The organism is Cupriavidus sp. FW305-3-2-15-C-LB2, assembly GCF_058787575.1.
The window spans coordinates 56122-105430 of the sequence record NZ_JBYSZW010000022.1; the positions used below are offsets into that span (position 1 = coordinate 56122).

44 protein-coding genes and 1 pseudogene are annotated in these 49309 nt (G+C 65.2%); 22 read left to right on the forward strand and 23 right to left on the reverse strand.

The window, feature by feature from the left end; genetic code table 11:
* Positions 1 to 79: 79 nt before the first annotated feature.
* Together AC3WRR_RS17660 and AC3WRR_RS17665 are read right to left on the reverse strand one after the other, a co-directional pair.
* Positions 80 to 1393 (reverse strand): hypothetical protein, encoded by a 1314-nt coding sequence (locus AC3WRR_RS17660; RefSeq protein ID WP_492297578.1) that lies wholly within the window; start codon positions 1391 to 1393, stop codon positions 80 to 82.
* Positions 1393 to 2358 (reverse strand): LysR family transcriptional regulator, encoded by a 966-nt coding sequence (locus AC3WRR_RS17665; protein WP_010812601.1) that lies wholly within the window; start codon positions 2356 to 2358, stop codon positions 1393 to 1395. Before AC3WRR_RS17665 ends, AC3WRR_RS17660 begins: the two co-directional genes overlap by 1 nt.
* 106 nt (positions 2359 to 2464) lie before the next feature.
* Here AC3WRR_RS17665 and AC3WRR_RS17670 point away from each other — a divergent pair, with 106 nt between their 5' ends.
* The 3 genes from AC3WRR_RS17670 to AC3WRR_RS17680 all read left to right on the forward strand — a co-directional run bounded on the left by AC3WRR_RS17670 (position 2465) and on the right by AC3WRR_RS17680 (position 5896).
* Positions 2465 to 3445 (forward strand): amidohydrolase family protein, encoded by a 981-nt coding sequence (locus AC3WRR_RS17670; RefSeq protein ID WP_011616498.1) that lies wholly within the window; start codon positions 2465 to 2467, stop codon positions 3443 to 3445.
* A 31-nt stretch (positions 3446 to 3476) separates the two neighbouring features.
* Positions 3477 to 4445 (forward strand): Bug family tripartite tricarboxylate transporter substrate binding protein, encoded by a 969-nt coding sequence (locus AC3WRR_RS17675; RefSeq protein ID WP_010812599.1) that lies wholly within the window; start codon positions 3477 to 3479, stop codon positions 4443 to 4445.
* Between the two features lie 314 nt (positions 4446 to 4759).
* A complete protein-coding gene (locus AC3WRR_RS17680; protein ID WP_492297580.1) occupies positions 4760 to 5896 on the forward strand; it encodes a zinc-binding dehydrogenase in 1137 nt (378 codons plus the stop codon).
* Here the strand turns inward: AC3WRR_RS17680 and AC3WRR_RS17685 are convergent.
* From AC3WRR_RS17685 to AC3WRR_RS17700, 4 genes are read right to left on the reverse strand one after another with little or no spacing between them, the layout of a single operon-like run.
* Entirely contained in the window at positions 5833 to 6141 is a 309-nt protein-coding gene (locus AC3WRR_RS17685) for a DUF302 domain-containing protein (RefSeq protein ID WP_231881480.1), read from the reverse strand. The two genes, AC3WRR_RS17680 and AC3WRR_RS17685, sit on opposite strands and share 64 nt — an antisense overlap.
* Positions 6142 to 6180: 39 nt before the next feature.
* The gene (locus tag AC3WRR_RS17690) at positions 6181 to 6918 is read right to left on the reverse strand and encodes an ABC transporter substrate-binding protein (RefSeq protein WP_011616500.1); all 738 of its coding nucleotides are present in this window, start codon (positions 6916 to 6918) and stop codon (positions 6181 to 6183) included.
* A 22-nt stretch (positions 6919 to 6940) separates the two neighbouring features.
* Positions 6941 to 7984 (reverse strand): Ldh family oxidoreductase, encoded by a 1044-nt coding sequence (locus AC3WRR_RS17695; RefSeq protein WP_492297582.1) that lies wholly within the window; start codon positions 7982 to 7984, stop codon positions 6941 to 6943.
* A 20-nt stretch (positions 7985 to 8004) separates the two neighbouring features.
* Complete coding sequence (locus tag AC3WRR_RS17700) at positions 8005 to 9012, reverse strand: Bug family tripartite tricarboxylate transporter substrate binding protein (protein WP_011616501.1); 1008 nt, start codon at positions 9010 to 9012, stop codon at positions 8005 to 8007.
* A 113-nt stretch (positions 9013 to 9125) separates the two neighbouring features.
* Between AC3WRR_RS17700 and AC3WRR_RS17705 the strand changes: the two genes are divergently transcribed.
* Positions 9126 to 10022 (forward strand): LysR family transcriptional regulator, encoded by an 897-nt coding sequence (locus AC3WRR_RS17705; protein WP_010812593.1) that lies wholly within the window; start codon positions 9126 to 9128, stop codon positions 10020 to 10022.
* Positions 10023 to 10129: 107 nt separating this feature from the next.
* On the opposite strand, the pseudogene AC3WRR_RS17710 reads toward AC3WRR_RS17705, so the two are convergent.
* A pseudogene (locus AC3WRR_RS17710) lies at positions 10130 to 10234 on the reverse strand (MBL fold metallo-hydrolase); the annotation flags it as partial.
* 274 nt (positions 10235 to 10508) lie between these two features.
* Positions 10509 to 11462, reverse strand: a complete 954-nt coding sequence (argC, locus tag AC3WRR_RS17715; protein ID WP_011616502.1) for an N-acetyl-gamma-glutamyl-phosphate reductase — start codon at positions 11460 to 11462, stop codon at positions 10509 to 10511.
* A 201-nt stretch (positions 11463 to 11663) separates the two neighbouring features.
* Here argC and AC3WRR_RS17720 point away from each other — a divergent pair, with 201 nt between their 5' ends.
* Positions 11664 to 12548 carry a LysR family transcriptional regulator gene (locus AC3WRR_RS17720; protein ID WP_010812590.1) on the forward strand — a complete coding sequence of 295 codons (885 nt, stop codon included), beginning with the start codon at positions 11664 to 11666 and terminating at the stop codon, positions 12546 to 12548.
* A 1160-nt stretch (positions 12549 to 13708) separates the two neighbouring features.
* Here AC3WRR_RS17720 and phaZ read toward each other — a convergent pair.
* Together phaZ and AC3WRR_RS17730 are read right to left on the reverse strand one after the other, a co-directional pair.
* Positions 13709 to 14947: a polyhydroxyalkanoate depolymerase gene (phaZ, locus tag AC3WRR_RS17725; protein WP_058698309.1), complete on the reverse strand. Its 1239-nt coding sequence runs from the start codon at positions 14945 to 14947 to the stop codon at positions 13709 to 13711.
* Between the two features lie 335 nt (positions 14948 to 15282).
* Positions 15283 to 16170 (reverse strand): LysR substrate-binding domain-containing protein, encoded by an 888-nt coding sequence (locus AC3WRR_RS17730; protein ID WP_010812588.1) that lies wholly within the window; start codon positions 16168 to 16170, stop codon positions 15283 to 15285.
* A gap of 108 nt (positions 16171 to 16278) precedes the next feature.
* On the opposite strand from AC3WRR_RS17730, the gene AC3WRR_RS17735 reads away from it, so the two are divergent.
* Positions 16279 to 17547, forward strand: a complete 1269-nt coding sequence (locus AC3WRR_RS17735) for an MFS transporter (protein ID WP_011616505.1) — start codon at positions 16279 to 16281, stop codon at positions 17545 to 17547.
* 193 nt (positions 17548 to 17740) lie between these two features.
* On the opposite strand, the gene AC3WRR_RS17740 is transcribed toward AC3WRR_RS17735, so the two are convergent.
* Positions 17741 to 19405 (reverse strand): ABC-F family ATP-binding cassette domain-containing protein, encoded by a 1665-nt coding sequence (locus AC3WRR_RS17740; protein WP_492297585.1) that lies wholly within the window; start codon positions 19403 to 19405, stop codon positions 17741 to 17743.
* Between the two features lie 300 nt (positions 19406 to 19705).
* Positions 19706 to 20404: a hydrolase gene (locus tag AC3WRR_RS17745; protein ID WP_010812585.1), complete on the reverse strand. Its 699-nt coding sequence runs from the start codon at positions 20402 to 20404 to the stop codon at positions 19706 to 19708.
* Between the two features lie 718 nt (positions 20405 to 21122).
* Here AC3WRR_RS17745 and AC3WRR_RS17750 point away from each other — a divergent pair.
* Positions 21123 to 22391 carry a patatin-like phospholipase family protein gene (locus AC3WRR_RS17750; RefSeq protein ID WP_439669655.1) on the forward strand — a complete coding sequence of 423 codons (1269 nt, stop codon included), beginning with the start codon at positions 21123 to 21125 and terminating at the stop codon, positions 22389 to 22391.
* Positions 22392 to 22493: 102 nt separating this feature from the next.
* On the opposite strand, the gene AC3WRR_RS17755 is transcribed toward AC3WRR_RS17750, so the two are convergent.
* The 5 genes from AC3WRR_RS17755 to AC3WRR_RS17775 all read right to left on the reverse strand — a co-directional run bounded on the left by AC3WRR_RS17755 (position 22494) and on the right by AC3WRR_RS17775 (position 27126).
* Positions 22494 to 23417, reverse strand: a complete 924-nt coding sequence (locus AC3WRR_RS17755) for an SMP-30/gluconolactonase/LRE family protein (protein ID WP_010812583.1) — start codon at positions 23415 to 23417, stop codon at positions 22494 to 22496.
* Between the two features lie 12 nt (positions 23418 to 23429).
* The gene (locus tag AC3WRR_RS17760) at positions 23430 to 24395 is read right to left on the reverse strand and encodes a Bug family tripartite tricarboxylate transporter substrate binding protein (RefSeq protein WP_010812582.1); all 966 of its coding nucleotides are present in this window, start codon (positions 24393 to 24395) and stop codon (positions 23430 to 23432) included.
* 92 nt (positions 24396 to 24487) lie between these two features.
* Complete coding sequence (locus AC3WRR_RS17765; RefSeq protein WP_011616508.1) at positions 24488 to 25423, reverse strand: NAD(P)-dependent oxidoreductase; 936 nt, start codon at positions 25421 to 25423, stop codon at positions 24488 to 24490.
* The gene (locus tag AC3WRR_RS17770; RefSeq protein ID WP_010812580.1) at positions 25420 to 26103 is read right to left on the reverse strand and encodes an RraA family protein; all 684 of its coding nucleotides are present in this window, start codon (positions 26101 to 26103) and stop codon (positions 25420 to 25422) included. Before AC3WRR_RS17770 ends, AC3WRR_RS17765 begins: the two co-directional genes overlap by 4 nt.
* A gap of 42 nt (positions 26104 to 26145) precedes the next feature.
* Positions 26146 to 27126 (reverse strand): Bug family tripartite tricarboxylate transporter substrate binding protein, encoded by a 981-nt coding sequence (locus tag AC3WRR_RS17775; RefSeq protein WP_492297588.1) that lies wholly within the window; start codon positions 27124 to 27126, stop codon positions 26146 to 26148.
* 97 nt (positions 27127 to 27223) lie between these two features.
* On the opposite strand from AC3WRR_RS17775, the gene AC3WRR_RS17780 reads away from it, so the two are divergent.
* A complete protein-coding gene (locus tag AC3WRR_RS17780; RefSeq protein ID WP_492293669.1) occupies positions 27224 to 27994 on the forward strand; it encodes an IclR family transcriptional regulator in 771 nt (256 codons plus the stop codon).
* A gap of 176 nt (positions 27995 to 28170) precedes the next feature.
* Here the strand turns inward: AC3WRR_RS17780 and AC3WRR_RS17785 are convergent, their stop codons facing one another.
* Positions 28171 to 29745 (reverse strand): PHA/PHB synthase family protein, encoded by a 1575-nt coding sequence (locus AC3WRR_RS17785; RefSeq protein WP_492297589.1) that lies wholly within the window; start codon positions 29743 to 29745, stop codon positions 28171 to 28173.
* A 267-nt stretch (positions 29746 to 30012) separates the two neighbouring features.
* Complete coding sequence (locus tag AC3WRR_RS17790; RefSeq protein ID WP_492297591.1) at positions 30013 to 30723, reverse strand: DUF1254 domain-containing protein; 711 nt, start codon at positions 30721 to 30723, stop codon at positions 30013 to 30015.
* 388 nt (positions 30724 to 31111) lie between these two features.
* Here AC3WRR_RS17790 and AC3WRR_RS17795 point away from each other — a divergent pair, with 388 nt between their 5' ends.
* From AC3WRR_RS17795 to AC3WRR_RS17805, 3 genes are all read left to right on the forward strand, one after another.
* Entirely contained in the window at positions 31112 to 32302 is a 1191-nt protein-coding gene (locus AC3WRR_RS17795; protein WP_058698315.1) for a porin, read from the forward strand.
* Between the two features lie 359 nt (positions 32303 to 32661).
* Positions 32662 to 33222 carry an AMP-binding protein gene (locus AC3WRR_RS17800; RefSeq protein WP_492297592.1) on the forward strand — a complete coding sequence of 187 codons (561 nt, stop codon included), beginning with the start codon at positions 32662 to 32664 and terminating at the stop codon, positions 33220 to 33222.
* Complete coding sequence (locus AC3WRR_RS17805) at positions 33189 to 33500, forward strand: AMP-binding enzyme (protein WP_058698317.1); 312 nt, start codon at positions 33189 to 33191, stop codon at positions 33498 to 33500. Before AC3WRR_RS17800 ends, AC3WRR_RS17805 begins: the two co-directional genes overlap by 34 nt.
* 79 nt (positions 33501 to 33579) lie before the next feature.
* Here the strand turns inward: AC3WRR_RS17805 and AC3WRR_RS17810 are convergent, their stop codons facing one another.
* The gene (locus AC3WRR_RS17810; RefSeq protein ID WP_143010739.1) at positions 33580 to 35055 is read right to left on the reverse strand and encodes an NAD-dependent succinate-semialdehyde dehydrogenase; all 1476 of its coding nucleotides are present in this window, start codon (positions 35053 to 35055) and stop codon (positions 33580 to 33582) included.
* A 352-nt stretch (positions 35056 to 35407) separates the two neighbouring features.
* On the opposite strand from AC3WRR_RS17810, the gene AC3WRR_RS17815 reads away from it, so the two are divergent.
* The 3 genes from AC3WRR_RS17815 to AC3WRR_RS17825 all read left to right on the forward strand — a co-directional run bounded on the left by AC3WRR_RS17815 (position 35408) and on the right by AC3WRR_RS17825 (position 38331).
* Complete coding sequence (locus AC3WRR_RS17815; protein WP_492297595.1) at positions 35408 to 35872, forward strand: acyl-CoA thioesterase; 465 nt, start codon at positions 35408 to 35410, stop codon at positions 35870 to 35872.
* Positions 35873 to 36160: 288 nt separating this feature from the next.
* Positions 36161 to 37513 (forward strand): MFS transporter, encoded by a 1353-nt coding sequence (locus AC3WRR_RS17820; protein WP_492297597.1) that lies wholly within the window; start codon positions 36161 to 36163, stop codon positions 37511 to 37513.
* 62 nt (positions 37514 to 37575) lie between these two features.
* Positions 37576 to 38331 (forward strand): SDR family NAD(P)-dependent oxidoreductase, encoded by a 756-nt coding sequence (locus AC3WRR_RS17825; protein ID WP_492297599.1) that lies wholly within the window; start codon positions 37576 to 37578, stop codon positions 38329 to 38331.
* 40 nt (positions 38332 to 38371) lie between these two features.
* Here the strand turns inward: AC3WRR_RS17825 and AC3WRR_RS17830 are convergent, their stop codons facing one another.
* Both AC3WRR_RS17830 and AC3WRR_RS17835 read right to left on the reverse strand, forming a co-directional pair.
* A complete protein-coding gene (locus AC3WRR_RS17830; RefSeq protein ID WP_492297600.1) occupies positions 38372 to 39133 on the reverse strand; it encodes an SDR family NAD(P)-dependent oxidoreductase in 762 nt (253 codons plus the stop codon).
* Between the two features lie 25 nt (positions 39134 to 39158).
* Positions 39159 to 39953 carry an enoyl-CoA hydratase/isomerase family protein gene (locus AC3WRR_RS17835; protein WP_492297602.1) on the reverse strand — a complete coding sequence of 265 codons (795 nt, stop codon included), beginning with the start codon at positions 39951 to 39953 and terminating at the stop codon, positions 39159 to 39161.
* A gap of 217 nt (positions 39954 to 40170) precedes the next feature.
* On the opposite strand from AC3WRR_RS17835, the gene AC3WRR_RS17840 reads away from it, so the two are divergent.
* From AC3WRR_RS17840 to AC3WRR_RS17855, 4 genes are read left to right on the forward strand one after another with little or no spacing between them, the layout of a single operon-like run.
* Complete coding sequence (locus AC3WRR_RS17840; RefSeq protein ID WP_058698324.1) at positions 40171 to 40944, forward strand: enoyl-CoA hydratase/isomerase family protein; 774 nt, start codon at positions 40171 to 40173, stop codon at positions 40942 to 40944.
* Between the two features lie 49 nt (positions 40945 to 40993).
* Complete coding sequence (locus tag AC3WRR_RS17845; RefSeq protein ID WP_492297604.1) at positions 40994 to 42238, forward strand: thiolase family protein; 1245 nt, start codon at positions 40994 to 40996, stop codon at positions 42236 to 42238.
* 31 nt (positions 42239 to 42269) lie between these two features.
* The gene (locus AC3WRR_RS17850) at positions 42270 to 43067 is read left to right on the forward strand and encodes an enoyl-CoA hydratase/isomerase family protein (RefSeq protein WP_058698326.1); all 798 of its coding nucleotides are present in this window, start codon (positions 42270 to 42272) and stop codon (positions 43065 to 43067) included.
* Positions 43068 to 43110: 43 nt separating this feature from the next.
* On the forward strand, positions 43111 to 44292 hold the full coding sequence (locus tag AC3WRR_RS17855) for a lipid-transfer protein (RefSeq protein ID WP_058698327.1): 1182 nt from the start codon (positions 43111 to 43113) through the stop codon (positions 44290 to 44292).
* Between the two features lie 101 nt (positions 44293 to 44393).
* On the opposite strand, the gene AC3WRR_RS17860 is transcribed toward AC3WRR_RS17855, so the two are convergent.
* Positions 44394 to 44858: a hypothetical protein gene (locus AC3WRR_RS17860; protein ID WP_492297607.1), complete on the reverse strand. Its 465-nt coding sequence runs from the start codon at positions 44856 to 44858 to the stop codon at positions 44394 to 44396.
* A gap of 301 nt (positions 44859 to 45159) precedes the next feature.
* Here AC3WRR_RS17860 and AC3WRR_RS17865 point away from each other — a divergent pair, with 301 nt between their 5' ends.
* From AC3WRR_RS17865 to AC3WRR_RS17880, 4 genes are read left to right on the forward strand one after another with little or no spacing between them, the layout of a single operon-like run.
* Positions 45160 to 46341 carry a lipid-transfer protein gene (locus tag AC3WRR_RS17865; protein ID WP_058698329.1) on the forward strand — a complete coding sequence of 394 codons (1182 nt, stop codon included), beginning with the start codon at positions 45160 to 45162 and terminating at the stop codon, positions 46339 to 46341.
* A gap of 13 nt (positions 46342 to 46354) precedes the next feature.
* Positions 46355 to 47551: an acyl-CoA dehydrogenase family protein gene (locus tag AC3WRR_RS17870; RefSeq protein ID WP_058698330.1), complete on the forward strand. Its 1197-nt coding sequence runs from the start codon at positions 46355 to 46357 to the stop codon at positions 47549 to 47551.
* A gap of 13 nt (positions 47552 to 47564) precedes the next feature.
* The gene (locus AC3WRR_RS17875; protein WP_492297609.1) at positions 47565 to 48704 is read left to right on the forward strand and encodes an acyl-CoA dehydrogenase family protein; all 1140 of its coding nucleotides are present in this window, start codon (positions 47565 to 47567) and stop codon (positions 48702 to 48704) included.
* Positions 48705 to 48749: 45 nt separating this feature from the next.
* Positions 48750 to 49202: a MaoC family dehydratase gene (locus AC3WRR_RS17880; RefSeq protein WP_058698332.1), complete on the forward strand. Its 453-nt coding sequence runs from the start codon at positions 48750 to 48752 to the stop codon at positions 49200 to 49202.
* Positions 49203 to 49309 lie beyond the last annotated feature (107 nt).

The window sequence follows — 49309 nt, forward strand, 5'->3', positions numbered from 1 at the left end:
TGCAGGGGGCGGCTTCGGCAGTCGAGGGGGCCGGGCCATGCAGCAAATTGCCAACAGTCTGGGCGGCCCGGTTTCGAGTTCAACCCTTCTTTTGCCGGATCAACTGCATCAGCTCCTCGCGGTCTGCTTCCAGAATGGACCGGACCGACGTTGAGGGCCGGCGCCTGGCTCGATCCATGAAGGCTTCCGGCAGGAAGTAGTCCGACAGCGCGTCCATGCGTTTCGGCCCGAGGCGGTTGCCCAACCACTCGGCCACATCGCTATCGAAGAACGGGAAGTTCTTCTTCGAAGGCCGATGCACGGCGATCGCCCTCAACTTCGTGGTGTTGATGATGTCTGATACGTCGCCGTCGAAGCTGAGCACCTCCGCCACATAAAAGTCCACGTGAGGAGCCTGGTCAGGAGTGACGGAGGTCAACGCATCCAGGGCGCGAGGAATGTACATGTCCCAAGCGCAGTTTCTGATCAGCGCGAGGGGATCGGCATGGTTCTGGATGGAATTGAGCTTCCTGGAGATCCTTGATCGGTTGCTGCGCAGCAGGATGTCACCGCAGACGATCAGCTCCCGTAGCATGATTGTGGACAGTTCTTCGTGCATGTACTCGACCAACTGCGCCAGCTTGTGCTCCTTGGCCTTGTTGGAACTCAGCTCGATGATCTGGCTCCGAACCAGGATCGCCTCCATCAGATCGAGCTGGTCCTCCAGGCCGGCGAAAAGCCCAGCCTTCAGGTTCCGTTCGAATTCCGCCATCAGGCCGGTGGCAAAATTCTCTGCACTCTCACGGAACTCCGCGCGGAAGCGCCGACCCCATTCCGCAGTCAGCTTGCTGCCGGAGGACGACAGCGCATGGATCGCGGCTACTGACTCTTTGCATCTGGCGACCGTCTCATCGTTCCAGGACCGGAGCGCCTCCCACAGATACAGATAGGGGTTGAGCTGTTGCAGCCTTGGTCCGATCTGGTTGATCAGATCAGCCCGGTTCAACGCTTCCGGAGACGGGTTGTCCTGGTAGGCGATCTTGCGAATATAGGTGGCCGCATTGGAGTCTACGAACATGGCCGAGCCGCCGTGAAAGCCCATTGGCCCGGATTGCGAGACAAATGGCGCGTCCATCAGCCATAGCGATTTCCCGCGGAATACAGACGTCGCAACGCCGGCGGGGCCTAGTGTCCGATCCAGCAGCTTGACGGATCCGGCGTTGCTCTCCTCCGCAAAGATGATCTGCCATTCCTCCAAGGCGGCCGCGTTCTTCTCGAACCGGCGGTGGGCTTCCAGCGCATTGGGAGCCGAACAGATTTCCTGCACCAGTTGCTGGTCGGAGAGTTGTCGGGACGGTGTTGGTTCGGGAGATGCGGACATTGGGGAGGTCGGGAAGAGGTGACTGGCGGTCATCAGAACCGTTCCTTGCACAGAGTCTTCAGCGTGCGCACAAAAGTCGCCATGGTAGGTGAGTCACCCGCACCCTGGCGCCGGTAAAGCGCCACCGGCGGCAGCGGCCACTCCAGGTCGCAGGGCACGCTGGCCACGTGCGCGCGGGTGGACAGATCGTGCGCCACGTCGGCAGGCACGATGGCCACCATCGACGGGTTGCGCTCGATCATGCGGCCGACGATCTTGAGCGAATGGGTTTCGATGGCCGGCACCGGTGGCTCTTCGCCCACGTGCAGGAAGAGGTCCAGCACCGAGGCACCCAGCGCCGTTCCCGCGGGCGGCAGGACCCAGTCCATGGTGGCGAGCTCGTGCCAGTCCAGCGCGCGCTTGCCCAGATGCCTGGCAGTCTTGAGGTGGCACACCAGCGCAGGGCGCTGGCGGAACAGGATGTCGCAGCGCAGGTCACGCACCTGTGCCGCGCCGCGCGCGCGTGCCACCACGCCTTCGAGCCTGTGCTCGCGAAGCAGCGCCAGCAGGCGGTCGCTACTGGCTTCCTCCACCGAGAACACGAACGGCCCGACCTGCTCGCGCGTGTGCGAGAGCGTGTCGCACAGCAACTGGCCGGACAGGTAGTGGATCACGCCGATGCTGAGCCGCTCGGTGAAGCCCAGGCGGGCTGCGGCCATGTCGTTGGCCCAGTCCTGCAGGTCGACCAGCAGGCGCGATGCGCGCGAGATCGCGATGCGCCCCACCGGCGTGGGCGTGACGCCACCGCGTTGCCGCGTGAACAGAGCAGTGCCCATCATGGATTCGACCTCGGCCAGCATCTGCGTCAAGTAGGGCTGGGTCACCCCCCATTCCTGCGCCACGCGGGAAAGCGAGCCGTACTCGCTCAGCGCGACCAGCAGGTTGAGCTGGCGCGCCTTCAGGCGTGAGCGCATGCGGCCCAGCGTTTCAAGGGCCAGGGCGGTGAGTCGGTCGGGCATAAGTATTTACTTATCCTGGTATCAAGATATCTGCCAATACGTTTATGCCAGATCACTACAGTAGTGTCTAGACATCCGTCACTCACACACCACAGGAGCCCCCTAGATGCCTGTCATCGATGTCCACACCCACATCTTCACAAAGCCCTGGCTGGAGCTGCTCAAGCGCAAGGGCGGCCTCTACAACATCCAGCAGCGCCCCGACGGCCAGCACGAGGTATTCCGTGGCGACACGCCCGTGGTCATCCCACAGAAAGGACACTTCGACTACGATCTGCGCATCCAGCACATGGACGCGGCCGGCATCGATATCTCAGTCATGTCGCTGACTTGCCCCAATGTGTTCTGGGGCGACGAGGAAACCAGCTGCGAAGCGGCGCGCGAATCCAACGATTCGCTGGCGCAGGCGCAGGCCGATCACCCGAGCCGGCTGCGTTGGTTCACGTCGCTGCCGTGGGAATACCCGCAGCGCGCGCTCGACGAGCTCAAGCGCACCTGCGACAACGGTGCGAGCGGCGTCATGGTGCTGGCCAACATCGCCGGCCGCAGCCTGACCGACCCGGCCTTCGCACCCATCTGGGCCGAAATCGACCGCCGCGCGCTGCCGGTGCTGGTGCACCCCACCGACCCGCCGGGCGCCGACCTGATGGACATGACCAAGTTCGACCTGAGCTGGTCGGTGGGCTTCATGTTCGACACCACGCTCGCCATCACGCGCATGATCTTCGAGGGCTTCTTCGACCAATACCCCAACCTCAAGATCATCGCCTCGCATGCGGGCGGTGCGTTGCCCTACCTGGCCGGCCGTTTCGGGAAGGGCCACGAGGTCGAGATCCCCCAGCGGCGCAAGATGCAGCGCACGCCCATCGACTACCTGCGCCACATCCACTACGACTGCATCTCGTACAGTCCGGCTTCGCTGGAGTTCCTGATCTCGGTCGTCGGCGCCGACCGGGTGATGTTCGGCACCGACTGGCCGCACCAGGTTCACGACACGCGCGGGTCCTTCGCCAATACCGAGCGGCTGCCCGCCGCGCAGCGCGACGCCGTGCGTTCGGGCAATGCCATGCGAGTATTCGGTTTCTGATCGACTTCGGCTGACCAAGGAGACTCTCAGCATGTTGAAGCGACGCGTTTTCAATCGGGTGGCTGCAACCATGGCGCTGGCCGCCGCGCTGCCCATGGGCGCCCTTGCCCAGGACAAGCCCCCCCTCAAGCTGCTGGTCGGCTTCGCGCCCGGCGGCTCGGTCGATGTCGTGGCGCGGCTGCTGGCCGAGCGCCTGCGCCTGCCGCTCGGCCAGCAGGTGATCGTCGAGAACAAGCCCGGAGCCGGCGGTCGCCTGGTGCTTGGGGAAGCAAAGCGCGCGCCGGCCGACGGCAACACGCTGGTCATTTCACCCAGCGGCGCGTTGGTGATCTCGCCATGGCTATACCACCTCAACTACGACCCGGTGAAGGACTTCACGCCCATCGCGCGCGTGGTGACCTTCGACTTCGCGGTGACGGCGGGTCCGGCGGCGCCGGCCGGCGACATCCGCGCGGTGCTGAACTGGCTCAAGGCCAACCCGGCCCGCGCCAACTACGGCACTTCGGGCGCAGGCACCGTGCCGCACTTTGCGGGCGTGCTGCTGTCGCAGGCCTCAGGCGTGCCGCTCACGCACGTTGCCTACAAGGGCGGCGCGCCGGCAGTGTCCGATCTGCTGGGCGGACAGATTCCCATCATGGTGGACACGATATCGGAGACCATCGAGCATCACCGCGCGGGCCGCCTGCGCATCCTCGCGGTCACGGGTAACGCGCGATCGCCGGCGCTGCCCGACGTGGCCACGCTCAAGGAGTCCGGAATCGACGCCACAGCTGAGGCCTTCGTCGGCCTGTTCGCCCCGGCAGGCCTGCCGGCCGACAAGGTCAAGCGCCTGTCCGACGCGATCGCCGAAGTGCTCAAGGCGCCCGATCTCCAGGCGCGCATCCGCGAGATCGGCCTGAATGCGAACTACGCCGGCCCGCAGCAACTTGGCGAGACCCAGGTCGCCGACCTCAGGCGCTGGGAGCGGCCCATCAAGGCATCGGGCTACAAGGCCGAATGATGTTGCCGCCGTGCAGCATGCAGGGGCTGGCCGCGCTCGTGGGCCGGCCGGTCCCGCACAGGCGGGTCAATCGTTTCCTTCAGTCCGAGTCGAGCCGGCGACTGGAACGTAAAGCGCAACAGGGCTGACCGCCAGGTGATTGGCATATCCACCGTTATCAGTGCGATGCATGATGGCCTGTCGGCCGACGCATGACCTGAATTTCCGGCCCAGTACGGCATTCGCAGGAACTTGCTACATTGCTGACTGCTGGCGAAAACAGCCCCCTGCTGCTGCCGCGCTCACCGCAAACCGACAGACCAAGGAGACATCGAATGCACACCGCACTTCAACTTCGTTCGCAAATCAAGAGCAGCGGTGAACTCGAGCTGTCGCTAGACAGCATCGACACGCCGCACCCTGGTCCGGATGAAGTGCTCATCCGCATTGAAGCCTCCCCCCTCAACCCGTCCGATCTCGGCCTGCTGTTCGGTGCGGCCGACATGAGCACGGCCAAGGCCAGCGGCACGGCCGAGCGCCCCATCGTCACCGCGCGCGTTCCGGAAGGCGCGATGCGCAGCATGGCGGGCCGCCTGGATGCGTCCATGCCGGTTGGCAATGAGGGCGCGGGCGTGGTCGTCGATGCAGGCTTGTCCCCTGCGGCGCAGGCCTTGATGGGCAAGACCGTGGCTGCCATCGGCGGCGCGATGTACGCGCAGTACCGCTGCATTTCCGCGGACCAGTGCCTGGTCCTGCCCGAAGGCGCCACGCCTGCTGACGGCGCGTCGTCATTCGTCAACCCGCTCACCGCACTGGGCATGGTCGAGACCATGCGCCTCGAAGGACATAGCGCCCTGGTGCACACCGCCGCGGCCTCCAACCTGGGCCAGATGCTCAATCAGATCTGTCTCAAGGATGGCATCAAGCTGGTGAACATCGTGCGCAAGCAAGAGCAGGCGGACCTGCTCAAGGCACAAGGTGCGGTCCACGTCTGCAACGCCGCGTCGCCCACGTTCATGCAGGACCTCACCGAGGCACTCGTCGCCACTGGCGCAACGATCGCGTTCGACGCCACGGGCGGCGGCAAGCTCGGCGGCCAGATCCTCACCTGCATGGAAGCGGCCTTGAACAAGACGGCCCGCGAATACAGCCGCTATGGCTCGACCACCCACAAGCAGGTCTATCTCTACGGCGGCCTGGACACAAGCCCGACCGAGTTCAACCGCAACTTCGGCATGGCGTGGGGCATGGGCGGCTGGCTGCTGTTCCCGTTCCTGCAGAAGATCGGGCGCGAGCGGGCCAACGCGCTGAAGCAACGCGTGATGGCGGAGCTGAAGACCACCTTTGCCAGCCACTACTCGAAAGAGATCTCGCTGGCCGAGGTGCTGGACCTGGACGTGATCGCCGTCTACAACAAGCGCGCGACGGGGGAGAAGTACCTGATCAACCCGAACAAGGGCCTGGCCGGATAAATCACCGTGGGGCGCCTTGCGCGCCCACCCGTGTCAAGAATCAGCCGCTGCGCCACAGCCGGCGGCGCGGCGCTGCCGGCCGGCAATGGGAGGGCGCTTTCCAGTTCCGCGGCGGTGTGGCAGCTCATCCAGGTGCTGCCCTGGCAGTCATCGCGCACCAGCACGCGCAGGGGCAAGTCCAGCGCAACGCTGGGTGCGGCGAGCATCAATGGCGTTCCCCGCCTGGCGTTGTCATAGATCAGCACCTGCGTCGCCGGCATTGCCAGCCCGGCGTTGCGTGCAGGCTATGATTTTGCGGGCGCGACGGACGCGCCCTCGATTCCGTGACGCCTGAGAGCGTCCGAAACGAAGCAGGAGGCCTTCATCTGCTCGACGAACCGCCGTAGCCATTCCACGGCTTCAGCGCTGCGGGCTATGGGGAGGCCCATGGCTTGCTGTATGACCATAAACCGGCCCGGCAACAACCTCAGGCCCGCAGTGCGCTTGGCATCTGCTTCCAATTGCTGTCGCACCCCTGCAGCCACGTCCGCGCTTTGCTCCAGGAATGTTTGCACAACGGCCGGGGACGTCGGCGCGCGCACGATGTGTGCATGCTGCAGCGTACGAGTGAGATAAAGATCGTAGGCGCTCCCTTTTCCTACCACGACACGGCGTCCGGCAAGATCGACCTCTTCGTTGGCCTTGACGGTGGATTCCTCCTTCACCAAATACGCGCCTTCGATCAGCACGTAGGGTTCGGAGAATGCGATGCCGGCCCCCCGGACCGGGTCGACGGCAAAGAATCCGAAGTCCGCCTGTTCGGCCGTGACGGCCTCGACCGACTTCCCCGCTGAGTCAAATACGACAAGCTCAAGCGGAACACCCAGGCAACTGGCAAGCTCACGGGCGAGGTCCACTGAAACGCCGAATGGATTGCCGCCGGCATCGAGGTTTGCCAGGATAGGGTTGCCTACGTTGATGGATGCGCGAAGGATTCCCGTCGGCGCAAGCTCCGCTGCGAGCCTTGCATATTGACTTGTCATGATGCTTCCGGCGTGTGCCATTTCAGTTCGTCTTTGCGTTGGCATGTTGATCCAGTAGCGCCTTCACCGCTGGATCCATGGCAATGCCCTTTTCGCGCTGACGCGCCAGCTTGTCGAGTTCGATCTCTCCGGGAACAATGACAGGCTTGCCAGGCTCCGCGGGTGCGCTACCGTGGAGGATCGCCGCAAAGTCTTGCATGCGGGCAGCCAGCCATTGGGCCGATCCCAGTCGCCGGGTATCAACCAGGATAAAGAAATGGCCCAGGTTCTGGGGCTGGTCGGGTGCATCGACCCACGACTTGACGTGAGTCAGGTACGCCGCATCCGACAGCAGTCCTGCGAAAAGATCGACCATCAGTGCCAGCCCATAGCCCTTGTGCCCGCCAATCGGAAGCAGGAAGCCATCGAGGGCAGCCTTGGGATCGGTGGTCCGTCGTCCTTGCGCGTCGGTAGCCCATGAATCCGGGATGGATTGTCCTGCCTTGAGCGCATTGCGAATCTTGGCGCGTGCGGCCACGCTCATGGCCATGTCCAGCAGGAAGTGGCGGCCGTCATGCCCCGGTACGCCGAAACCCAGCGGGCTGTTGCCCAGGCGTGCGTCGCTTCCACCCCATGGCGCGATGGTCGTCGTGGCGTTGCTGCCAATCATGCTGGCGAATCCTGCTTCCGCCGCAATGTAGCTGTACGGTGAAACTGGCCCGAAATGATTGCTGCCCCGGACGAAGGCCATGCCGATGCCGAATTCTTCGGCGACTTCCATGGCGGCGCGCAGCGCCTTCATGCCAGCGAGCGGGCCGACTGCGTTGCCACCATCGACCTTCACCAGCGCTGGCGCGGCGCGCTCGACTGTAATGGTGGGGCGTGCCGAGATACCGCCGGACTGGAGCCGTTCGCCATAGGATTCAATGCGAGACAGTCCATGGGTGCTGAGCCCGAAGAGGTCTGCAAGTACCAGGATGTCAATGACATCGATGGCGTCCCCTTCGGTCAGGCCCAGGCCCTGGAACGCGCGCACTCCGAGCTGGCGGAGTTCGGCTTCGGATACAGTGATTCGATCTTGTTGCATGCTGGATATTCTCGGAAGACTTAGTTTGCCTGGATTCCCGCGCTGCGGATGACGGTGCCCCAGCGTTGTTGCTCGGCACGAATGAATGACGCAAATTCGGCGCTGCCCGCGCCGACAGGCGTGCTTGCGTCCTCGGCAAGTCGTTGTCGCACCAGCGGGGTGGCCAGGGCCTTGACTGCCTCGGCATGCAGGCGGCTGACCACCGGCGTTGGCGTGCGCGCTGGCGCCATCAGCCCAAACCATTGCGAGCTTTCAAATCCCGGGTAGCCTTCCTCGGCAATGGTGGGAACGTTGGGAATCGGCGCGAGGCGCTGTGACGATCCAACGGCGAGGATGCGCAGCTTGCCCGCCTTGGCGTGTTGCAGGATCCCCGCCAGGCCCGCCGATGCGGCGTCGATGTTTCCGGCGAGCAAGTCGGAAATCTGGGCGCCGGTGCCCTTGTATGGCACGTGCACAAGATCGATATGCGCAGTCTGCTTGAGCATCTCGAAGGCAACGTTGCCAGCGCTTCCGTTGCCCGCCGATCCATAGGTCATGGCACCAGGCTTCGTCTTGGCCTGGGCGATGAATGCCTTGATGGAATCGCTATGGACGGTAGGCCCCACCGCGAACACCATCGGCACTTTCGCCAGCAAAGTCACCGGCGTGAAGTCCTTCAGAGGATCGTAGGGAAGCTTGCGCATCATGGCGGGATTGACGGCAAGCGTGCCAACGTGGCCGAGAACCAGTGTGTATCCGTCAGGCGCTGCGCGTGCGGTCTCCTGCATGGCGATGACACCCTGGCCGCCGCCCTTGTTGTCCACCACGATCTGTTGGCCCAGATTCTTCGACATCTCTGCCGCGATGACGCGGGCAATGGCGTCCGAGCTTCCGCCGGGCCCATACGGGACAATCAGCCGGATCGGCCTGGCGGGTGTCCAGGTCTGCGCCTGTGCGGGAATCAGTGCAGTGGCTAGCGGGATCGCGAGGGCGGCTAGGGCGTTACGGCGCGACATGCGCCGTAACGGCTCTTGTACTTTGTTGGGCATTGTGTCTCCTGCTTGGTCAGGACAGTGTTTCGTTCCATCCATCGGGCGAATGATCACGCTGACCGGATTCCAGTGTAAAGTGCAAAGATCACAAGTATTCTTGCGTATGACACATGAATTTCGATTTGGCGGACTTGCGAGCGTTCCTGGCCGTAGCCGATCTGGGCAGCTTCAAGGCGGCATCCGATGCGATGTTCCTGTCGCAGTCGGCACTGTCGCGTCGCGTCGATAAACTGGAAGAAGCGCTTGGCGTCGCGCTGTTCACGCGGACCACCCGGAAAGTCGAATTGACTACCCTGGGCCGCATGTTTGTGCACAAGGCGCGAAACGTCATCAACGAGCTGGAAGAGGCCATGCTCGGCATCCAGACCGTTGCCGATCGGCTGTCGGGCGAGGTGACGCTTGCATGCGTACCGTCTGCGGTCGGGCATTTCCTGCCCTCTGTCGTGGGGCCGTATCACGAGCGCTATCCGGGGATACGGATCCGCATCATTGACGAGTCTTCCGGGGATGTCCTTCTCGCGGTCACGCGCGGCGATGCGGATTTCGGCCTGACCTATATCGGGACGCAGGAGCCTGACATCGATTTCTGCCCCTTGATTGAAGAGGCGTTCGTTGTCGCCTGTCGCAAGGGGCATCCGCTGGCGACGCGAAGAAGCGTCAAATGGAAAGACCTTGAAGGCTTTGACTACATTACGCTCGCGCAAGGCAGCGGCAACCGCTTCCTGATCGACCAGGCCCTTGCGCGGCTGCCGGTAAGACCGCGATGGTACTGCGAGGTAAATCATGTTCCCGCCTTGGTAAGCCTGGTCCAGGCCGACCTGGGAATCGGTGTTGTGCCTCGAATGGCTTTGCCGCCGAAGTCCAGCAGTGGTCTGCTTGCGATCCCGCTGACTGACCCAGTGATAACTCGAACGTTGGGATTGATCTCGCGACGAGGACGCCCGTTGGCGCCGGCCGCTCAGTTTCTCTTTGACATGCTTATCCGAAGAGGAACAGCGAAACCCTAGGCGCGTGGCACGAAGTTACTGCCGTGTCAGTGACCACCGGTGTCAGAGCACCCATGGTCACTCGGGAAGGAAGCGATGATCGACCGAGAATGGCCGACCCCAGGCTCGTCCGGGCGCAGTTTGGCCTTGACGCCATCCACGTTCAGGCCCCCGACGTGATCCATGTGCATATGCGTAATCACGATGTCGGTGATCGCAGCCAGGCCTCGACCGTCGCACGTCTTGTGCAACCATCGTTGCAACCGATTGTAGGCAGCGGGGGCGAACGCCAGTAGCATCGCGAAGGCCCTCAGTATGTTGACCGAACGGCAACAATTGCTCCTGCGTCAGTACGAGCGCATGCGGAAATATCACGAACGCATCCACGCCATGCGTGGCATGCGGATTCACAGACGCGCCGAATCACGCGTGATTGACCCGATCGCACCAGGCGGGCCGGAAGCCGGGAAGCTGCCGGCCCGCTTCTTATTTCGAGCTGGGTAGGCTTCAGGCGGCCCGGTGAACCTCCGCCGCCACCCCGGCCAGCATGAGGTCGAGGTTCTGCACTGCCGCCCCCGAAGCACCCTTGCCGAGGTTGTCGAACACCGCTGCCAACAGCACTTGCCCGTGCTCGCAGTTGGCGAACACGCCCAGGCGCAGGTCGTTGGTGCCGTTCAGTGCCTGCGGGTCGAGGTGAGTGGCGGCGGCCGATTCGGCTAGCGGCATCACCTCGACATGGCGGGCGTTGGCGTAGTGGTCGAGCAGGCAGGCGTGCAGCCTGCCGACGTCCGTGCCGGGTGCCAGCAGGTCCAACTCCAGCGCCACCGTCAGTACGATACCTTGCCGGAAGGCGCCGTAGGCCGGCACGAAGGCGGGGCGCCGTGCCAGGCCCGCGTGCTGCCGGATTTCAGGCGTGTGCTTGTGCGCCAGGTCCAGGCCATAGACCTGGAAGGGCAGGGCCCGGGTGGCCTCCGGTCCCTCGTAGGTATCGACGGCGATGCGGCCGCCACCCGAATAACCCGACACCGCATGGATGGCGATGGGGTAGTCGTGCGGCAGCAGGCCGGCCTCCGCCAGGGGGCGCAACAGGCCGATCGCCCCGGTGGGATAGCAGCCCGGATTGCTGACGCGCAGCGCGCCCGCGATGCGCTGCGCCTGGCCGGCGGTCATCTCGGGAAAGCCGTAGGTCCAGCCGGGCTGCGTGCGGTGTGCCGAACTGGCGTCGATCACACGCACCGCAGGGTTGACGATGGACGCCACCGCCTCGCGTGCGGCGGAGTCCGGCAGGCACAGGATGGCGATGTCGCAGCCGTTGATGGCGTCGGCGCGGGCGCGCGCATCCTTGCGCTGGCCGGCGGGCAGTGTCAGCAGGCGCAGATCGTCGCGTCCGCGCAGGCGCTCGTGGATCTGAAGGCCGGTGGTGCCCTGGTCGCCGTCGATGAAAACAAGAGGGTAGCGCATGGGATGGATCCTTGGCAGTGGCGTGAAAGTGGCGGCCCCGGCCGGTTCAGCATCAGCTCTGCGTTGGTGCGGCCGGTACAGGAAGCGCCATCTTGCGCCACCGGCTAGAATCGAAGAAGTTGAATTTCATGACGATGAAATTCACGTTTCCTGAACGATATTCCTCGTCAGCAGATACGCCCTTAACCGGAGTGCCGCCCCATGCGCGAGATCAGCCTGGACCGCCTGCGTACCCTCGTCGCCATCGCCGATCTGGGTTCCTTCGCCGAAGCCGCGCGCGCGTTGCACCTGGCTCCGCCCACCGTCAGCCTTCACATTGCCGAGCTGGAAGCCCGTGTCGGTGCGCAACTGCTGACGCGCAGGCGCGGTGAGGTGCGCCCGTCGTCCATTGGCGAGACCCTGGTCGATCGCGCCCGCCGCCTGCTGGCCGATGCCGACCTTGCGCTGGACGACGTGCAGCGTCAGGTGCAGGGGTTGACCGGCCGCGTGCGCCTCGGCGCCTCGACCGGGGCCATCGCCCACCTGCTGCCGCAGGCGCTGGCCATGCTGGCGGAGCGGCATCCCGACATCGACGTGCAGGTGGCCGTGCTTACCTCGGAGGAGACGCTGGCGCGGCTGGCCGCCGGCACGCTGGAGATCGGTCTGGTGGCACTGCCACAGGCGCGCGTGGCGGGGCTGACCATCCGCCCTTGGCGGCGCGATCCGGTACGGGCTTTCCTGCCAGCGAGCTGGCCCTGCCCGGCGCGCATCACGCCGGCCTGGCTGGCAACGCGCCCGCTGATCCTCAATGACGGCACCACGCGCCTGTCGCGCCTGACCGCCGAGTGGTTCGCCAGCGGTGGCCACAGGCCGGCGCCGCGGATTCAGCTCAACTACAACGACGCCATCAAGAGCCTGGTGGCGGCCGGCTATGGTGCGGCCCTGCTGCCACACGAGGTCACCACGCCGGCGCCGGATGCGCGCATAGTGATGCGGCCGCTGCGGCCGGCGTTGTGGCGGCGACTGGGGTTGGCGCACAGCGGGGAACGGGTAGAACGTGCCACGGAATACGTACTGGAGGCCCTGTGGGCGCTGCGGGCGGGATAGTGCCGTTGGCCACACGTCGGCCGGCGGCTGTGCGCGGCGCCGCCACGCGTTGATCGTGTCCTCGATTGCATTGATGGAGACATTTGCCGCGCCTGTCTGCATGTTGCGGTCATGGGCCCCTCACTGGTGAGCGCCCCAAGCTCAGCGCCCATGGGGCTGCTAGCGGCGGGCGGCATAAGCGCCGTGCCGTTTCGGACTAGAATCCTCTGAGGAGGTGTCAGTCATGTCAGCTATCAAGCGCATCGATCCGGGCCATTCCGCCCATCAGGCCGCGCCGCACAGGACCCCCCGCTACCCTGCGGAGCACGTCACGCTGACGGCTGGCTCCAGGAAGAGGCTACGCCCCAGTGTGCCGCATCGAAAGGTCGGGCGCGGCAAGGTCGGCGTCGGCGGCAAGTAGGGACCTGCAGCGGCTGGTCGGCTTCGCGCCCGGCGGCTCGGTCGATGGGCCGGCCGGTCCCGTACAGGCACTCGATCACTTCTTCACGATCGAAGTACGCGCCGGCGCGTGACGTTCAGTTCGTTGCCATAGTCTGTGTCGGCATCAGCGATCACCGGTACCACTACCGACTGCGCGATGACGCGTGAACAAGCTGGGCGCGGGGCAGATCACGCACGATGTGTCGTCGGCGCCGGAGGGTTAGCGTCATTCTTGAACTCGTGTGCACCCTCATCGCACGCCGGCGCGGAGCAGAGTTTGCAGCTACTTGAGCGCTATTGGGTTCGCAGGCTTGTGTTTACAGCGCGAGCGTCTACCGTGATAGGCGATCCCACAGGAAAGGAGACAGCAATGAAAAAGCTAGCTTTCCTCGCCGCCCTTTCGCTAACGGCCGTTGCGGCGTGGGCGCAGGGCGGTCGCTACGGTTCGCCTCCAACACCGGGGACTGACACTGGCAGGCGCGCGGAGCCAACTGTGCAGGCCGCCAGCGGAGCTTCCGGCGAGAGTGCCAAGAAAGACAAGAGCGAAGCGCACGGCAAGGTTGACCGCAGCAAGGGGCGTGCCGGCGGCCAAGGCGCTTCCGCCGCGGCAACGCGTGGCCGTCCTGCATCGGCGCCCGAGAGCCAGCCCTGAGCTGGCCACCGCGAGTTCTTGTTCCCCAATAGGGATTGCACAACCCTTGACTGGATGATCGCTTGCGCCTGCCCGCGGGCAGGCGATGCTAAGTATCGTGCCCGGTCAGATCGCGGATGCGGGGGTAGACGTCGGTGCACCAGCGAGGCCCGCAGAACAGATCATAGTGGCCGCACTGGCGGGCCGTGAGGTGCCGCTTGTCGCATGCGGCGATGCCTTGGCACAGATCGTGCGCGGCCTGCGTCTGGCCCCGGCCGGAAATCTCATCCTGTTCGCCCTCGATGGTCAGCAGTGCGGTGGTACGGATGTCCTGTGGCCGCACTGCCTCGCCCCGCACCTGCCAGCTGCCGCGCGCCAACTGAAATTCCTGGAACACGAGCTGGATGGTGTCCAGGTAAAACTCGGCCGCCATGTCGAGCACCGCGTGGTAGGCATCGCAGGCACGCCGGTGCTCCTTGGCACGCACGGGGTCGCAGCGAACGAGATCCAGGCAATAGTCCCAATAAGCCTCCCCCAGACGTTCTGGCTGTGCCGCCGCCAAGCCGGCAAGTTGCAGAAAGCTTGGGCACACCTTGCGTCCGGCACCCGGGTAGGGCTGCGGTACCGCATAGATCAGGTTACGCTGAAACCACGCGAGAGAGTGGCGCGCGGCCAGACGTCCGAGTGCAGTCGGGCTGCGGCGTGCATCGACCGGGCCGCCCACCAGGATGAGGCTCCTGGGCGTCGGCTCACCCGCGCTCGCCAACAGGGAAACCGCAGCCAGCGCTGGCACGGTGGCCTGACAGATGGCCAGCACATGTAGCGGTTCCGCCCCGATCCGACGGATAAAGGCCTGCAGGTGGGCCACCTGGTCATCGAGGTGGAACGGTCCTTCGGCCACCGGCACGCGACGCGCATCGTTCCAATCCGTCACATACACGACATGCTCGGGCAGCAAGGCCTGCACGACTTCACGCAGCATGACGGCATGATGGCCCGCCAGCGGCGCACAGACCAGCACCGGCGGCGTCGGTGCGGTGCAAGGGTCAAGCGCGCCCATGTCGGGTGCGAAGCGCAGCAGCCGGCAAAACGGCCCTTCCACGATGACCTGCTCAGCCACCGCGATGACGTGGCCGTCGCGCCGGATGGCGGTGATGATGCCAAACGACGGCTTCTCGCAGGTCCTGCCGAGCCGGTAGAGCATCTCATAGCCAGCAGCAAAGCCCGATGCGCCCGGGACATACGCGAAGGGGCTGGCCGGATCGATGAACGCATTTGCTGCGCTCGCCGCCCATGCGGTGAATGGCGCGAGCAGCGCGCGCTGATACTCGACGAGCTGGTACAGCATGAAGACTCCCGTAGGAACGCGCACACGATTCCGGCTGGCAATGACATCCGCGCTGTGTTGCTCACGGCGATGGGCATGCTGCCGGGGTCGATGTGCCTCTCCATGGCAACAGGTGTCACCGCGGGGGGGAACGTGCAGTCATAAACACGGGCCAGGATTTCACTATATGTCGGACAGGCCTTGCTGCAACGCCAAACATCAAGCGCCGCGCCGCTGGCGGGGCCCGCTTGCTTGCGACCCCGTACCGGTCTTCCGCATCCTGTTACGTGAACGGCCGGAATTCGATGGTTCACCGCCGATCCGATAGGGCGTGACCAGCCATCCCACCGCCGCCATCACACTGGACGCAACGCCTCAAGCATGATGTCAGCCAGGCGCTGCGATACCTCGGACGCGGGTCCCGGCGCGCGCAGCAGCATCAGGGGCATCTTGCCGAGCGGCGGCAATCCTTCGGCAGCCCCAAGTTGCCGCAGCGATGCCGGCAAGCCGTAGGGCGTGCGGACCACCAACCCAAGTCCGGCTGCCGCGGCGGCCCACAGGCCACCAAGGTTGGGGCTGGTGAACGAGACGCGCCAGGGGATTCCGGCGCGGTCCAATGCCGCCGTGGCGGCATCGTGGAAATGGCAGGGCCGGTCGAACGCCGCCAGCGGTATCGGCTGGCCGGGCTCGATGTGCCACGGCAGCGCAGCCGGTCCGACCCAGCACATCGGCGGTTCGCCGACCACGGCGATATCGGCGCCGGGCTCTCTTGCCGTCCGAGCGCCATCCGCGCCGCCCCAGACCAGCGCGAGATCCAGCGTCCGCGCCTGGATGCGGGCGAACAAATCGTGATTGCGCGCCACCATGGCTTCGACCCGGACCTTCGGATGCGCTCGCGCAAACCGCCCCAACACCTCCGGCAGCATTGCCTCGCCGAACTCTTCCTGCAGTCCCAATCGCACGCCGCCGGACAGGTCCACCCCTTTCACGGCCGCGGCAGCTTCGTCGTTCAGGGCAACGATTCTGCGCGCGTAGCCAAGCAGCAGACTCCCCGCCTCGGTAAGTTCCAGGGTCCGGCCGGCCTTGCGAAACAGCGGCGTGCCTGCCATGTCCTCGAGCTTGTGAATCTGCGCACTGACGGCCGAAGTGGAGCGCCCGACCTGCTCCGCAGCGCGCGCGAAGCTGCCCAGGTCGATGCCGGCGATCAAGCTGCGCAGCGCGGCAATATCAAGATTCGACGTCATGGCAATCGTGCGGAAAAACGAAACAATTGGTCCCAAACTTTCTGATTTTCAAGACGAATATTGGTTGCAATACTGACGCCCTGTCAACAGCCTTATCGGAGGGCCGTCGTGGCCGAGTCCGTCTGTTTTGCCCGCCCTGGTGGCAATTCCCTCGCGGCTTCCGCCGCTTCGCATCGCTGGAAAGTGTTGGGCGTCGGCGTTGCCGCGAACGCCAGCTTCATCGCTGCCGCCAACGGGTTGCCCGCCACCGCGGTGTGGCTGCGCAGCGCCTATCAGATCGACAACGGGGGGCTTGGCCTGCTGCTTGGTGCGTTGGGCATCGGCGCCGCGTTGTCCGAACTGCCGTGGGGCGCAGCGGCCGACCGGTGGGGCGACCGTCGCGTCCTGCTGTACGGGCTCGGCGCCACCGCTCTCATACTGGCGGTGATGGCACTGTTCCTGGCCCCAAGGCCGGATCGCGTGCCGTCCTTGCCGGTGGCGATGGCCTGCATGGCGCTGCTGGGACTGGCGGGCGGCAGCGTCAACGGGGCCAGCGGGCGGGCGGTGATGCGATGGTTCGCCGACGGCGAGCGCGGCCTGGCGATGAGTATCCGCCAGACGGCGGTGCCCCTCGGCGGCGGGCTAGGGGCGCTCGTGTTGCCGTGGCTGGCCTTTGCCATGGGCTTTCGCTGGGTGTACGCAGTCCTGGCCGCGTTCTGCCTTGCCTCTGCCTGGCTGACCTGGCGATGGCTGCACGAACCCACGCATCTCGCTGCCCCCGCGTCGGCACGACGCCATGCGCATGACAATGCCAGCCCGTTGCGCAGCCTGCGGGTCTGGCGCATTGCGTTGGCCATCGGCATCCTGTGCGCGCCCCAGTTCGCGGTCTTGAGCTTCGCCTCGGTGTTCCTGCACGATGCGGCCCATGTGGCTGTGTCGGGCATCGCCGCCACCCTTTGCGCTGTGCAGCTCGGCGCGATGGCGATGCGGATCTGGAGCGGCCGCCATACCGATCGGCGTGGCAACCGCCGTGCATGGCTGCGCCATTGCACGCTGATCGCCGCGCTGATGTTCGTGCCGCTGGCCCTCTGCGCGGCGGTCGGGCAGGGTGTTCCTGCGACGCTGACCATGGTCGCGGTCGTGCTGGCTGGCATCGCGGTTTCGGCCTGGCATGGGGTTGCCTACACCGAACTGGCGACGCAGGCGGGCGCGGAGCGGGCGGGTACGGCCCTCGGACTGGCCAATACGCTGGTCTTCGCCGCGTACTTCGCTGCCCCTGCGGCGATTCCGCTACTGCTCGATAGCGGCGGCTGGGCCGGCGTCTGGCTCCTGGCCGGGGCCTGCGCGGCGACCGCGTGGCCGCTTTTTCCCCGGGCTGGCGATGGTCCCGGCAACTGACTGACGTTTCCAGTCACTGCTTCGACCGGCGAGCAGCTTCCCATTAATAGGCATGCGCAGGGTTCTGAAAAGGAGAACCACTGCGACGGGATTTCGGAACTCGCCATATCAATCACGAGGCGCTCAATGGCGACCTTCGCGCTGAATCCTGTAAAGCTCACGCCTGGGTCCCACCATTTCAGGCGATGACCTTCTACACTGCGGCAGGCTGCTCGCGCAGGCGACGGGCTTCGTCGCGCAGGAACTGCTGGTAATCGTCCAGATCGCCGTCGAAGGGCTCGACGCCGCCCTTGGTGACCAGCCAGAACTCATCGCATACGGCGCGCAGCAGGGCCCGGTCGTGACTGACCAGCATCACTGTGCCTTCGAATTCGTTGAGCGCCATGCCTAGCGCTTCGCGGGTGGCCAGGTCGAGGTGGTTGGTAGGCTCGTCGAGCAGCAGCAGGTTGGGACGCTGCCACACGATCATGCACAACACGAGCCGCGCCTTCTCGCCGCCGCTCATCGTGCTAACCGCCTGATGGACCATGTCGCCACTGAAGTTGAAGGTGCCGAGGAAGGTGCGAAGGGATTGTTCGGTGCCACTCTGGCCGGGAGCGCGCATGTGCGCCGGCGTGTCCTTGGCAAGGCGGATCATGTGCTCCATCGGCGTGTCGAGCGGGCGCAGCACGTCGAGTTCCTGCTGTGCGAAGTAGCCGATATTCAGGCCTTTGCCTTCGCTGATTTCGCCGGCAATCGGTGCCAGCGCGTGCGCCACCGTCTTCACCAGCGTGGACTTTCCTTGGCCGTTGGCACCGAGAATGCCGATGCGCTGCCCGGCCAGCACGGAACGGTTGATGCCCCGCACGATGATCGTGGGCGGCGTGCCCGGCAGTGCGCCGGTCGGCGCCGGGTAGCCAAAGCTCGCGTCCAGCATCGACAACAGCGGGTTCGGGACGTTGAGCGGCTCCTTGAACTCGAAGTTGAACTCTGCGTCGGCAAGTACCGGTGCGATCTTCTCCATGCGTTCGAGCGCCTTGACCCGGCTCTGCGCCTGCTTCGCCTTCGAGGCCTTGGCCTTGAAACGGTCGATGAATTTCTGCAGGTGGGCGATCTTGTCCGCCTGCCTGGCCAGCGCGGCCTGCTGCAATACGAGTTGCTCAGCGCGCATGTCTTCGAATTTGCTGTAGTTGCCGCCATAACGCACGAGCTTGGCGTTGTCGACGTGCACCGTCACCTGCGTCACCGCATCGAGGAATTCGCGGTCGTGGCTGATCACTACCAGGGTTCCCTGATAGCGCTTGAGCCAGGCTTCCAGCCAGACCAGCGCGTCGAGGTCGAGGTGATTGGTCGGCTCGTCGAGCAGCAGCAGGTTGGACGGGCACATGAGCGCGCGCGCCAGTTGCAGTCGCATGCGCCAGCCGCCGGAGAAACTGTTGACCGGCTGACTAAGCTGCGCAGCACTGAAGCCAAGGCCGAGGATCAGCGCTTGGGCACGCGCGGGGGCATCGTGTGCACCGGCGTCGTGCAGGGCCATGTAGGCGTGCGCCATGCGCATGCCGTCGTCGCTGACCTCGGCGGCGGCTACTTCGGCCTGCGCGGCCAACAGCACGGTATCACCCTCGACTACGAAGTCGGTCGCGCTCTGCCCGGTCTCCGGCATCTCCTGCGCGACCTGGCCCATCTTCCATGCAGCGGGAATCGAGAACTCACCGCTGTCTTCGTGTAGCGTCCCGTTGAGAAGGCCGAAGAAGGATGACTTGCCGGCGCCATTGCGGCCGACAAGACCAATCTTTTCGCCGGGGTTGAAGGTGACGGACGCGCGGTCGAGTACGACATTGACGCCGCGGCGCAGCGTGACATTACGGACGGAAATCATAGGGAGCTACTTCAGAGAGGATTCGCATGATAGCCGACCGGATGTGCAGGGCTGTAGTCTGATGCGTTGACGTTTGTGCTCATGGCTGAGATCCATCCTGTAGCGGGGGCATGCCCGCGGGGGAGGGTTTCCCCCGCGGAGGGGACGATCATGCGATCAGCGCGTTGGCGACGATCGCTGCCGCCGCTACGCTGGACGTGCTGATGGCCAGCCAGCATCCCAGCAGGAAGGCGCCGTTGGCCACGCTTCGACCTGGAATCATCTTGTGTGCTCCGAGGGATGGCTGGTGGCGGACATGCATCAGCGCTCGATGACCGGTGCGTGCACGGGAGCCAGCGATTCGTGCGTGGTTGCCGTGCGTTGCGCGGCCTTGTGGACCATCGTATAGGCATAGTCGACCCCCATGCCATAGGCGCCCGAGTGCTCCTTGACCACGGCCATCACGTCGTCGTACGTCTCGCGGTTCTTCCAGTCGCGTTGCCATTCCAGCATGACCTGTTGCCAGGTCACGGGCACCACGCCTGCCTGGACCATGCGCTGCATGGCGTAGTCATGAGCTTCCTTGGTCGTGCCGCCCGAAGCGTCGGCCACCATATAGATCTCGTAGTCGCCCTCAAGCATTGCGCACAACGCGAAGGTAGTGTTGCAGACCTCGGTCCACAGGCCGGCCACGACGATTTTCTTGCGGCCATTGGCGGCCAGCGCGTCGCGCACCTTCTGGTCGTCCCAGGAGTTCATCGAGGTGCGTTCGAGCGTTTGCTTGCCGGGGAAGACGTCGAGCAGTTCGGGGTAGGTATAGCCGGAGAATGAATCGCTCTCGACCGTGGTGATGGTGGTCGGCACATCGAAGATCTTCGCTGCCTTGGCCAGGCCCACGACGTTGTTCTTCATGGTCTGGCGGTCCATCGACTGCACACCAAAAGCCATCTGGGGCTGGTGGTCGATGATGATCAGTTGGCTGTTGCGCGGGGTCAGGACTTCCAGCTTGGCGTTCGACATGTTGCTCTCTCCGATGAAATTTATTCAATGATTTTGAGTTCTCGTTGGGCGGCGCTTTGTTCGCTGTGTTGCGTTGTCGTGCCGTCCATGTGACGAACTATAGCGGAGGAGAGTGCGGAGGCAGTCAGCCAGAGTTGTAAGTATTATTCAAAAAATTTGATTAAATCGGGACATGTACGACCCTGGCTCCGGTGGGCGTTTGGTTCCTGAAGCCCGCGAGCGTGGCGGGCTCCGACAACTTGGAGGAGATCGAAAATGACCGCCAGCGGCGCGGCACCAGGCGAACCAGGCAAGCCCGGTCGAGTTAGCATTCAGTATCTGATTGATCTTCGTCCGCCCTCCGACTTTCTCCCGACGCTACTCAGGCGCCATCTGCGGGTCGCGCGGCCCCATGGCGATGCCGTAAGATTCCGAGGGAGCCGGACACACCGGATCCTGGCGCCAACGAAACTCGACCTTCCCTTCCCGCGGGCCGCCACCACGCCGAGCACCTTTCTGACCTAGTCCAATGTGGAAGTTTCGACATGACCAGACTCTTTGCCGCAAGAGCAGCCTGCCTTGGCGAGTTGGGGAGGCAGGGAGAGAGCGGCACGCCCGCGGCAGGGCCTGCCACGCTCTGATGCTGCTTCTGCTTGCGGGACTCAGTGCCTGTGGGTCGCTTTCTCACAATGCTCCGCGCAATCTGCCTCAGGCAGCGGCTGGCAGCGCATCCGCGACCATGCGCGAACCCACCGACGTCGTTGGCCCGACAACCGTCGCCATGTCGTTCTCTGGCGGTGGCACGCGAGCCGCAGCTTTCGCCTTCGGCGCGCTGCAGGGGCTCGACGCCATGAGAGGTCCCGGGGGCGCGTCCCTGCTCGACGACGTCTCATTTATCAGCAGCGTGTCCGGAGGCTCCATCACCGCGGCGTACTACGGTCTGCACGGCAAGGCCAGCCTGGCGACCTTTCGATCAGTGCTCTTGAAGGACGGAGAGGCGGGACTTCGCTTCAGTCTCCTGAATCCGGTCAACCTTGCGCGCCTCTTCGCGGGAGGCCTCAACAATCGGGAAGATCTCCGGACATGGCTCGACGAAGACGTGTTCAAGGGCGCGACGTTCGCCGACATGTTCCGCCGCGGCAAGCCGCTCGTCTGGATCAACGCCACGAACGTCTACTACCGGGTCGCGTTCCCGTTCAGCCAGCTGGCATTCGATGCGCTATGCAGTGATCTCGCGAGCTTTCCCGTTTCCGAGGCCGTCGCCGCATCCATGGCGGTCCCGCTCTTCTTCGCACCGATCGTCCTTCAAAAATATCCCGAGGCTTGCAGTACACCGCTGCCGAACCTTGACCACGCCCAGAGGCCCGGGCAATCGCTGCTGCTTGGCGCGTTGGCAACCGCCGTTCGCGGTCACCGGGACACTTCGAAGGGAAAGTACATCAAGCTGGTCGACGGCGGGGTGACCGACAACTACGGCCTGGCCACAATTTTGCAATCGCGCCTGCTGCTGGGCACGGCTTACGGTCCCATGAGCGAGAACGACGCGATCAATGTGCGGCGGCTACTCTTCATCGTTGTTGACGCCGGTCAGGGCCCGCGCGGCGATTGGAACCAAAGCCCGGGTGGCCCATCCGGAATCGAAGTCGCAAGCGCAGCCATCGACGCGGGAATGGCGACCAGCGTTCGAATGACCTATGACGCCTTCGTTCCCATGATGCAACGGTGGCGCGATGATCTCGTGGCGTATCGGTGTGGGCTGCCGCATTCCCGGCAGCAGGAGATCGCTGCACGCCGCCCAGGCTGGCGGTGCAATGAAGTCGAATTCTTCGTCACGCGGATCTCGTTTGAGGCCCTCGACAAGGAGCGAGCTGCAAGCCTGAACGATCTGCCGACCAGGCTTCGACTGCCCGAGAAGGACGTCGATCGCCTGATCGAAGCGGGAAGGGATGTCATCCTTGGCAACCCGGTGATCCGCGAGTTCGAGCGCGAATCGACCGAGGCGCGATAGTCCCGCGGCACGCGGCGTGCGTGAGGCCGCGTTCTTGCTGCTCGGCCGCGGCGCTCTGACGGTGGCATGCGTCCGGCATGGCGAGAACGCCCGGTACTCCGTTCACGCCAGCCGCCCTCCATGCACTGGTGCACCGCCCACCGACATGTCGGCGCACAGGATCGTCCCGGTGGTCGACTCGGTCATGAGTAGCGTGGCGCCCTCGGTGCCGCCAAAGCACAGATTGGTCAGCGATGTGCCATCCGGGCTACGAATCACCTCCACAGGCTCGGCGCGATGATTGAGCACCCAGACATAACCAAGTCCGGGATTGGCCACCAGCAGATGGCCATCCGATCTCATTGCCAGACCGTCGGGGCCGCTCGGGCCGTAAGAGGTAAAGAACTGCCCGACCTTGCTGACCGAACCGTCGGCCTGCAACGGCACGCGCCATACGCTGTTGCCGCGGGTCATCGCGACGAACAGCACCTTCTCGTCAGGCGACAGGACGACACCGTTCGGGCTCGGTGCGTTGTCCAGCAGGACGTCCAGCTTGCCGTCGGGCGTCAGCCGATAGACGCGGCCCGTCGGATCGTGCAAGCCGGTCTGGCCCTGGTCGGTGAAGTAGAGGTTGCCCTGTGAATCGAAGGTCAGGTCGTTGACGCCCCGGAAGCGTTCGGAATTCCTGCGCTCGAGAAACGGGGTGACGGTTCCCGACTTTGCATCCAGACGCACCAGGCCGTTGCGATAATCAGTGATCAGGAAGTCACCGCTGGCCAGGCGCTTCATGCCATTCGGTTCACCGTCATACTCGGCAACAAGCTCCCAGTCGCCCTGCATCGAAACACGGAAAATGCGGCCGTAGGGGATGTCCGTTACCCAGAGATGGCCATCGGCCCAGACCGGCCCCTCCAGGAATGAGTCGATCGTCGCCCCGCCGCGATTGGCGTGTGCCCACGCGTTGTCAGGGTCGTGCCGACGGAACGACTCCGGAAGCCGGGTGAGCACCTGTGCATCGCGTACGGCCGGTTGCTGAAGTAGGAACATCGCCGCTCCTGGTTATTGCTTCTCAATATGCGCCTTTTGCGCAACCGTTGCCCATTGCGCGGTTTCGCGCTGGATCAGCTGCGCGAACGCGGGGCTGTCCAGGTTGCCCGGCTGCGACCCCATCTGCGCAAGGAATGCCTTCATGTCGGGCGCCTGGAGCGCCTTCTGGATTTCCGTTTGCAGGCGCGTAATGACATCGTTCGGCGTGCCCTTTGGCGCGGCAAGGCCTGACCAGTTGAACAGGCTGAAGTTGGGTACACCAGCTTCAGCGAACGTGGGGACGCCCGGGAACACATCCACCCTGGTCTTGCCACTGATGCCCAGCAGACGCATCTGATTACCCTTGACCGGCGCCAGCGCGGTCGGGGTCGACACGACCAGCAGATCCACGCTACCGGACAGCAGCCCGACCATGGCCTCGCCAGCCCCCTTGTACGGCACATGCATCAGCTTGATACCTGCGGCCTGTTGGAACGCCTCGGCAGAAAAATGCGGCGAACTACCGGGGCCGCCGGTGCCAAACGTCACTTCTCCGGGATGCGCCTTGGCATAGCTGACGAGGGAGGCCAGGTCCTTGAAGCGCGAATCGGCCTTGACGCCAAGCACCACCGGCGAAAATGCGAACGGCGCGATAGGGATCAGAGCTGTCTGATGGTCCCAGTTCAGTTTCTTGAAGACATAGGGGAGGGTGGTATAGGAGTTGTCGTTCGCCAGAAGCGTGTAGCCATCGGCGGGTGCGTTCACGACCAGGGACGTGCCGATCGTGCCGGACGCGCCCGGTTTGTTCTCCACGACGAAGCTCTGCCCCGTCTGCACGGAGAGCTTCTGCGCAACCTTGCGCGTCACGACGTCGACGGCGCCGCCGGGAGGATTCGGCACGATGATGCGGACCGGTTTGTCCGGGTACGCCGCCACAGCGGACAGGCTGACAAGCAGCGTCGTTGCTGCCACCAGGCAGCCAATGGTTCGATAAAACACCTTTGTCTCCTTGTGCTGGGGGGGAGGCCTGACTGTCCGTCGGCTCCTCCCGCGACACTTCTGTTCTAGTTGATGATGCAGCCGTGCGTCGTTCAGGCCGGCGTCGCCACGCCTTGCAGCACCGCCAGGACGTTCTTCGCCGCCCCAACCCCCATGTTCACGTACGCCGCGTTGCTGACGCCGCCGATGTGCGGCGACAGGATGAGGCTGGGAATGTCGCGGAACGGATGCGGCACGGGCATCGGTTCCACGGCAAAGCTGTCCAGGCCAGCGGCATACAGTTTGCCGCTCTGCAGCGCTTCGGCCAGTGCAGGCTCGTCGATGAGCCCGCCTCGCGCCGTATTGACCAGGATCGCGCCGTCCTTGAACGTCGCCAGTGTTTCACGGTTCAACATGCCACGGTTCTCTTCCGTCAACGGGCAGTGCAGCGACACCACGTCCGATTCCCTGAACAACCGAGGCAGGTCGACAAGCGTTACGCCTTCCGGGACTGTCGTCGCATAAGGATCGAAAGCGGTGACATGCATGCCCATCGCCACACCAATCACGGCGGCGCGGCGGCCGATCTCTCCGAGCCCCACAATACCGAGCGTGCAACCGTTCAGCTCGACGGCCCTATAAGTTGCCTTGTCCCAATGACCCTGGCGCATGCGATCGTTGAGATGTGGAACCGCTTTGGCGCACGCAAGGATCAGCGCCCACGCATGTTCTGCCACGGCGGCGGCATTGGCCCCGGCCGCGGCGGCCACCTTGATGCCGCGCGCCTGCGCAGCGGATTTATCGATGGTGTCAGTTCCGGTGCCGTGTTTCGAAATCACTTTCAAGGCTGGTGCTGCGTCCATGACTTCAGCGGTCAAGCTGCCGTAGCGCACGATAATGCCGACCGGGTTGTGCTCCTTTGCCAGGGCTGCAATATCGGCGGTCTGGGGCGTTTTCCCCGCGAATACGATCTCATAGTCACCCAGCAGCGCGAGGGCTTCCGGCGCGAGGTCGGCACCCGTGACGATAATGACTTGCTTTTTCGTCACAGTGCTTCTCCCTGCTTCAGGACGCCCGCCGTCACCAGCGATGCCAGCAGCCAGGGCGCGGTGGTATTGCCTTCCCTGATCTGGGCGATGCGCTTGGCTTCCGCCTCTTCCTTCTTTGCCGCCGCATCGAGCAAGGCTTCGATCTTCTCGCGCTCCACCACGACCAGGCCATCGGCATCGCCGCAGATGTAGTCGCCAGGGTTCACCGTGACGCCACCAACAGAAATGGGGTGTCCAATACGCCCGCCAACTTCCTTGGTGGGGCCGTTAGGGTTCGTGCCCACCGAAAAGACCGGGAACTGCATTTCGTCCAGCTCGAGGCTGTCGCGGACCGCGCCGTCGATGACGACACCAGCAAGGCCGCGCTGGCGAGCGGCATGCATCATGATCGTTCCCATCAGCGCAGAGGTCTGGTCCCCTTTGCCGTCGACGACCAGAACATCGCCCGGCTGCGCCAGCGCCAGTGCTGCGTGGATCATCAGATTGTCACCGGGGCGTACCTCGACAGTGAAGGCGGGCCCGGCGACTTTCATGGTCGGGCGCAAGGCCCTGATCCGGCCATGCAACGCGCCGCGGCGTCCGCCGACATCGGAGAGGATCGCCGGTTGGAACCTGGCAGCGCGCGCCACGATCTCGGCGGGCACGCGCTCAAACGATTTGATGATGTTGGGCAAGGTCATGATGGACTCCAGCAATATGAAATGGATAGGTAGATAAGGGCGTCAATCCAGCTTCGTGCCGGAGGTCTTGATGACCGATGCCCAGCGTCCGATGTCCTGCTTGATCAGCGCGCTGAACGCCTCAGGCGTGCCGGCCAGCACCGATGCACCTTGTTCATTCAGCTTCTTGGCGAGCTCCGGGGATTTGAGCGCCTTGTTGAACTCGGTATTGAGGCGTACCACGATGTCCTTCGGTGTCGCGGCAGGCGCGACGAAGCCGAACCAGGTCGCGGTATCAAAGCCGGGATAGCCCAGCTCGGCGACTGTCGGCACCTGGGGCAGGTCTGGCAAACGCTTCGGCGACGTCACCGCGAGCGGCCGCAGCCTGTTGTTCTTGATATGCCCGAGCAACGTTGGCACGGATGCCATGTAGAGATCGACCTGGCCGCCCATCAGGTCGTTGACCGCCTGGGCTGCGCCCTTGTACGGCACATGGGTGAACTTCACCTTCGCGGTACCTTGAAGCAGCTCGCCGCCAAGGTGCGCCACCGTGCCGTTGCCCGGCGATGCGAAATTGATCGCTCCGGGCTTTGCCTTGGCAGCCTGAATCGCGTCCTTCATCGTCTTGTAGGGCGAGTTGACATGCGTCACCAGGACGAGCGGCGCGGAGGCGACCAGACTGATGGGCGCCAGATCCTTCAATGGGTCATACGGCAACCGTTCATACAGCGAGGGATTGATTGCAAGGTTGCTGGTCTGCCCCATGACGATGGTGTAGCCATCGGCCGGCGCCTTGGCTGCCGCGTCCACCCCGAGGTTGCCACCGGACCCTGGCTTGTTCTCCACCACAAAGACCCAGCCGGTCGACTTGGCCACCGTATTGGTCACCTCGCGCGCAATGATGTCCGTGCCCCCGCCGGCGGGAAAAGGCACGATGACGCGGATGGGCTTGGTGGGGTATTGCGGCGCGGCCTGGGTAGTGGCGGACGCCAGAGCCAGACCTGCGGCGAGCATGAATATGCAGCGACGGGAAATTGCCTTCATTACTGTCTCCGAATCTCGGTTTCGTTGTGCTTCGGATTGTGGTCGACCGTTTCACGGCATACAATGCTGTTTCATACCGTGCACCGCGTTTCATTCTATGAATGCGAATAGTGATTCAAGGGGCGCCTCAAAAGGCGACGATGGCGCTGGGGGCGTCATAGCGGTCACCCGCGCCCTGCGCGTACTCGAGGCGTTCGGGGTGAACGACCCCCAGCTCTCACTTGCCGAACTGAGCCGGCGGACCGGCATCCACAAGACCACCGTGCTGCGGCTGGCGCGCACGCTGGCGGCGGACAACTATCTGGTGCAGAAGGAAGACGGCAACTGGCGGCTCGGCCGCGCAGCCGGGTGGCTGGGCGCGTGCTACCAGGCCACCTTCAACGTTCAGGAAGTGGTGGAGCCGGTGCTGCGGGAGCTGACGATCAAGACCGGCGAAAGCGCTTCGTTCTACGTCCGGGAGGGACAACAGCGAACCTGCCTCGTCCGGGTCGAAGGACCGCAGGCCATCCGGCATCACGTCAGGATCGGGGCGGCCCTGCCGCTGGACAGCGGTTCGCCAGGCCGCGTCATCCTGGCGTTCTCAGGTGAGCCGGGCGAGCTTTATGAAATGATCCGCCGCCGTGGATTTCATCTGTCGCTCGGCGAGCGCGAGGCCGAAGTCTCGAGCGTGTCGGCACCGGTTTTCGGATTGCACTGGCGGTTGCTAGGCTCCATGTGCATTTCGGGACCGACCGCCCGGCTAAGCGAAGAGCGTTTGCTGGAGCTGGCACAGACAGTCGTCGACGCGGCGAACAAGCTTTCGTATGCCATGGCAGGAAGCCAACGGCCTGCGATGCAAATTGAAAGGCCGTCGACCTGGCACCCTTGAGATTGCAGATGTGGGGCAAGGCCATGTCGAATGGCGTTCTCTCGGCCATCACAGCCAACCGGGCTAGTTGTGTCGAACGTCGCAGAAGGGTCGAAAGCCGACGCCCGGCTCGCGACTGACAGAGGTCATCTAAGATTTCTATCGGCTCTCCTAGCCCTGCCGACTGTTAGCGGTTCTCAGTCGTGCCGAACCTCGACATATCGGCCGGGCGCCGGTTCGATCGGCTGGTAGACATCGTTCCCCAGCCGCCCCGGCGCCGGCACCTCGTCTCCGGCACGGCGACGCAGCCATTCGCTCCAGTGCGTCCACCAGCTTCCCGGCGCTGATTCCGCCTGCGCCAGCCATGCGTCCGCGTCTGCGCCCGGCTTGCCCCCTGCCCAATAGCTGCGCTTGCCAGCCGACGGCGGATTGATGACGCCGGCGATATGGCCGCTCGCGCCGAGCACGAATTGCGAGTCGCCCCCCAGTAGTTGCGTGGCGCGGTATGCCGAGCGCCACGGCACGAGGTGGTCGCCCTGCGTGGCGAACACATAGCTGGGCACGTCGACCTTCCCGAGGTCCAGTGCCTGCCCGCACATCGTCAGCCGGCCCGGCTCGCGCAGCCGGTTTGCGAGATAGCCGTTGCGCAGCAGCCAGGTGAACATTGGCCCTGGCAGGTTGGTCGTGTCCGCGTTCCAGTAAAGCAGGTCAAAGGCTTCCGGCTGCTGCCCCTTGAGGTAATTGTTGACCACATAGGGCCAAAGCAGGTCGTTGGCGCGCAGGAGCTGGAACACGAAGCCAAGTTCCTTGCCCTGGAAGATGCCGCCGCCGCCAATGGTCCGCTCGTACTGGCTAACGATGGGCTCGCTGACAAACGCGCCGAGGTCGCCCGGCTCCGCGAAGTCCAGCATGGTGGTGAGCAGGGTCATGCTGGCCACCTGCTTTTCCCCGCGCGCCCGCATCACTGCCAGCGCCGCCGACAGGATCGTGCCGCCGACGCACCAGCCCAGCGCATTGACCTGGTCCGCCCCGCTGATGGACAGCGCGACGTCTACCGCCTGCATCACCCCCTGTTCCAGGTAGTCGTCCCAGATGACGTCCTTCAGTTCCTCGCCCGGGTTGCGCCACGACACCAGGAACACGGTGTAGCCCTGCTCGCACGCATGTCGCACGAAGGAATTGGCCGGCTGGAGATCGAGGATGTAGAACTTGTTGACGCAGGGCGGCACGATCAGCAGCGGCTTCTCCGCCACCTGCCTGGTCAGCGGCGTGTACTGGATCAATTGCATGAGCTCGCACTCGAATACCACCGATCCCTGCGAGACGGCCACGTTGCGCCCCACTTCGAACGCCGACTCGTCGGTAATGGCGATGCGGCCGCTCCGCATGTCCGCCATCAGGTTGGCGAAGCCGGCGCGCAAGCTCTCACCGCCCGATTCCAGCGCCATGCGAGCGGCTTCCGGATTGGTGGCGGCGAAATTTGCCGGGCTCAGCATGTCGATGAACTGACGGGTGAAGAAGCGCAGGTTCTGCTTGTCCTTCTCACCGATGTCGGCCGCCTCGGCCATCGCCGTCAGCCAGCGCGAATTGGCTAGGTAGGTCTGCACGAGCGCGCCGTACCACGGATGCTGGCGCCATTCCGACGCCTGGAACCTGCGGTCGGCTGCGTCGGCTGCGGCTGGAGGCCGGGCCAGCATGTCGGCCCAGTCCTGCGTCGCCTTGATGCAAGCCTGGAATAGTGCGTCCTGATGGGAAGGGCTGCCGTCAGTCATGTATGCTCCGCGAAGTCTGGCCGATGCGGCGAAGGGCACCGCCGCTTCCGTGAGACCTTAAGCCAAACGGCCGTTTCGATCCCCTCCCCCGACGGGGGGCGGACGACCACACCGCGCGCTCGGCCGCCGCCAGGCACATCGCCAGTTGTGCCTTCTTCATGTACGGCGTCAGCACCTTCCAGCGTCAGTTTTGGACCCGCCGGGCTAAGACGTTCGCGATATGCCAGGTGCGATTTTTCAGACTCTATCGTGTCTGAGCGGAAAACATCAGCTCTCGACAGCAATGGCAATGCCACTTGCGGTGACAATAGCGGCGGCTGCCGCGGCCAGTTCGGCTTCAGAGCTTTGCGCCAGTACAGTCTCATGCCGTGCGCGCGTGCGCTTCATCCGCGCAAGTGGCCAGAACACGAGCGCGTCACGAACGCGCTTCTGGCTGGTGTTGTCCCATTCCGGCACCTCGAATCTTCCCGGCGCGGCCAGGGTATAGAGCACCTGCAGATCGGCGGGGTCGCGCGCGTCGACCAACGTGCGCACGCCGATCATCACGTAGCGCGTGCCGATCTGCTCGCGCGTGAAGGTATACGGCCCCTTCCCGTACGCCACCTTCGTCACGTAGTGGTCTTCGTTGATGGCGATGACGGAGCGGAAACGCTTGCCCGCGTCGGGCAGCGTGATCGTCACGGGGCCGGCGTCGAGGTCGAAGATGCCCGTCGAGTAGGCCGTGTCGCGGTTCGCGCGCACGACGGATTGTCGATCGATCGGCATCAGGTCGCGTTGGTGGCGCAGCTTGCCGAAGCCGCCCTGCTTCGCGACCGTGGAAAAGTACATGTCCGACTCTGCGCGTTTGAAGTTGTCGACCGTTACCGTAACCCCGGCGGCGCGGGGTTCTGCCGGAGCGGTCTGGGCTATTGACGGCAGGGCGGTACATGCGACCGTCGAGAGTAAAGCGTTGCGAATGGCACGAAATCCCGGGTTCATGGCGTCTCCACTTATGCTTTGTCTGCAACTTCCGCAGTCGGACCGCCCGCCCCGGCCTCGCCGCTGCGGGATCGTTGCGAAATACTGCGACTGGAAAAAGTCCTTTGTCCCCTCCCTAATTGGCTGAGATGGCCCGCCTCGGGCGATTGCGCGCGGGATTCAATGCGCGCAGGGTGACGCCCAGCCTGAGGGTACCCAAACCGGCCGAATAATCCGCAGAATCAGTCACTTGTGCGCTGACGACATGGCTCAAACGGAATCTGCTCAGCCTCCATGCCCGGGAGCGCAGCACGCGCGAGAAATTTCGTCCGAAGGGGGAGGGGCCGGCGCAGATAGCCTTGTCTACGATGAGGCATCGTAGGGAAGATGAGTCGGAGAAGACGGCAGCATGAGGAAATCGTCTATCGCATTGGCGGCGTGCGTCGCATCAGGCATGGCGCATGCCCAGACCAGCGTGACACTCTACGGCGTGATCGATACGGGAATCGAGTACATCAACCGTGTGGCGACGGTGCCGGCGACGCTGCCGCAGGGAGCCACCGGTCCGAGCGTCGGCGTGAATCCCGTTGGTCCGCGCATCGGCATGATCAACCAGAGCGGCCTGTCAGCCTCGCGCTGGGGCTTGCGCGGCGTGGAGGGTCTCGGTGGCGGTCTGAAGGCATCGTTCGTTCTGGAATCCGGCTTCAACTCGGATACGGGCATCTTCACCGGCAACAGTGCCGGCTTCAACCGGCAAGCTTACATTGCGCTTGGCAATGATGCCTGGGGCAAGGTGGCCCTGGGCAAGGTATTCTCGTCGCTGACGGATGCCGTGGTGAACTTCTCCCCGAATCGCTTTTCGCCTGCTTACGAACCGGCAGTCTGGCTGGTTGGCGTCGACTACAAGCCGAGCAACTCCATCAAGTACACGGGCCGGTTCGGCGACCTCTATGCCAGCGCCCACTATTCGTTCGGCGCGGGGGCGCCGGCCACCTCACTGAGCGCCGGTGGCGCCGGGTTGACCAATGGCGGCAACGGCGAAATTCCCGGCAGCCACCGCGACGACACTGCCTACGGTGCGTCCCTGATGTATCTTGGCCAGACGTTTGGCGCCAGTATCGCCTACGACCAGTGGAATCCGTCCGTGGTGGTCGGCCAGACCGCCAGGATCCGAAAGGCCTATATCGGTGCCAGCTATTCCGATGGCCCGCTCAAGCTGACGGGCGGCTATCGCTGGGGAAATCAGACGTACGCCAACGGAAACGTGGCCCTGCGTGACGACTTCTGGTTCGCCGGCGCCAGCTACAAGGTCACGCCCGCTCTTGACCTGCAACTGGGCTATTACTACTCGAACATCAAGAAGATGAACCTCAGCGGTGCAACTGGCGTTGCCATCAATCCGGCCAATCCGCAACAGGTCAGCTTCGTGGCCGACTACGCTCTCAGCAAGCGCACCGACATCTATTTGTCGACGACATGGGCACACAACGGCAGCCTCGGCAATGACGGTGCCTTCACGCTCTACCTGTTCAACTACGCGCAGCCACCGGGCGGCAAGAACATGGTTGGCGTGGCAACGGGCATACGGCACGTCTTCTGATCACCGGCATGGCGCGCCGTACGGCGCGCGCCGCAGTGCGCACGGAGTGGCCGTAGTCAGGCCTGGCCAGGAACTTCGCCGCCGCGCCTGACCCCGCTGGAGCAGGGATCATGTCGGGACAATCGCGGCGCACGTCCGCAAGACTGGTCCGGTCCAGGCATCGGGCCAGTGCAGGGATCGATCAATACGGTTCGTGTCGAACTGGCGCAGGAATCAGCAAGTCACAGACCACCTTTCGAGAAGCCGCCAATGCGCCTTGCCGACCTACTTCGATGCCGCCGCGTCGCGCTTCCCTCAACGTACCGCATTCGTCGAGGGGGAGGTGCGGATCGACTTTGCCGAGGCCCGGCGCTTCGTTCATGCATGTCGCCCATGCGCTCTCGGCCGAGCCGGCATTGGCCGCGGGATCGCACATCGCCGTGTACGCGCCGAACGGTTACCGCGTCAGTCTGCTCCAGTTCGCCATCAACCGCGCCGACATGGCGTGGGTGGCCGTTCATACCCGCAACGCCGTGGAAGCGAATATCCAGGTGCTGGGATACACCGATGTCGCGCTCGTGTTCTTCCACAGTGCCTATGAGTGGGCGGTGCCGCAACTCCAGGCGGGCCTTCCGGCAGGGTGCCGCTTCGTTTGCATCGACCGTCCGTCTGCGCACGGCGAACACCTGGGCGACTGGATCGCCCCCCATGACAGCCCCTATTGCGGCGGCCCGGAGGATCCTGACGGTCCCGCCCTGCTGCAGCCCACGGGGGGAACCACCGGCCCATCTGTTCGTTCCCCCCACCATCATCTACATGCTGCTCGGAGACCCGCGCACGGCGGAGGCCGACTTTTCCTCTCTTCGTTGCATGCTGGTGAGCGGTGGGCCCCGTCGCACCGGAGAGGATGCGCGAGGCCGTCAGGCGGTTTGGCCCGGTAGTCTACGAGGTGTTCGCGCAGAGCGAAGTGCTGGATTGCGCGGTGGTGGGCGTGCCGGACGAGAAGTGGGGCGAGGCGGCGAAGGCCGTGGTGCAACTCAAGGCCGGCCAGATGCTGTCCGCCGACGAAGTGATGGCCATGTGCAAGAAGGACCTGGGCAGCCTGAAGACGCCGAAGTCGGTCGAGTTCTGGCCTGAACTGCCACGCAGCGCGGTCGGGAAGGTGCTCAAGCGCGACATCCGGGCGCGGTTCTGGGAAGGGCAGCGGCGACGGGTGTGATGGCGCGAATGTCCCGGGGACACAGGGCCCCGGACCGGGGTGGCGTCTTCATGCCGGGCGCGACGCCCGGCAGCCGCGGCTACATTCCACCCAGGCACACGTACTTCATTTCCAGGTACTCGTCGATCCCATAGCGCGAGCCTTCGCGACCGAGGCCGGACTGTTTCACGCCGCCGAACGGTGCTACCTCATTGGAGATCAGGCCGGTATTGATGCCGACCATGCCGTATTCCAGGGCTTCCGCCACGCGCCATACGCGGCTCACGTCGCCGCTGTAGAAGTACGAGGCAAGTCCCGACTCGGTCCCGTTCGCCATCGCGATGACCTCGGCCTCGTCTCGGAAGCGGAACACCGCCGCCACCGGGCCGAAGGTTTCCTCGGTGGCGATCAGCATGTCGTGGCTGGCATCGGCGAGCACGGTCGGCGCGACGAAGCGAGACGAGCCGTGTCCGACCAGCACGTCGCCGCCGGTCACCAGTGCAGCTCCCTTGCTCAGCGCGTCCTCGATGTGCTCGCGCACCTTGTCCACCGCCTGGTCGTCGATGAGCGGGCCCTGTGCAACACCGGGCTCGAAGCCGTTGCCCACGCGCAGGCCGGCGGCCTTTTCGGCGAGCCGGGCCACGAAAGTGTCATAGACTTTGTCCTGCACGTAGAAGCGATTGGTGCAGACGCAAGTCTGTCCGGCATTGCGGTACTTGGACGCGATCGCGCCCTCCACGGCAGCGTCGATATCGACGTCGTCGAACACGATGAACGGCGCATGGCCGCCCAGCTCGAGGGCCAGCTTCTTGACGGTGGGTGCACTCTGCTGCATCAGGATCGCGCCGACGGGCGTCGATCCGGTAAAGGAAATGTGACGCACGACCGGCGAGTCGCAAAGCGCCTTGCCGATGGCCGACGACGCGGTCTTCGTCGTCACCACGTTGATCACGCCGCGTGGAATGCCGGCGCGATGCGCCAGTTCCGCCAGCGCCAGCGCACACAGCGGCGTCTGTCCGGCGGGCTTGATGACGATGGTGCAGCCGGCGGCCAGCGCCGGGGCGGCCTTGCGCGTGATCATCGCGATGGGAAAGTTCCATGGTGTGATGGCCGCGCAGACGCCGATGGGCTGCCTGAACACCATCATGCGCTTGTCCGTGGACGGGCTGGCGAGCACGTCGCCGGTGACGCGCTTCGCTTCCTCGGCGAACCACTCCACGAAGGATGCGCCGTAGGCTACTTCGCCCAGCGCCTCGGGCAGTGGTTTGCCCTGCTCGGCGGTCATGATAGCGGCCAGGTCCTGCGCGTGCGCGGTCATCAGGTCGAACCAGCGGCGAAGGACGGCCGCGCGATCCTTGCCGGTGCGCGCGCGCCAGGCCGGCAGGGCCGCATCGGCCGCTGCGACGGCGGCCATGGTTTCGGTCACGCCGAGATTGGCTACGTTGGCAAGGATTTCGTCATTGGCGGGATTGATGACGGCGAAGGTGCTGCCGTCGTCGGCCGGCACCCACGTGCCGTCGATATAGGCCTGCGTGCGGACGAGGAGGCCGTCACCTATGCGTTGTAGCGTAGACATGGTTGGAAGCGCGGCACGGAGGTCCGCGTGGATTGAGTTCGACCCGAGCGTAGCCATGGCAGCCACGGTGCCGCCCCCCTCGCGTCGGGAGGGGAGGACTGACACCCTCTCCGCGTGGGAGGGGCGCGGAAGCGATGACGCGCCTAGACTTAGGCCAGCAGACAACGAAACACAGCCCCGCCAGCGCGGCGGCGGTGTCCGGCAGCGCGGCTTCGGGGGGAGGCGGCGCGGGCCGGTCTCCCGTGGCGATGAGCTTCACGATTGCGCGCGTGTCTCCGCGTTGCTTGGCACTCCGGCTTCGTGCCGGAGTTCTTTTTTTGCCCACGATACGCACTTGGCCCCGCCACTGCTCATGCCCGCACCCGCCGTTCGCCGCACCCGCCAGGACTACTGCCAATTCCTGCCCATTACCACGCGCTGGATGGACAACGACGCCTATGGCCACGTCAACAACGTCGTCTACTACAGCTACTTCGACACGGTGGTGAACACGTACCTGATCCATGCGGGCGTACTCGACCCCAATGCGGGCCATATCATCGGCCTCGTCATCGAGTCGCAATGCAACTACTTCGCCCCGCTGAGCTTTCCGGATACCGTCGTCGCTGGCGTGAGGGTGGCGCATCTGGGGAACTCCAGTGTTCGCTACGAAGTCGGCCTGTTCCGGGAGGACGACGAGGTGGCGGCGGCCCAGGGGCATTTCGTCCACGTCTATGTCGACCGGGAATCGCGCCGGCCGCGTCCGTTGCCGCCAGCGCTGCGCGAAGCGCTCAGGCTGCTGGTGTCCACACGCACGGCGCCGTGCGCCGCGGACTGATTGGCTGGGCCGCCGGAGCCCACGGCATGGCCGCATCCTGGCGGCACGGACTGCATAGGCGCCGGGCCAGGCGTCCACCTGCGCCGGCGTGTCGTCGGTAGCGGACGAACGAGGGGCCGGCGCAGCGCTCGCCTTGCCTGCGCCTGCCCCTCCCAAAAATGGAGGCGCGCTGAGTGCCGCCCCCCCTTATCGTCGGCGTCACCGCCAGGCACGGCATCGCGAATGCCATCTCCCCGGGCCCGATGCCACCAGGTCGGCCGGGTTCCATAACGATATCCAGGAGACGCCATGATTGACTCCCGCACGATCGACGTACAGCAGTTCATCGACCACCAACGCTTCTCGCCATACCAGTGGCGCATTCTGATCGCCTGCTTCCTGCTGGTGGCCATCGACATCTACGACAACGTGGCGCTCAGTTTCGTCGTCCCCGTCCTCGCGCAGGATCTGGGCGTGGCCAAGTCGGCATTCGGTCCGGTGATGAGCGCGTCGATCTTCGGGCTGTCAATCGGCGCGCTGGCGGCCGGGCCGCTGTTCGAGCGCTTCACGCCTAAGTTCGTGATGATCGGCGCGATGTGGATGTTCGGCCTGTGCAGCTTCGCCACCGTCATGGCGGACTCGGTCACGTCGCTGGGCGTCTGGCGCTTCCTGACCGGCCTCGGCCTCGGCGCTGCAATGCCGGCCACCGCGACGCTGATGTACGAATATGCGCCCCGGCGCATGGGCGCGCTGCTGGTCAATGCGCTGTGCTGCGGCGGCATGATTGGCGCGTCGGCATGCGGCTGGGCGGCGGCGGTGATGGTGCCGGCCTACGGCTGGAAAAGCGTGTTCGTTCTGGGCGGTGTCCTGCCCCTCGTGCTAGGCCTCTACATGCTGCTCGCCACTCCGCAGCCCCTGCATTTCATGGTGCAGCACGGCTATCCGGCCCCCGCAATCGCCGCCGTGCTCAGGCGCATCGCGCCGGGGGCCGCGCTCGACGCCACCCGGTTCGTGCTGGAGGACGCGGCCCCGGCGCGCCGCGGCGGCGTTGGGCTCGTGCTGTCCAAGGGGCTGCGGATCGGCACCGGCATGCTGTGGCTGGGCTATTTCTTCGCCTGCATTGCTTACTACCTGCTGCTTGGCTGGATGCCGACGCTGTTCCAGACCATCGGCGCCACGTGGCGCCAGTCCACGCTGATGACGACCCTGCTCACCGTCGGCGGCATCGTCGGCACGCTATTCTTCGGCTGGCTGATGGACCGCTTCGAGAAGAATGCTGTCATCGGCATGGCCTTTGCAATCGGCGGCCTCGGCGTGTGGACCATCGGACAGAATTCGCAGGACCTCGGCTGGGTGTCCGCGAGCATCGTGCTGACCGGCATCGGGCTGAGCGGCGGCATGGCGTCGATGATCTTCCTTGCCGCCGCGTTCTACCCGGCCACCGCCCGTTCGCTCGGCGTCTCGTGGATGCAGGGCATTGGCCGCTTCGGCGGCATCCTGGGGCCCATCCTCGGCGGCGTGATGCTGCGCGAGAACTTCGGCTTCCACGCCGTGTTCAACACGATGGCGGTGATCATCCTGGGTGCGGGGGGTGCCGTGCTGGTCAAGCGTGCGATGACGCGGCCCGCCAGAGTCAGCGCGTTGCAGTCGGAATCGGCATGACGCTGCGGGATTCCAAATGGGACTCCAAGCGGCAATCCAAACCAATTTCGGGAATTGCGAGCATGTCTGAGTTGCAGGGGAAGGTTGCCATCGTCACCGGCGCCGCGGCGGGGATCGGCCGGGCGGCCGCGTTGCTGTTCGCGCGGGGCGGGGCGAGCGTCGTCGTCGCCGACCGTGTGGAGGAGGCAGGGCAGGCGGTGGTCGCCGAGATTGCCGGCGAAGGGGGCCGGGCGCTGTTCCGGCGCGTGGACGTCAGCAGTGAGGAAGACTGTGCCGGCATGGTGCAGGCGGCCGTCGACCGTTTCGGCCGGCTCGACATCGCCTTCAACAACGCCGGTATTGCCGGCCATGTATCGAAGACAGAGGACCAGGGGCTTGAGCACTGGCACCGCATTCTCGGCGTCAACCTGACCGGAATCTTCCATTGCATGGTGCATGAACTGCGGGCAATGAAAGCGCATGGCGGCGCCATCGTCAACACGGCTTCGGTCGCCGGTGTGCGGGCCGCGCCCTACAGCGCGGCGTATGCCGCGTCGAAGCATGGCGTGATCGGGCTGACCCGGTCCGCGGCGCGGGAGTATGGCCGGCATGGCATCCGGATCAATGCGATCTGTCCGGGCGTGGTGAAGACCGCGATGGCCGAGGAGTTGGCGGCGGCGTCGGTGCCGGGAAGTACGGAGGCGCTGCTGGCGGCGTCGATCTTGCGCCGCGCCGGCGAGCCCGAGGAAGCGGCCGAGCTCGTGCTGTGGCTGTGCTCGGACAAGGCTTCGTTCGTCACGGGAGCGCACTACATGGTCGATGGCGGCCTGACGGCGTAGTGACGATGCCCTCCGGCTACGGCCGGAGGGCTTTCGGGAGTCAGCTCCGCGAAGCGTTGCCGTCCGCGCCGAACGCGCTCCACCCGCCATCGACGGGCAACGTCACGCCGGTAACGTAAGAGGCCCAGTCGGACGCCAGGAAGGCCACCGCCTGCGCTACCTCCACCGGGAAGCCCAGCCGCCCCATCGGCGTGCGGCGTTCCAGCGACGTGACGTCGAGCCGGCCGTCGCTGGTCATCGCATCGAGCGGCGGGGTGCGAATGATGGCCGGCGCGACAGCGTTGACGCGGATGCCCTTCTGCGCCCATTCGCAGGCCAGCGAGCGCGTCAGCATCACCACGCCGGCCTTGGAGGCGGTATAGGCGGTAATGCCCACACCCCCGCCGAGGCCGTAGATCGACGCGATGTTGACGATCGACCCGCCGCCCTGCTCAAGCATCTGTCGGCCGACGGCCTTGCTCATCAGCCACGTGCCGGTGAGGTTGACGTCGATGGTGCGCTGCCAGGTTGCGGTGTCCTGCCGGTCAGTGCGGCGGGCGGGTTCCAGGATGCCGGCGTTGTTGACCAGGATGTCGATACCGCCCATATGTGCGGCCGCTTCTGCCGCGATGCGCTGCACCTCAGGTTCGGACGATACGTCGCCCCGCAGCATCCGGCATTCGGCCCGGTCCTCTGCCGGATGCAGATCGGATGCGCAAACCACGGCCCCTTGCTCCGCCAAGAACGCCGCCACGGCCGCGCCGATGCCGCTGGCTCCGCCGGTGACCAGCACTCGCTTGCCGCTGAATTCCATGTCTTTCATAGCATGCACCGTTCTGTTGCGCCGATCATCGGCCAGTGAAGGATGGCTTGCGCTTGTCCAGGATGGCGTTGATCGCCTCGCGGTGGTCGTCGGTCTTGCTCGCCAGCCACTCGTAGCCCATGCAGGCGTCCATGACGGAGTGCGCGAGCTGCTTGAGGCCGATATTAGTGGCCACTTTGGTCCAGCGGATCGCGTTGGTGGCGCCGTTGGCGAGGCGGTCGGCGAACTGGTCGACGCGCGCGTCCAGCTCGGCGGCCGGCACGGCGTGGTTGATCAGGCCGATGCGGGCGGCCTCCGTGGCGGTGATGGGATCGCCAGTGAGGAGGTATTCCTTGGCGCGGGCGTAGCCAATGAGCTGCGGCCAGATGATGGCGCCGCCATCGCCGGCCACGAGGCCGACATTCACGTGCGGATCGGCGAACCTGGCGGTGTCGGCGGCGAAGATCACGTCGCAGAAGAGGGCAATGCTGCAGCCAAGGCCGATGGCCGGGCCGTTGACCTTGGCGATGATCGGCTTCTCGCAGTCGAGCTGGGCGAAGACGATCTGCTTTCCCTCGCGCGCCGTGACGCGGAACACGGCGGGATCGTCGAAGGCGGTCTTGACGGCCTCCAGGTCGCCACCGGCCGAGAAGGCCCGGCCCGCGCCGGTCAGCACGATGACTTCCGACTCGGGGTCGTTGTTGGCGTCGACGAACACCCGCGCCAGTTCGGCGTGCAGGCCGCCGTTGACCGCGTTCAGTTGCTCCGGGCGGTTCAGGGTGATTTCGAGGACGCGGCCGCGCCGCGCGAATTTGATGTGCTGGTATGCGCTGAAGTCCATGTTGTCTCCGATGTGACGGGTGATGGGCCTGGCGGCCTCGCTCAAACAATAGCCAGCAGCCGTTCGTGGTGTCCCCTCCCTATGGGACAGGGGGCGGTCTCACGGGGAAGCAGGCCGGACGCCAGCCGCGTCCGCAAGGGGAGGGGAAGCGAAGGCCGGCGGCGCCTATCGTGACGAGCAGGCAAGAACGCCGTAAGGAATCGATCGAGGAGAAGACATGAGTGAACCAGTGTCATTTGAGGTGAAGGGCCAGGTCGGCTGGATTACCCTGATGCGGCCCCAGGCCCGCAACGCCATCAGCAAGGACATGGCGCTGGCCATGGCCGCGCAACTGCGCGCCTGGCAACAGGACGATCAGGTGCGCGTGGTGGCGGTGACCGCCACTGGCCCGGCCTTCTGCGCCGGCGCCGACCTGAAGGCAGGCGGCACCCCGGGCCCGGGAGAGCCGGACCTGCTCGACACGCTCGTGGCCTTCTTCGACACGCTGCGCGCCTTCCCCAAGCCCACCATCGCCGCCGTCAACGGCCTCGCTATCGCGGGCGGGCTGGAGACCGTGCTGGCCTGCGATTTCGTGATCGCCGCCCAGAGCGCCCGCTTCGGCGACGCCCACTCGAACTTCGGCGTGTTCCCGGGAGGCGGCGGTGCGGCCATCCTGCCGCGCAAGATCCCGCAGAACATCGCCAAGTACCTGCTTTACACCGGCGAGTCGCTGCCGGCCGCCGACATGAAGCAGTACGGCCTGGTGGCCGAGGTGGTGGCCGACGACGAACTGGTGGCCCGCGTGCAGGCCATCGGCGACAAGCTCTCGACCAAGAGCCCGCTGGTGCTGCGCAAGATGAAGAAGGTGGCCGACGAATGCGCCGACAAGCCGGCGGCCGACGCGCTGCGCCACGAACTGCTGGCGCTGCGCGACCACCAGCGCTCGTACGACATCGCCGAGGGCCTGCGCGCTTTCGCGGAGAAGCGTGCGCCGCAATTCAAGGGCTACTGATCGAAATTGATCATCATTGATCGCCTGCATCACTGGAAACGGACAGAACATGGAAAACATTTACATCGTCGGCGTAGGCATGACGCCGTTCGGCCGCCACGCCGACAAGACCATCAAGCAACTGACCGCCTGGGCCGTGGAAGACGCCCTGAAGGACGCCGCCTGCGACCGCAAGTGGGTGCAGGCCGCCTTCTATGGCAATTGCACGCAGGGCCACTTCGACGGCCAGCACATGATCCGTGGCCAGGTGGCGCTGCTGCCGCTGGGCTTTGACAGCATCCCCATCTTCAACATCGAGGGCGCCTGCGCGTCGTCGAGCCATGCCTTCAACCTCGCCGTAACGCAACTGCGCGGCGGCGCGGCCGACGTGGCCATCGCAGTGGGGGCGGAGAAGATGTTCTCGAAGGACAAGGCCAAGATGTTTTCGGCCTTCGAGTCAGCCTGGGACGTCGAGACATTCGAGGAGAACAAGACCTACCTCGCCGAGATGGGCAAGGGCATCGTGCCGCCGCCGGGATCGCAGTCGCCCAACCCGTACAGCCCGTTCATGGACGTGTACGCGGCCCTGGGCAGGGGCGGCCTGATGGAGCGCTTCGGCATCACGCAGCGCCAGCTTGCGGCCGTGTCGTCAAAAAACCACGGCCACTCGGTGCACAACGAGCGTTCGCAGTACCGCAACGCGATGAGCATCGAGGAGATCCTCGCAGCGCCGCCCATCACCTATCCGATCACGCTGCCGATGTGCTCGCCGATCTCGGACGGCGCCGCCGCCGCGATCCTGTGCACGGAAGCGGGCCTGAAGAAGTACGGCTTCGACCGCAAGCGCGCTGTGAAGGTGCTGGCGAGCGTGGTGCGTTCGGCCTCGGCCCGCGCTGCCGATGACTTCGATAACGGCTGCACGCGCCAGGCCGGCAAGGCCGCCTACGAGCAGGCCGGCATCTCGCCGAAGGACGTGGACGTGGCCGAGATCCACGACGCCACCGCCATCGGCGAACTGCTGGCGGTGGAGTCGCTGGGCCTGTGCGAGCCGGGCGACAGCGGCGCCATGGCGGAACGCGGCGAGAGCACGCTGGGCGGCCGGCTGCCAATCAACCCGTCGGGCGGGCTGGAGTCGAAGGGGCACCCCATCGGCGCCACCGGCATCGGTCAGATCTTCGAACTGGTGGAGCAACTGCGCGGCAATTGCGGCAAGCGCCAGGTCGAGGGCGCGCGCATCGCGCTGCAGGGCAACGGCGGCGGGCTGTGGCGTGTCGAGGAGTCGACCGAGCACGTCGGCATCTTTGCCCGCGTCTGACCACGGCAACACGGAAGAGGAGGAGATTCACATGAGCGAAGCCGCGGTCATCTTCGAGCGGGTCGGCAAGACGGCCGTCATTACGCTGAACCGCCCACAACGCCGGAACGCGCTGGACAGTTCGGCGCGTGACCTGCTGATTGACGCCATCCGCACGGTGCAGACCGACCGGGACATCCGTTCGGTCGTGCTGACCGGCGCCGGCGGCCACTTCTGCTCCGGTGCCGACCTGGGCGGCACCGAGGAGGAGGGCGACAAGGCCTTCCTCGGCCGCGACGTGCTGGTCAATCATCAGCGCTGGCATACGGCGCTGATGGACCTGGAGAAACCGGTCATCTCGGCGGTCGACGGCTTTGCGGTCGGCGCGGGCTTCTCACTCGCGCTGGCGGCCGATTTCGTGATCGCGGGGCCGAACGTGCGGCTGGTTGCCAACTTCGCCCGCATCGGCTTCAGCCCGGACCTGGGGCTGATGTACACGCTGCCGCGTCTGGTCGGCCTGGCGCGTGCCAAGGAGATCGTGTTCACCGCGCGCGACATCCTGGCCGACGAGGCGCTGTCGCTCGGCCTCGTCCAGGCCGTTGTGCCGGCCGAACGTCTGCGCGACGCCGCCATCGAAATGGCGCAACGCTTCGACCGGGCGCCGACCCACGTGCTGGGCGCCGCCAAACGGATCATGAACCGCTCGTTCGAGACCGACCGCGACGCCATGCTCCAGATGGAAGCGGCATTGCAGGGCATGTGCACGACGAGCTGCTTCAGTGCCGAGGCGATGCGCCGCTTCTTCGCGAAGGAAGCCCCGGTCTATCCGGGTGCGGAGCGCCTTTTCTGACATACCTGACAGATATCGATTCAACTCTCCGAGGAGCAAGACAATGACACAGAAGGTCGTGGTTGCCGGCGTCGGCATGATTCCCTTCAAGAAGCCGGGCCAGAGCGATCCGTACCCGGTGATGGGCGCCCAGGCGGCGCGCCTCGCGCTGGCGGATGCCGGCGTGGGCTACGAGTCGATCCAGCAGGCATTCGCCAGTTATATCTATGGCGATTCGATCTGCGGCCAGCGCGTGCTGTACGACGTCGGCATGACGGGTATTCCCATCGTCAACGTCAACAACAACTGCTCGAGCGGCTCGACGGCGCTCTACCTGGCGCGCCAGGCCATCGCCAGCGGCGAAGTGGACATCGTGCTGGCGGTGGGTTTCGAGCAGATGAATCCGGGCGCGCTCGGCTCCAACTTCGCCGACAAGCCGAACCCCGTGGAGCGCTTCAGCGACAAGCTGAAGGAGCTGCTCGGCGACGTCGACGTACCCCAGGCGCTGCAGACCTTCGGCGGCGGCGGTCTCGAGCACATGCGCCGCTTCGGCACGCCGCTGGAGACATTTGCCAAGATCCGCGCCAAGGCCAGCCGTCACGCGGTCAACAACCCGATGTCGGTGTTCCGCAACGTGCTGACCACCGAGGATGTCATGGCCGACAAGGTGATGTGGCCCGGCGTGATGACCCGCCTGATGGCGTGCCCGCCGACCTGCGGCGCGGCGGCGGTGGTGCTGTGCAGCGAAGCCTATGCGAAGCAGCACGGCCTCGATGCGCGCGTGTGGATCGCCGGGCAGGCGCTGACCACGGACGGTCCGGAGGTGTTCGGCTCGAACGACCTGCGCGACCTGGCCGGCTTCAGCATGTCGCGCGCGGCGGCCAACAAGGTCTACGAGCAGACCGGCATCGGCGCGGAGGACGTCGACGTGGTCGAGCTGCACGACTGCTTCGCACAGAACGAACTGCTGAGCTATGAGGCGCTGGGCCTGTGCCCGGAAGGCGGCGCGCAGAAGTTCGTGGACGACGGCGACAACACGTATGGTGGCAGGTACGTGGTCAACCCGTCGGGCGGCCTGCTGTCGAAGGGCCACCCGATCGGCGCGACCGGCCTCGCGCAGTGCACGGAGCTGGTGCAGCAACTGCGCGGCCGCGCCGACAAGCGGCAGGTAGAGGGTGCCCGCATTGCGTTGCAACACAACGTGGGCATTGGCGGGGCGGCGGTCGTCACGATGTACCGCATCTGACGTCATGTTGCGCAGGTGCCGGGCGGGCGGTCTGCCTCGCCCGGCGCCTGGTCAAGCCCCTGGTCATCCAGGGGGTGCCTGCTGACGATTGCGGACCCGCGCTACGACACCCGCGCGGCCTTCAGGTTGCCGCAGAATAGATCCACGCTGCCATCCCAGGGCGCGCTGCGGACGACGAGGGCATAGTCGCCTGACCGCAGGTTCTCTAAGGGGATCTGCGCATCCCGGTGTAGCCTCAACGGCCCGTTTCCGGTCGTGGCTTCGCCGCGCCGCGTCCGGTTCATGCTGACCACCGGCGTGGCGGTCAGCTTGCCGCAAGTGCCGGGGTAGATAAATGCATATAGGCGCAGCGGACGCGTCACCGGTGGCGACACGCCGCTGATCGTGATCACGACGCTGGTCTCGTCGCCCCGCCGCGCCAGCGAGGCGGTGCCAACTTCACCGAGGTTCCCGGGCGCGGCTGCCAGTGGCACGTCAACCACTTCGCGGGGATGTTCCGGAGCCGTCGCACAGGCGACGAGGCACGCCGGTACGGCGGCCAGCATCCATGCATCGGTCACTTTCATGGCACCTCCCTTGTCCGGATCCGGGACTGTCACACCCTCCCACTGTAGTCGGCGCCGCCGAGCCGGGGCAGCGCTTGCTCGCCGCCATCTTTCCCCCTATCCCGTGAACCGGGGCGATCCCGCCATGGGGATGGCCCCGGCAGACCCCTGCCTGTTCTCCATTTCGGGAGGTGCGTCCGGTGTCTGCCAGCGGATATCGTTCATGCACTACTTCACCGGCAGGCGGCCGAACGGGCCGCAGCCATCCAGCAAAGGGCATCGGACCGCCAGCAGGTGGGCGATCCAAAGCAAGGAGAGAAAGATGACAGAGAGGGTGGTTGTTGCCGGCGTCGGCATGATTCCCTTCAGGAAACCGGGCCAGAGCGACCCGTACACGGTCATGGGCGCACAGGCCGTCAGGCTGGCGCTGGCCGATGCGGCCGTGGGCTATGAGTCCATCCAGCAGGCGTACGCCAGCTATATCTTCGGCGATTCGACCTGTGGCCAGCGCGTGCTGTATGACATCGGCATGACCGGCATCCCGGTCATCAATGTCCACAATAACTGCGCCAGCGGTTCCTCGGCAATCTTCCTGGCCAACCAGGCCATCGAGAGCGGCCGCGCGGACATCGTGCTGGCCTTCGGCTTCGAGCAGATGAGCCCCGGCGCGCTGGGCGGCCTCTACAACGACCGGCCGGCGCCGCTCGACCTGTTCCTGCAGGAGTGCGCCAGCGTGGTGCCGGAAGGCGTGCCGATGGCCCTGCGCCTGTTCGGCGCGGCTGGGATGGAGCACATGCGCCGCTTCGGCACGCCGCTGGAAACCTTCGCCAAGATCCGCGCCAAGGCCAGCCGCCATGCGATGACCAACCCGATGGCGGTGTTCCGCAAGGCGGTCACCGCCGAGGAAGTCATGGCCGACCAGATGATGTGGCCCGGCGTGATGACCCGCCTGATGGCCTGCCCGCCGACCTGCGGCGCGGCGGCGGTGGTGCTGTGCAGCGAAGCCTATGCGAAGAAGTACGGCCTCGACGCCAGTGTGTGGATTGCCGGCCAGTCGGTGACCACGGACGGCCCTGAAACTTTCAAGTCGGGCGACCTGCGCCATCTGGCCGGCTTCGGCATGTCGCGCATGGCGGCGAACAGGGTGTACGAGCAGGCCGGCATCGGAGCCGAGGATGTCGATGTGATCGAGCTGCACGACTGCTTCGCTCAAAACGAACTGCTGAGCTATGAGGCGCTGGGCCTGTGCCCGGAAGGCGGCGCGCAGAAATTCGTGGACGATGGCGACAACACGTATGGCGGCAGGTACGTGGTCAACCCGTCGGGCGGCCTGCTGTCGAAGGGCCATCCGATCGGTGCGACCGGGCTGGCACAGGCGACCGAGCTGGTGCAGCAACTGCGCGGCCGGGCAGAACAGCGGCAGGTGGAAGGCGCGCGCATTGCCTTGCAGCATAACGTCGGCATCGGCGGCGCGGCCGTGGTCACGATGTACCGTAAAGACTGACGGAGAGAGTCGCATGGATTTTCAACCTGATCCCAGCCTCGCCGCGTTTCGGCAGCAGGTCCGCCAGTTCCTCCAGGAACGCGTACCGGCCGACCTGAAGGGGCTGCCTCGCAGCACGCGCTCGCCGCGCCAGCAAGTGCTGCGCTTCCAGAAGCTGCTGCACGACCATGGCTGGGGCGCGCCGTACTGGGCGGCCGAGCATGGCGGCAACGGCTGGTCGGTGCCGCAGCAACTGGTATTCGACGAGGAATGCGCGGCGGCAGGCACGCCGACGCAGGACGGTTTCGTGCACAAGCTGCTGGGCCCGGTGCTGAACGCCTTTGCCACGCCGGAGCAGAAGGCCGCGCACATGCCGGCGATCCTGCATGGCGAGCGACTGTGGTGCCAGGGGTTTTCGGAACCCGGCTCCGGTTCGGATCTCGCCTCGCTGAAGACGCGCGCCGTCCGCGACGGCGACCACTACGTCGTCAACGGCCAGAAAATCTGGACCAGCTACGCGCACGAGTCCGACTGGATCTTCCTGCTGGTGCGCACCAACACCGAGGCGAAGAAGCAGGCCGGCATCAGCTTCCTGCTGGTCGACATGAAGACGCCCGGCATTACGGTGCGGCCCATTCGCAGCATTGACGATGCGCACCACCTCAACGAGACGTTCTTCGACAACGTTCGCGTGCCGGTGGGCAACCTGGTCGGGGAGGAGGGCGCGGGCTGGCGCATCACGAAGTTCCTGCTCAACAACGAACATGCCACGGCGGCCGAACTGCCGGCGCTGAAGCGCTACATGCACGAGCTGCGCCAGTTCGCGGCGACGCAGCGCGTGGGTGCGCAGCGGTTGATCGACTGCCCCGGATTCGCCCTGAAGCTGGCACGGCTGGACGCCGAACTGCAGGCCATCGCCATGATGGTCCAGCGGGTGGCGAAGCTGGAGATGGAACACCATCCCGACTCCCTGACGCTCGGCTCGATGCTGAAGATCCGCGGCACGGAACTGCAGCAGCGCATCACCGAGGCACAGGTCGAAGCACTCGGCGACTACGGCGCGGTGGCCTATGCGCATCCGCACGATCCCGCGCCCGCGCAGCCGTATCCGCTGCAGGACACGGCGCGCGGCATCGCCAACGACATGTTCTTCCGCCGCGCCTCGACCATTTATGGCGGTACGAGCGAGGTGCAGCGGGGCATCATCGCCAAGCTCCTGTTCCAACTCTAGGCCGCACACAGACATGGACTTCACCCTGAATTCGGAACAGCAACTGTTGCAGGACAGTGTGCGCCGCTACGTCGACAAGGCGTATGACTTCGAAACCCGGGCCTCGTATATCCAGGCGTCCCGGGCTGGCCGCGACAAGGTCGCCGACAACTGGAAGGTGTTCGCGGAGAACGGCTGGCTGATGGCCGCGCTGCCCGAAGTGCATGGCGGATTGGGCGGCTCGCTGACCGACACAGCCCTGATCGCGCAGGAGCTGGGCCGCGGCCTCGTGCTGGAGCCGTATATCGGCTGCGCGGTGTTGGCGGCGCAGACGCTGGTCGCCGGCGGCACGGCAGAGCAAAAGGCGAGCCTGGTCCCCCAACTGGCTGAGGGGTCGCGGCGCATAGCGCTGGCTTATAGCGAGCCGGACTCGCGCGGGATGCCGGAGGTGGTGGCGACCCGCGCCGACAAGGACGCCGACGGCTATGTCATTCATGGCAGGAAATCGCTCGTACTGGGCGCGGTGGGTGCCGACGCGTTCATTGTCTCGGCACAGGTGACGGGGGAAGCGGACATCGCGCTGCTGCTGGTCGATGCCGGCAGCGCGGGCCTGGCGCGCCAGCCGATGCCCTTGCATGACGCCACCTGGGTCGAGGGCCTCACCTTCGACGGCGTGCGCGTCCCCGCCGGAAACCGGCTGGAGGGCGGCCTGTCCGCGCTGCGCACCGGCCTGGCCCATGGCACCGTCGCGCTTTGCGCCGGACTTGTCGGGGCCATGGAAAAGGCCATCACGCTGACGGCGGAATACCTGAAGACGCGCCAGCAGTTCGGCGTGCCCATCGGCACCTTCCAGGCGTTGCAGCACCGCATGGCCGACATGGCTGCCGAGATGGAACTGGCGCGCTCGATGCTGCATGCATTGCTCGCGTCGGTGGAGAACGACAGCGAGGCGGCGCGGCAGCGGACGCTGTCGGCAACGAAGTCGCTGGTGTGCCGCGCGGCGAAGTATGTGTGCGGGCAGGGCGTGCAACTCCACGGTGGCATTGGCATGACCGAAGAGTACGCCGTCGGCCACTACTTCAAGCACGCAATCGTGGCCGACCTGCTGCTGGGCAGCAGCGACCGGCACGATGCTGCCTGCGCGGCGGCATTGCAGGCCGAACTTGGCCACTGAATCAGCCTGCGCGGCAGTTCGCCCGCGCGCAACGAGGAGATGGGAATGAAGCGCTACGAGATCGCGGACCTGAAAGGGCTGCTGGGCGAGGTCATCGGCACCAGCGACTGGGTCAGCATGGACCAGACCCGCATCAACACGTTTGCCGATGCCACGGGCGATCACCAGTGGATCCACGTGGACCCGGAGCGTGCCGCGACGGGGCCGTTCGGCGTGCCGATCGCGCATGGCTTCCTGACCCTGAGCCTGCTGCCGGTCTACATGACCAACGCCTTTGAGGTCACCAACGTCCGGATGGGCGTGAACTACGGCCTGAACAAAGTGCGCTTCCTGAAGCCGGTACCGGTGAACAGCCGCTTGCGCGGCCACTTCAGGGTCCTGTCGTGGGAGCCGCTCGACAACAACGGCGCTCAGGTGACCTACGAGATGTCAATCGAGATGGAAGGCTCGGACAAGCCCGTGTGCGTGGCCGAGACCATCCTGCGCCTGTTCGCCTGAACCAATCCACTTTTATTGCTGGGAGACAAAGATGACGATTCGCTTCGACGGCCGGGTGGCCATTGTGACGGGAGCCGGCAACGGCCTGGGCCGCGTGCACGCGCTGG

What these genes read in the sequence shown, in the direction of transcription:
- AC3WRR_RS17660 (WP_492297578.1), bottom strand. Translation starts at nt 1,393, where the DNA reads ATGACCGCCAGTCACCTCTTCCCGACCTCCCCAATGTCCGCATCTCCC.
- AC3WRR_RS17665 (WP_010812601.1), bottom strand. Translation starts at nt 2,358, where the DNA reads ATGCCCGACCGACTCACCGCCCTGGCCCTTGAAACGCTGGGCCGCATG.
- AC3WRR_RS17670 (WP_011616498.1), top strand. Translation starts at nt 2,465, where the DNA reads ATGCCTGTCATCGATGTCCACACCCACATCTTCACAAAGCCCTGGCTG.
- AC3WRR_RS17675 (WP_010812599.1), top strand. Translation starts at nt 3,477, where the DNA reads ATGTTGAAGCGACGCGTTTTCAATCGGGTGGCTGCAACCATGGCGCTG.
- AC3WRR_RS17680 (WP_492297580.1), top strand. Translation starts at nt 4,760, where the DNA reads ATGCACACCGCACTTCAACTTCGTTCGCAAATCAAGAGCAGCGGTGAA.
- AC3WRR_RS17690 (WP_011616500.1), bottom strand. Translation starts at nt 6,918, where the DNA reads ATGACAAGTCAATATGCAAGGCTCGCAGCGGAGCTTGCGCCGACGGGA.
- AC3WRR_RS17695 (WP_492297582.1), bottom strand. Translation starts at nt 7,984, where the DNA reads ATGCAACAAGATCGAATCACTGTATCCGAAGCCGAACTCCGCCAGCTC.
- AC3WRR_RS17700 (WP_011616501.1), bottom strand. Translation starts at nt 9,012, where the DNA reads ATGCCCAACAAAGTACAAGAGCCGTTACGGCGCATGTCGCGCCGTAAC.
- AC3WRR_RS17705 (WP_010812593.1), top strand. Translation starts at nt 9,126, where the DNA reads ATGAATTTCGATTTGGCGGACTTGCGAGCGTTCCTGGCCGTAGCCGAT.
- argC (WP_011616502.1), bottom strand. Translation starts at nt 11,462, where the DNA reads ATGCGCTACCCTCTTGTTTTCATCGACGGCGACCAGGGCACCACCGGC.
- AC3WRR_RS17720 (WP_010812590.1), top strand. Translation starts at nt 11,664, where the DNA reads ATGCGCGAGATCAGCCTGGACCGCCTGCGTACCCTCGTCGCCATCGCC.
- phaZ (WP_058698309.1), bottom strand. Translation starts at nt 14,947, where the DNA reads ATGCTGTACCAGCTCGTCGAGTATCAGCGCGCGCTGCTCGCGCCATTC.
- AC3WRR_RS17730 (WP_010812588.1), bottom strand. Translation starts at nt 16,170, where the DNA reads ATGACGTCGAATCTTGATATTGCCGCGCTGCGCAGCTTGATCGCCGGC.
- AC3WRR_RS17740 (WP_492297585.1), bottom strand. Translation starts at nt 19,405, where the DNA reads ATGATTTCCGTCCGTAATGTCACGCTGCGCCGCGGCGTCAATGTCGTA.
- AC3WRR_RS17745 (WP_010812585.1), bottom strand. Translation starts at nt 20,404, where the DNA reads ATGTCGAACGCCAAGCTGGAAGTCCTGACCCCGCGCAACAGCCAACTG.
- AC3WRR_RS17750 (WP_439669655.1), top strand. Translation starts at nt 21,123, where the DNA reads ATGCGCGAACCCACCGACGTCGTTGGCCCGACAACCGTCGCCATGTCG.
- AC3WRR_RS17755 (WP_010812583.1), bottom strand. Translation starts at nt 23,417, where the DNA reads ATGTTCCTACTTCAGCAACCGGCCGTACGCGATGCACAGGTGCTCACC.
- AC3WRR_RS17770 (WP_010812580.1), bottom strand. Translation starts at nt 26,103, where the DNA reads ATGACCTTGCCCAACATCATCAAATCGTTTGAGCGCGTGCCCGCCGAG.
- AC3WRR_RS17775 (WP_492297588.1), bottom strand. Translation starts at nt 27,126, where the DNA reads ATGAAGGCAATTTCCCGTCGCTGCATATTCATGCTCGCCGCAGGTCTG.
- AC3WRR_RS17780 (WP_492293669.1), top strand. Translation starts at nt 27,224, where the DNA reads ATGAATGCGAATAGTGATTCAAGGGGCGCCTCAAAAGGCGACGATGGC.
- AC3WRR_RS17785 (WP_492297589.1), bottom strand. Translation starts at nt 29,745, where the DNA reads ATGACTGACGGCAGCCCTTCCCATCAGGACGCACTATTCCAGGCTTGC.
- AC3WRR_RS17790 (WP_492297591.1), bottom strand. Translation starts at nt 30,723, where the DNA reads ATGAACCCGGGATTTCGTGCCATTCGCAACGCTTTACTCTCGACGGTC.
- AC3WRR_RS17795 (WP_058698315.1), top strand. Translation starts at nt 31,112, where the DNA reads ATGAGGAAATCGTCTATCGCATTGGCGGCGTGCGTCGCATCAGGCATG.
- AC3WRR_RS17800 (WP_492297592.1), top strand. Translation starts at nt 32,662, where the DNA reads ATGCATGTCGCCCATGCGCTCTCGGCCGAGCCGGCATTGGCCGCGGGA.
- AC3WRR_RS17805 (WP_058698317.1), top strand. Translation starts at nt 33,189, where the DNA reads ATGCGCGAGGCCGTCAGGCGGTTTGGCCCGGTAGTCTACGAGGTGTTC.
- AC3WRR_RS17810 (WP_143010739.1), bottom strand. Translation starts at nt 35,055, where the DNA reads ATGTCTACGCTACAACGCATAGGTGACGGCCTCCTCGTCCGCACGCAG.
- AC3WRR_RS17815 (WP_492297595.1), top strand. Translation starts at nt 35,408, where the DNA reads ATGCCCGCACCCGCCGTTCGCCGCACCCGCCAGGACTACTGCCAATTC.
- AC3WRR_RS17820 (WP_492297597.1), top strand. Translation starts at nt 36,161, where the DNA reads ATGATTGACTCCCGCACGATCGACGTACAGCAGTTCATCGACCACCAA.
- AC3WRR_RS17825 (WP_492297599.1), top strand. Translation starts at nt 37,576, where the DNA reads ATGTCTGAGTTGCAGGGGAAGGTTGCCATCGTCACCGGCGCCGCGGCG.
- AC3WRR_RS17830 (WP_492297600.1), bottom strand. Translation starts at nt 39,133, where the DNA reads ATGAAAGACATGGAATTCAGCGGCAAGCGAGTGCTGGTCACCGGCGGA.
- AC3WRR_RS17835 (WP_492297602.1), bottom strand. Translation starts at nt 39,953, where the DNA reads ATGGACTTCAGCGCATACCAGCACATCAAATTCGCGCGGCGCGGCCGC.
- AC3WRR_RS17840 (WP_058698324.1), top strand. Translation starts at nt 40,171, where the DNA reads ATGAGTGAACCAGTGTCATTTGAGGTGAAGGGCCAGGTCGGCTGGATT.
- AC3WRR_RS17845 (WP_492297604.1), top strand. Translation starts at nt 40,994, where the DNA reads ATGGAAAACATTTACATCGTCGGCGTAGGCATGACGCCGTTCGGCCGC.
- AC3WRR_RS17850 (WP_058698326.1), top strand. Translation starts at nt 42,270, where the DNA reads ATGAGCGAAGCCGCGGTCATCTTCGAGCGGGTCGGCAAGACGGCCGTC.
- AC3WRR_RS17855 (WP_058698327.1), top strand. Translation starts at nt 43,111, where the DNA reads ATGACACAGAAGGTCGTGGTTGCCGGCGTCGGCATGATTCCCTTCAAG.
- AC3WRR_RS17860 (WP_492297607.1), bottom strand. Translation starts at nt 44,858, where the DNA reads ATGAAAGTGACCGATGCATGGATGCTGGCCGCCGTACCGGCGTGCCTC.
- AC3WRR_RS17865 (WP_058698329.1), top strand. Translation starts at nt 45,160, where the DNA reads ATGACAGAGAGGGTGGTTGTTGCCGGCGTCGGCATGATTCCCTTCAGG.
- AC3WRR_RS17870 (WP_058698330.1), top strand. Translation starts at nt 46,355, where the DNA reads ATGGATTTTCAACCTGATCCCAGCCTCGCCGCGTTTCGGCAGCAGGTC.
- AC3WRR_RS17875 (WP_492297609.1), top strand. Translation starts at nt 47,565, where the DNA reads ATGGACTTCACCCTGAATTCGGAACAGCAACTGTTGCAGGACAGTGTG.
- AC3WRR_RS17880 (WP_058698332.1), top strand. Translation starts at nt 48,750, where the DNA reads ATGAAGCGCTACGAGATCGCGGACCTGAAAGGGCTGCTGGGCGAGGTC.